Origin of the sequence: Hymenobacter rubidus (assembly GCF_016734815.1) — a bacterium.
Classification (GTDB): Bacteria; Bacteroidota; Bacteroidia; order Cytophagales; family Hymenobacteraceae; genus Hymenobacter; species Hymenobacter rubidus.
Map to the genome: position 1 here is coordinate 1 of NZ_JAERQF010000032.1, position 57,671 is coordinate 57,671.

General features: G+C 60.0%; 51 protein-coding genes and 1 tRNA gene. 25 read left to right on the forward strand and 27 right to left on the reverse strand.

Going from position 1 to position 57,671, the window contains the following annotated elements; all coding sequences use genetic code 11:
• Window positions 1–717 precede the first annotated feature (717 nt).
• The 5 genes from JKL48_RS23440 to tsaB all read right to left on the reverse strand — a co-directional run bounded on the left by JKL48_RS23440 (window position 718) and on the right by tsaB (window position 6,309).
• Window positions 718–1,956 carry a serine hydrolase gene (locus tag JKL48_RS23440; RefSeq protein WP_201985751.1) on the reverse strand — a complete coding sequence of 413 codons (1,239 nt, stop codon included), beginning with the start codon at window positions 1,954–1,956 and terminating at the stop codon, window positions 718–720.
• 170 nt (window positions 1,957–2,126) lie between these two features.
• Complete coding sequence (locus JKL48_RS18140; protein WP_201985753.1) at window positions 2,127–3,395, reverse strand: hypothetical protein; 1,269 nt, start codon at window positions 3,393–3,395, stop codon at window positions 2,127–2,129.
• Between the two features lie 67 nt (window positions 3,396–3,462).
• Window positions 3,463–4,815 carry an APC family permease gene (locus tag JKL48_RS18145; protein WP_201985762.1) on the reverse strand — a complete coding sequence of 451 codons (1,353 nt, stop codon included), beginning with the start codon at window positions 4,813–4,815 and terminating at the stop codon, window positions 3,463–3,465.
• A 144-nt stretch (window positions 4,816–4,959) separates the two neighbouring features.
• The gene (locus JKL48_RS18150) at window positions 4,960–5,487 is read right to left on the reverse strand and encodes a DUF2480 family protein (protein WP_201985764.1); all 528 of its coding nucleotides are present in this window, start codon (window positions 5,485–5,487) and stop codon (window positions 4,960–4,962) included.
• Window positions 5,488–5,607: 120 nt separating this feature from the next.
• On the reverse strand, window positions 5,608–6,309 hold the full coding sequence (gene tsaB, locus JKL48_RS18155; RefSeq protein ID WP_201985773.1) for a tRNA (adenosine(37)-N6)-threonylcarbamoyltransferase complex dimerization subunit type 1 TsaB: 702 nt from the start codon (window positions 6,307–6,309) through the stop codon (window positions 5,608–5,610).
• 36 nt (window positions 6,310–6,345) lie between these two features.
• Here tsaB and JKL48_RS18160 point away from each other — a divergent pair, with 36 nt between their 5' ends.
• Window positions 6,346–6,897, forward strand: coding sequence for a suppressor of fused domain protein (locus JKL48_RS18160; RefSeq protein ID WP_201985774.1), 552 nt, complete (start codon window positions 6,346–6,348; stop codon window positions 6,895–6,897).
• Here the strand turns inward: JKL48_RS18160 and JKL48_RS18165 are convergent.
• From JKL48_RS18165 to rpmH, 4 genes are all read right to left on the reverse strand, one after another.
• A complete protein-coding gene (locus JKL48_RS18165) occupies window positions 6,886–7,206 on the reverse strand; it encodes a DUF6678 family protein (RefSeq protein WP_201985777.1) in 321 nt (106 codons plus the stop codon). The two genes, JKL48_RS18160 and JKL48_RS18165, sit on opposite strands and share 12 nt — an antisense overlap.
• A 65-nt stretch (window positions 7,207–7,271) precedes the next feature.
• A complete protein-coding gene (locus tag JKL48_RS18170) occupies window positions 7,272–8,966 on the reverse strand; it encodes a S41 family peptidase (RefSeq protein ID WP_201985779.1) in 1,695 nt (564 codons plus the stop codon).
• A 26-nt stretch (window positions 8,967–8,992) separates the two neighbouring features.
• Complete coding sequence (locus JKL48_RS18175; protein WP_317191967.1) at window positions 8,993–9,439, reverse strand: ribonuclease P protein component; 447 nt, start codon at window positions 9,437–9,439, stop codon at window positions 8,993–8,995.
• Window positions 9,440–9,598: 159 nt separating this feature from the next.
• A complete protein-coding gene (gene rpmH / locus JKL48_RS18180) occupies window positions 9,599–9,757 on the reverse strand; it encodes a 50S ribosomal protein L34 (protein WP_046246180.1) in 159 nt (52 codons plus the stop codon).
• A 143-nt stretch (window positions 9,758–9,900) separates the two neighbouring features.
• Here rpmH and JKL48_RS18185 point away from each other — a divergent pair, with 143 nt between their 5' ends.
• Window positions 9,901–11,634 carry a M61 family metallopeptidase gene (locus JKL48_RS18185; RefSeq protein ID WP_201985781.1) on the forward strand — a complete coding sequence of 578 codons (1,734 nt, stop codon included), beginning with the start codon at window positions 9,901–9,903 and terminating at the stop codon, window positions 11,632–11,634.
• A gap of 68 nt (window positions 11,635–11,702) precedes the next feature.
• On the opposite strand, the gene JKL48_RS18190 is transcribed toward JKL48_RS18185, so the two are convergent.
• The 3 genes from JKL48_RS18190 to JKL48_RS18200 all read right to left on the reverse strand — a co-directional run bounded on the left by JKL48_RS18190 (window position 11,703) and on the right by JKL48_RS18200 (window position 13,141).
• The gene (locus JKL48_RS18190; protein ID WP_201985783.1) at window positions 11,703–11,945 is read right to left on the reverse strand and encodes a hypothetical protein; all 243 of its coding nucleotides are present in this window, start codon (window positions 11,943–11,945) and stop codon (window positions 11,703–11,705) included.
• Window positions 11,946–12,014: 69 nt separating this feature from the next.
• Window positions 12,015–12,956, reverse strand: coding sequence for a PfkB family carbohydrate kinase (locus JKL48_RS18195; RefSeq protein WP_201985785.1), 942 nt, complete (start codon window positions 12,954–12,956; stop codon window positions 12,015–12,017).
• 111 nt (window positions 12,957–13,067) lie between these two features.
• Window positions 13,068–13,141: transfer RNA gene (locus tag JKL48_RS18200), tRNA-His, on the reverse strand.
• A gap of 213 nt (window positions 13,142–13,354) precedes the next feature.
• On the opposite strand from JKL48_RS18200, the gene JKL48_RS18205 reads away from it, so the two are divergent.
• Window positions 13,355–14,764: a DEAD/DEAH box helicase gene (locus JKL48_RS18205; protein ID WP_201985787.1), complete on the forward strand. Its 1,410-nt coding sequence runs from the start codon at window positions 13,355–13,357 to the stop codon at window positions 14,762–14,764.
• A 77-nt stretch (window positions 14,765–14,841) separates the two neighbouring features.
• On the opposite strand, the gene JKL48_RS18210 is transcribed toward JKL48_RS18205, so the two are convergent.
• Together JKL48_RS18210 and upp are read right to left on the reverse strand one after the other, a co-directional pair.
• Complete coding sequence (locus JKL48_RS18210) at window positions 14,842–15,294, reverse strand: small multi-drug export protein (protein WP_201985789.1); 453 nt, start codon at window positions 15,292–15,294, stop codon at window positions 14,842–14,844.
• Between the two features lie 126 nt (window positions 15,295–15,420).
• Window positions 15,421–16,131, reverse strand: a complete 711-nt coding sequence (upp, locus tag JKL48_RS18215) for a uracil phosphoribosyltransferase (RefSeq protein WP_201985790.1) — start codon at window positions 16,129–16,131, stop codon at window positions 15,421–15,423.
• A gap of 275 nt (window positions 16,132–16,406) precedes the next feature.
• Here upp and JKL48_RS18220 point away from each other — a divergent pair, with 275 nt between their 5' ends.
• The 7 genes from JKL48_RS18220 to JKL48_RS18250 all read left to right on the forward strand — a co-directional run bounded on the left by JKL48_RS18220 (window position 16,407) and on the right by JKL48_RS18250 (window position 24,720).
• Window positions 16,407–18,425, forward strand: a complete 2,019-nt coding sequence (locus tag JKL48_RS18220; RefSeq protein ID WP_201985792.1) for a capsule assembly Wzi family protein — start codon at window positions 16,407–16,409, stop codon at window positions 18,423–18,425.
• A 41-nt stretch (window positions 18,426–18,466) separates the two neighbouring features.
• Entirely contained in the window at window positions 18,467–18,838 is a 372-nt protein-coding gene (locus JKL48_RS18225; RefSeq protein WP_201985794.1) for a four helix bundle protein, read from the forward strand.
• A gap of 57 nt (window positions 18,839–18,895) precedes the next feature.
• On the forward strand, window positions 18,896–20,740 hold the full coding sequence (locus tag JKL48_RS18230; RefSeq protein WP_201985796.1) for an ABC transporter ATP-binding protein: 1,845 nt from the start codon (window positions 18,896–18,898) through the stop codon (window positions 20,738–20,740).
• Window positions 20,741–20,890: 150 nt separating this feature from the next.
• Window positions 20,891–21,376 carry a hypothetical protein gene (locus tag JKL48_RS18235; protein WP_201985798.1) on the forward strand — a complete coding sequence of 162 codons (486 nt, stop codon included), beginning with the start codon at window positions 20,891–20,893 and terminating at the stop codon, window positions 21,374–21,376.
• Between the two features lie 43 nt (window positions 21,377–21,419).
• Complete coding sequence (gene lpcA / locus JKL48_RS18240) at window positions 21,420–22,007, forward strand: D-sedoheptulose 7-phosphate isomerase (protein ID WP_201985800.1); 588 nt, start codon at window positions 21,420–21,422, stop codon at window positions 22,005–22,007.
• A gap of 135 nt (window positions 22,008–22,142) precedes the next feature.
• Entirely contained in the window at window positions 22,143–23,678 is a 1,536-nt protein-coding gene (locus tag JKL48_RS18245) for a YifB family Mg chelatase-like AAA ATPase (protein WP_201985808.1), read from the forward strand.
• A 7-nt stretch (window positions 23,679–23,685) separates the two neighbouring features.
• Window positions 23,686–24,720, forward strand: coding sequence for a quinone-dependent dihydroorotate dehydrogenase (locus tag JKL48_RS18250; protein ID WP_201985810.1), 1,035 nt, complete (start codon window positions 23,686–23,688; stop codon window positions 24,718–24,720).
• On the opposite strand, the gene JKL48_RS18255 is transcribed toward JKL48_RS18250, so the two are convergent.
• Complete coding sequence (locus JKL48_RS18255) at window positions 24,662–25,348, reverse strand: hypothetical protein (protein ID WP_201985812.1); 687 nt, start codon at window positions 25,346–25,348, stop codon at window positions 24,662–24,664. The genes JKL48_RS18250 and JKL48_RS18255 overlap by 59 nt on opposite strands.
• Before the next feature lie 138 nt (window positions 25,349–25,486).
• Entirely contained in the window at window positions 25,487–26,608 is a 1,122-nt protein-coding gene (locus JKL48_RS18260; protein WP_201985820.1) for an acyloxyacyl hydrolase, read from the reverse strand.
• A gap of 165 nt (window positions 26,609–26,773) precedes the next feature.
• Here JKL48_RS18260 and JKL48_RS18265 point away from each other — a divergent pair, with 165 nt between their 5' ends.
• Complete coding sequence (locus JKL48_RS18265; protein ID WP_201985822.1) at window positions 26,774–27,583, forward strand: porin family protein; 810 nt, start codon at window positions 26,774–26,776, stop codon at window positions 27,581–27,583.
• A 175-nt stretch (window positions 27,584–27,758) separates the two neighbouring features.
• On the opposite strand, the gene JKL48_RS18270 is transcribed toward JKL48_RS18265, so the two are convergent.
• Window positions 27,759–29,312: a hypothetical protein gene (locus tag JKL48_RS18270; RefSeq protein WP_201985824.1), complete on the reverse strand. Its 1,554-nt coding sequence runs from the start codon at window positions 29,310–29,312 to the stop codon at window positions 27,759–27,761.
• Between the two features lie 205 nt (window positions 29,313–29,517).
• Here JKL48_RS18270 and JKL48_RS18275 point away from each other — a divergent pair, with 205 nt between their 5' ends.
• From JKL48_RS18275 to JKL48_RS18305, 6 genes are all read left to right on the forward strand, one after another.
• On the forward strand, window positions 29,518–29,763 hold the full coding sequence (locus JKL48_RS18275) for a hypothetical protein (RefSeq protein WP_201985826.1): 246 nt from the start codon (window positions 29,518–29,520) through the stop codon (window positions 29,761–29,763).
• 247 nt (window positions 29,764–30,010) lie between these two features.
• The gene (locus JKL48_RS18280; protein ID WP_201985827.1) at window positions 30,011–30,784 is read left to right on the forward strand and encodes a hypothetical protein; all 774 of its coding nucleotides are present in this window, start codon (window positions 30,011–30,013) and stop codon (window positions 30,782–30,784) included.
• A 37-nt stretch (window positions 30,785–30,821) separates the two neighbouring features.
• Entirely contained in the window at window positions 30,822–31,409 is a 588-nt protein-coding gene (locus JKL48_RS18285) for a hypothetical protein (protein ID WP_201985829.1), read from the forward strand.
• 130 nt (window positions 31,410–31,539) lie between these two features.
• Window positions 31,540–31,968, forward strand: coding sequence for a CsbD family protein (locus JKL48_RS23800; RefSeq protein ID WP_394368865.1), 429 nt, complete (start codon window positions 31,540–31,542; stop codon window positions 31,966–31,968).
• Between the two features lie 266 nt (window positions 31,969–32,234).
• Window positions 32,235–33,065 carry an IS5 family transposase gene (locus JKL48_RS18300; RefSeq protein ID WP_201985831.1) on the forward strand — a complete coding sequence of 277 codons (831 nt, stop codon included), beginning with the start codon at window positions 32,235–32,237 and terminating at the stop codon, window positions 33,063–33,065.
• Window positions 33,066–33,264: 199 nt separating this feature from the next.
• Window positions 33,265–35,634: a T9SS type A sorting domain-containing protein gene (locus JKL48_RS18305; protein ID WP_201985836.1), complete on the forward strand. Its 2,370-nt coding sequence runs from the start codon at window positions 33,265–33,267 to the stop codon at window positions 35,632–35,634.
• Window positions 35,635–35,698: 64 nt separating this feature from the next.
• Here the strand turns inward: JKL48_RS18305 and JKL48_RS18310 are convergent, their stop codons facing one another.
• Window positions 35,699–36,919: an NAD(P)-dependent oxidoreductase gene (locus JKL48_RS18310; RefSeq protein WP_201985837.1), complete on the reverse strand. Its 1,221-nt coding sequence runs from the start codon at window positions 36,917–36,919 to the stop codon at window positions 35,699–35,701.
• A 204-nt stretch (window positions 36,920–37,123) separates the two neighbouring features.
• Between JKL48_RS18310 and JKL48_RS18315 the strand changes: the two genes are divergently transcribed.
• Together JKL48_RS18315 and gcvP are read left to right on the forward strand one after the other, a co-directional pair.
• Window positions 37,124–39,343 carry a rhamnogalacturonan lyase family protein gene (locus JKL48_RS18315; RefSeq protein ID WP_201985843.1) on the forward strand — a complete coding sequence of 740 codons (2,220 nt, stop codon included), beginning with the start codon at window positions 37,124–37,126 and terminating at the stop codon, window positions 39,341–39,343.
• 275 nt (window positions 39,344–39,618) lie between these two features.
• A complete protein-coding gene (gene gcvP / locus JKL48_RS18320; protein WP_201985846.1) occupies window positions 39,619–42,537 on the forward strand; it encodes an aminomethyl-transferring glycine dehydrogenase in 2,919 nt (972 codons plus the stop codon).
• Between the two features lie 86 nt (window positions 42,538–42,623).
• Here the strand turns inward: gcvP and JKL48_RS18325 are convergent, their stop codons facing one another.
• Window positions 42,624–42,932, reverse strand: a complete 309-nt coding sequence (locus JKL48_RS18325; RefSeq protein WP_201985848.1) for a hypothetical protein — start codon at window positions 42,930–42,932, stop codon at window positions 42,624–42,626.
• Window positions 42,933–43,162: 230 nt separating this feature from the next.
• On the opposite strand from JKL48_RS18325, the gene JKL48_RS18330 reads away from it, so the two are divergent.
• On the forward strand, window positions 43,163–43,762 hold the full coding sequence (locus JKL48_RS18330) for a DUF4136 domain-containing protein (protein WP_201985850.1): 600 nt from the start codon (window positions 43,163–43,165) through the stop codon (window positions 43,760–43,762).
• 90 nt (window positions 43,763–43,852) lie between these two features.
• A complete protein-coding gene (locus JKL48_RS18335; RefSeq protein ID WP_201985852.1) occupies window positions 43,853–44,503 on the forward strand; it encodes a hypothetical protein in 651 nt (216 codons plus the stop codon).
• Window positions 44,504–44,526: 23 nt separating this feature from the next.
• Here the strand turns inward: JKL48_RS18335 and JKL48_RS18340 are convergent, their stop codons facing one another.
• From JKL48_RS18340 to JKL48_RS18350, 3 genes are all read right to left on the reverse strand, one after another.
• A complete protein-coding gene (locus JKL48_RS18340; protein ID WP_201985854.1) occupies window positions 44,527–44,916 on the reverse strand; it encodes a DUF805 domain-containing protein in 390 nt (129 codons plus the stop codon).
• A 20-nt stretch (window positions 44,917–44,936) separates the two neighbouring features.
• Window positions 44,937–45,830: a lipoyl synthase gene (gene lipA, locus JKL48_RS18345; RefSeq protein ID WP_201985856.1), complete on the reverse strand. Its 894-nt coding sequence runs from the start codon at window positions 45,828–45,830 to the stop codon at window positions 44,937–44,939.
• Between the two features lie 160 nt (window positions 45,831–45,990).
• Entirely contained in the window at window positions 45,991–46,806 is an 816-nt protein-coding gene (locus tag JKL48_RS18350) for a hypothetical protein (RefSeq protein ID WP_201985858.1), read from the reverse strand.
• Between the two features lie 112 nt (window positions 46,807–46,918).
• On the opposite strand from JKL48_RS18350, the gene JKL48_RS18355 reads away from it, so the two are divergent.
• Window positions 46,919–47,326, forward strand: a complete 408-nt coding sequence (locus tag JKL48_RS18355; protein ID WP_201985860.1) for an OsmC family protein — start codon at window positions 46,919–46,921, stop codon at window positions 47,324–47,326.
• 136 nt (window positions 47,327–47,462) lie between these two features.
• On the opposite strand, the gene ytxJ is transcribed toward JKL48_RS18355, so the two are convergent.
• From ytxJ to JKL48_RS18375, 4 genes are all read right to left on the reverse strand, one after another.
• Complete coding sequence (gene ytxJ, locus JKL48_RS18360) at window positions 47,463–47,804, reverse strand: bacillithiol system redox-active protein YtxJ (protein ID WP_201985862.1); 342 nt, start codon at window positions 47,802–47,804, stop codon at window positions 47,463–47,465.
• A gap of 116 nt (window positions 47,805–47,920) precedes the next feature.
• On the reverse strand, window positions 47,921–48,298 hold the full coding sequence (locus JKL48_RS18365) for a hypothetical protein (RefSeq protein WP_201985871.1): 378 nt from the start codon (window positions 48,296–48,298) through the stop codon (window positions 47,921–47,923).
• Window positions 48,285–48,839, reverse strand: a complete 555-nt coding sequence (locus JKL48_RS18370; protein ID WP_201985873.1) for a hypothetical protein — start codon at window positions 48,837–48,839, stop codon at window positions 48,285–48,287. Before JKL48_RS18370 ends, JKL48_RS18365 begins: the two co-directional genes overlap by 14 nt.
• 127 nt (window positions 48,840–48,966) lie before the next feature.
• Window positions 48,967–51,024 carry an alpha-ketoacid dehydrogenase subunit alpha/beta gene (locus JKL48_RS18375; protein WP_201985874.1) on the reverse strand — a complete coding sequence of 686 codons (2,058 nt, stop codon included), beginning with the start codon at window positions 51,022–51,024 and terminating at the stop codon, window positions 48,967–48,969.
• A gap of 294 nt (window positions 51,025–51,318) precedes the next feature.
• Here JKL48_RS18375 and JKL48_RS18380 point away from each other — a divergent pair, with 294 nt between their 5' ends.
• The 3 genes from JKL48_RS18380 (at window position 51,319) to JKL48_RS18390 (ending at window position 57,137) form a co-directional block, all read left to right on the forward strand.
• Complete coding sequence (locus JKL48_RS18380; protein WP_201985876.1) at window positions 51,319–52,803, forward strand: FG-GAP-like repeat-containing protein; 1,485 nt, start codon at window positions 51,319–51,321, stop codon at window positions 52,801–52,803.
• 193 nt (window positions 52,804–52,996) lie between these two features.
• On the forward strand, window positions 52,997–55,786 hold the full coding sequence (locus JKL48_RS18385; RefSeq protein WP_201985878.1) for a TonB-dependent receptor plug domain-containing protein: 2,790 nt from the start codon (window positions 52,997–52,999) through the stop codon (window positions 55,784–55,786).
• Between the two features lie 97 nt (window positions 55,787–55,883).
• Entirely contained in the window at window positions 55,884–57,137 is a 1,254-nt protein-coding gene (locus JKL48_RS18390) for a M16 family metallopeptidase (RefSeq protein WP_201985881.1), read from the forward strand.
• Window positions 57,138–57,230: 93 nt separating this feature from the next.
• On the opposite strand, the gene JKL48_RS18395 is transcribed toward JKL48_RS18390, so the two are convergent.
• Window positions 57,231–57,599: a hypothetical protein gene (locus JKL48_RS18395; RefSeq protein WP_201985883.1), complete on the reverse strand. Its 369-nt coding sequence runs from the start codon at window positions 57,597–57,599 to the stop codon at window positions 57,231–57,233.
• Between the last annotated feature and the right edge of the window lie 72 nt (window positions 57,600–57,671).

Sequence of the window (57,671 nt, forward strand, 5' to 3'; positions counted from 1 at the left end):
TTCATCCTGAGCCAAGATCAAACTCTCCATTGTAAAATTCTTCTACACCCATCCGAAGATGGGCTGATGTCGAGTGCGAATCCGACTCGTATTGACGAGTTCTATGTATTCGTGTTACGCTTGTAATTTCTACTACTTTCATTGCTGAAAGCAGCCCTTACCATTTGTCTTTTCCAAACATTCAAAGAACGTGTGTCGCTTCCATTTGAAGTGACGCTGTGGCCAAGCGGGCCATCGTTTCGAGTTGTTGTGCACCGCCTCTTTCGATTTGGGAGTGCAAAGGTAACTCGCCTTTTTCAATTAGCAAGTAAAAATGAAACTTTATTTTTCTTTTCTTTTTATCCTACTTCGTAGTGCTCTCGATTAAAACAAAACGGGGTGCAAAGGTAAGAAGCTTTTTCGATTTTCAAACTATTTAGGAAAATTTATTTTTCGATTCATCTTCCTGATTTATTAGTTACTGTTCCGGTTGAACTGTAACGGGGTGCAAAGGTAAGTGCCTTTTTTGATTAACCAAGCGGTTTAATAAATTTCTTTTTTCAGTGCTTGGTTAGTGTCCGCGTCCTTTCGATTTGGGAGTGCAAAAGTAGGAGGAAGAATTGGAGTGTACAAGTGCTCTCGCAATATTTTTATAGGCGAAGTGAGTCTACAATCATCTTTATAAGCTAACGCAACTACTCTTCAATGATTTACGGCGAGCTCAAAATTAGCTTTTTTTCACCGGATTGGCTCGAGGGAGAAGAATTCGGTGAGGTTGGGGAGGTATTGGCGGGGGCGTTGAGATTCGTATTGCTGGATTTGGCGGCCTAGTTGGGCTAGGAATGGGAGGCCGATGGTGTCGTATTCGTAGGCGCCGTCGTTGATGATGCCGTCTTGGTTGACGTAGAGGACGGCGCTGAGGAGGAATTCGGACTGGTGGAGGGAGTCGGCGAAATAGGCGACATCGGCGAGGTAGCCGTGCGACATGCCGACGATGTTGTAGATGCGGAGGGTGGATTGGTGGGGAATTTCGGGGTTGCGGCCGTAATAGAGGTATTTTTTGTAGGCGTCGAAGTAGCGGGCGGGGGCGTAGGGATGGAAGCCGGACTCGTGGGGAGTGGCGTGGAGGTAGCGGCGGAGGAAGGCGTAATCGGTTGGGGTGAGGCGGAGGCGCTGGGCGGCGGGGACGGATTCGGGGAAGAGAATGCTTTGTAGGAGGGCGGTGATGGCGGGGAGCGGGAGATGGTTGGCGGTGGTGAAATCGTAGGGTTCGGGGATGATGCGACGGCCGGCCTGGTAGGCACGGCCTTTGAGGACGCGGCCGAGGGGGCTGGTGTAGGGCGTAGGGTTGAACTTGGCGGGCTCCTTATATAAGGTATCGCCACTGGGAGTGTGGAAGCTGATGGGGTTGGTGTGGCGGTTGGCGGCGGTGTCGCAGGGGGCGAAGCGGCGGGTGATGCGGACATTGGGATGACCGAGTTCCTGGAGGCGTTGGTTGAGGAGTTGTTGACCTAGGAATTCGTAGAGGCGATTGTAGGCGACGTTGTCGCTTACCAGGAGCATGCGCTTGATGTAGTTGCCGACGGTGGCGGTACGGTCGGAATCGGCTGGGGCGGCGAAGGGGACGGGGGTTTGGCAGCGGTAGGCGGTGCCGGTGGCCATGATGGTGCGGCGGGTTACTCCCGGTTTGTTGAGGTCATTGAGCTTTTCGAGGGAGAGGGCAACAACAGGAAGTTTGACTAAGCTCGCGGGGTTGAAGTATTGCTGGGGGTTGAGGTGGTAGGTGTGGGGGATGAAAGTGGGGCGATTTTGGGCGTCACGGTTGATTTGGGTATAAATGATTTGCAGCTCGTATTTGGGATTGGTGGCGACGCGGGCCAGTTGAGGGTTGGCTTTTAGGAGAGAGTCTAGGAGTGGGGAGTCTGCGGACGGGGGCCTCCCCTCCCGGCCCCCGCTCCAATGGAGAGGAGGGGCCAAGCGACTTGTAGCGGCTAGAGTTAATAAGGTTGTTATGGTTAATAGGAAGGCTAGTCCTATTATATAGTAAAGAGTGGAACGGGATTGAGAGGGCGTTTTCATAGGATATGGAAATAGAAAGGGCCGTGATGTTGCCACCACGGCCCTGTGGGGCTGGTTTTATACGGACGTTAGTCGGCTAGGGGAACCAGACGCTTGGCAAGGAGGAGGTTGGAATCGGTTTGGCGCCAATTGTAGCCAGTGCCGAAGGGGAGCGGTTTGGGTTTGTGCAGGGTGTCGCGGTAGGCGGCGGTGAGTTCGGGCTGGTATTGCTTGGCGAAAAGGTTGATGGGCCGGCGGTAGGTACCGTAGTAGTTGAACTGCCAGGCGCCTTTTTGAAAGTACTTCATGGCGATGCCGGAATCGTCTTGCAGGATATAGCGGCTACGGCGCAGGACGGTGCGGCGGACTTTATTGAAATACGACTTGTGCATGAGGTAGGTGGCCGACTTCACGTAGGTGGTGAGGGGGCCGAGGTGGCGAACAAACTCCAGCGGGGCGCTTTTGGAGGTGAGCTTCCAATCGCTGAGGTCGGCGGAGAAGTAGTAGACGGTTTTGGATTGGCCGTTGGGGGCGCGAAGTTTCATTTCGACGCCGGGGATGGACTTGGGGTCGGGGGTTTGAGTGGTGTCGGTTGGAGCGTTGAGGAGTTTGCCGGCAGCATCGAGCTGCACGGGGCGGATGCCGGTGATTTGGTTGCCGGTGCGAGCAGCGAAGAGCATCATGAGCGGTAGAGCTCCATCAAGTTCAACTGATTTCAGGTCCACGGCCATGTCGTTGGTGCGGAAGAAGCTAAAATTGAGCACCGACCAGAGGGAGGCTTTGACGGCGGGCAGCAGCTTGGGGTTTTCGAGGGAGGTGCGGGCGGGGATACTACCGACGGGTTCGAGGCCCATCAGGACGTAGGTTTGGCTGGTGGGGAACATCGTGACGACGTTCAGGAAATCGGGGCCGCTGAAGGGGTAGAAAATGGTGGGGCTGTTGGCGTGAACCGAATCGAGCTCGGTATTGGCCCACTGGGTCATGCGCGTGGTATGGGTGGCGCGGTATTTATCCCAGCTTTTGTCCTGGTCTTTGGCGAAAGCCTGCCAGACGGGTGTAGCGGCCAACTTGGTGAGGTTGCTGTGCTGGCTGGGCTGGAGGCCACCGAGAAACAGGGCTACATCCTGGGCGTAGGCGGTATCGGGGGCGGTGAGGCGGTTGGGGCGCGATTGGGTGGCTTGGGTGCCGGAAGCGACTGGCGATGCTGACTTCGTGGAATCAATGGCATCGGCCGTGGTGGCCATTGTTTCTTCTTTAGCGGAGGATGCCGTTTCGGTTTGTTTGTTCGACTCGGAGCAAGCGGAAAGCAAGAGCAAGGCGGCGGGCAGGAGCCGAAGCGCGGCGGTGCGGAAAGACATTATACTATATAAGGTGTGACGGCAGGCAGCTGAAGCGCCCAATGAAGCTGCAAGTTACGGAAGTGCTTTAGCCGCGGGATGTGGCAGAGGAAACGGCTAGGCGCGTGGTCAGGAAGTAGACCAACGCCCCGATTGCCAAAGTAACCAAGCCGTAGAGCGACTCCATCGGTTTGTCGCGCAGGATGAAGGCCAGTGTCCAACCGCTTAGACCCAGGAAAATGAGGGGCGTAACGGGGTAGCCCCAGGCGCGGTAGGGGCGCGGCAAATCGGGCTGACGGAAGCGCAGGACGAACAGGCCTAGCACGGTGAGGAAGGTGAACAGGTTCAGGACAAAGCCGGCATAGACCAGTACCGATTGAAAACCTGGCTTTACAATAAATAGCAGCGTGATAACCGTCTGGAGCAACAGGGCACGAACGGGAATACCAGCACGGCTTTTCGGGGCTAAGAAGCGCAAGGCCGGAATGTCCTCTCCCATCGTTTGCACGATACGCGGTCCGGCAAAAATCATCGAACTGATGGTAGAAACCAGTAGAACAGCGATAACGCCTCCCATCAACCGGCCCACGGCCTCCCCAAACAGCGATGTGGCGGCCACGAAACCAACCTCTAACGGCTGAGGAAAAACGGCTTTGGCGCCGCTCACCAATTCCGCCATTGGCGTGGAGCGGAGGAACACATAGTTCAACCCTACATATAATAGGAGTACAACGGCGGTGCCGGCCAGCAGGATGCGCGAGAGGTTGCGTTTCGGATTTTCGATTTCGCCGGTGACGTACACGGCGGCATTCCAGCCGGAGTAGGCATAACTCACATACACCAGGCTCACGGCGAAGGCGGGGCTGAGCAGGGCGCGCCAGCTAGCGGTATCGGGCAGAAAGCTGATGGGTTGCCCCTTCCCTACCACCATGCCCGCGCCGATGAACACAACCAGCACACCTACCTTCAGGGCCGTAATAACGATTTGGAGGCGACTGCCGACGCGGGTGCTACTGCCGTGCACGAGCGTCAGGACCAACACCACGGCTACGGAAAGCCACTGCGGATGTAGGCCAGGCCATACGCTTTTTGCATACTCCCCCAACGCCAGTGCGGCCAAGGCCGTGGGGGCAGCAAAGCCTACCGTAGCCGATACCCAGCCCGAGAGAAACCCCAGCGCTGGATGGTAAATCTGGCTTAGGTAGTGGTATTCGCCTCCGGAACGGGGCATGGCCGCTGCCAGCTCGGCGTAGCTCACGGCCCCGCAAAGGGCAATGAGGCCACCCACCAGCCACAGCATCAGCAGCGCAAAGCCGCTTTGGATGCCCATCACCTGAAAACCGAGGCTGGTAAAAACGCCCGTGCCCACCATGTTGGCAATGACAATGGCCGTGCCGGTGAGGAAAGTGATTTTATAAGGAGTTCGGGTAAGCTCGGGCATGGTACAAAGATGCGAAGCATTATTGCGGCCATCTGTCATGCTGAACGCAGTGAAGCACCTTACCGCGTTCGAACAAGTCCTTCTAACGTGATAAGGTGCTTCACTGCGTTCAGCATGACAGGCGAAATTATTCGCCCCAACCAACTACTCCGCTGGAACAGGGGCTTTTGGTTTTTTGTAGAGCGGCACGGTGCTGCAGGGCTCGCCATACATCACGCTGCTGGTCACGGGGAGCAGTTTATGCATGATGGCCACGTAGGCGAAGGTGGGCACGGGCACATTGCCACAGCCTTTTACCACCACTTTGGCGTCGCGGTATTCTTCGGTATCAATCGCGGCAATGGCTTCTTCAAACAGCGACTGCTCCAAGGCGTCGAGGTTGCCAAAGACGTAGCGGTGAGCGTGCCCCTGGAGCTTGGTGGCGAGCAGCATGTAGGCCCAGGTGGGCACAATGGCATCGGCCGAGCAGATGATGGCGACGTTTTTGCCGTCATACTGCGTCCAGTCGTTGGTTTTCACGAACTCGCGGAAGTCCTTTTCGCGCAGTATGAGGCCGTGGAAAAGGTTGTCTTTGATGTCGTACACCACTCTTTCGCCGGGGTGCAGCAGTTCTTCCAGATTGAGGGTGACGAGGCCGGAGTTGGCAACGCGGTTGACGAAGAGGGGTTCCATGGGATTCTATTTTGAGTTACCAGAACGTCATGCAGAGCGCAGCGAAGCATCTTTACCACGCAACGCAATTCATCTACTATTGCAGTAAAGATGCTTCGCTGCGCTCTGCATGACGTTCTGCTACTTCGCTTTCGGCGTGGTCGTGTACACTTCTTTCAGATAAAACGGCTCGTAATACGCCACGTCCTGAAATTCCTGCCGGTGATAAGCGGCGACGGCCAACGCCCCCACCGCCACCGCCGACGGCTCGATGCCCGCCAGGAAACCGGCCTGCGCCGACTCCCCCAGCAACGCCTGAAACTTCGTGGCGCCATTGCCGAAGAATAACACGGAATGGTGGACCAATTGTTCGGCCAGCGTATCGGCGTCGAGGATGAGGGGCGTGGGCGCGAGCACCTCCCGGCCGTCGTGGGTGTACAGCGCGGCGTATACTTCCTGCCGCCGGGCATCCAGCATGGGGCAGTACAGGTAATTCTCCGGCCGGGCGGTACCGGCGGCCACCTGCACAGCCAACGCCCGCAGTGTGCTCACCGCCACCAGCGGAATATCGAGCGCGAAGCACAGGCCCTTGGCGGCGGCCCCGCCAATGCGCAGGCCGGTATAGGAACCGGGCCCGTCGCTCACGGCTACGGCGGCGAGGTCGTCCAACTGGTAGCCGGTGTTTTCGAGCAGTTGCTCGATGAGCACGGTCAGATGGGTGGAATGCGACTTATCGAGTCTGAGCTCGGACTGGCCGACCAGGGAGCCGTCGGCCACGCGGTGCAGGGCAACCGAACAGACGGGCGAAGAAGTTTCGAGGGAGAGGAGGAGGGATTGGCTCAATGTAGATTTGAAATTTCCGGCGCAAAATTATTGACGATGTATAATCTGGAGCTACTCAAGCAGCACTTAGAAACGAATTGGGGCAAGAGTACTGATAAGAAAGACCATATTCCGGACCCGCTTAAGAAGATATCGGAGGACTTTTCTGTACTGGAATTTCCTCCATCGGAAAAGCACGACTTCTGGATTTACTCTACACTTGGAATGTCAACTGATAGTCCAGATAACTTGATTGAACTGCATGTCTTTTCTAACAAGCAAGATTTGATGCTGATTGAGTTGCTTACTATCACTGCTTCCTTTCATCGGAATGACGCTCCGCTTGGCTTACATCATACTGTCAATTTCGGACGGCCTTGGCAAGATGATTCTACTTGCAGCTTCGGCTTCATTTCGCTTCCTTATATGGATGGCGAGGCTTTAGAGATTTTCAATTTCGAGGGTGGACACCTGCATAATCTCTGGCTGATGCCAATTACAGAAAGTGAAAGAGACTACAAGATTGAAAACGGATGGGATGCATTAGAGCAGCGCTTTGAAGATTGTGGGCTGGATTACCTGAATCCAGAGCGCACCTCATGCTTCTAGCGGGATTCTTATCATTCCATCAACCAAGCTATAACTCACAAGCTCTGCTTCAAGCAGCGTAATTAGTTGCTCCGAGTGATTCCATCGTTTCGGTGCGACTAACCGGCCAATGTGCTCCATCACGACAGGGTTGATTTCAACCCAATCAATTTCTCTGAAGGGCCAGGGTCCAATTATCTCAATGTACGTCCTCACAGGAAATCCTATACCGCTTCCCCAAGCTTCTGGCAAATCATTATGCTTGAGCTTTAGTCTTGCCTGACAATGCAGCTTATTGGATAAAGCAGCAATTTTTTCAATGAGAGCCATAATTGATTTCAACAAAAAAGCAGGCACCTTTCAGCGCCTGCTTTTCTACTTAACGCCCTTCAAAATTACTTCGTCCCGGCCGACTTGCGGGCGCTGGCGGCCTGGCCCGTGGGCTTCAGCAGCGCGGCGTAGCGGTTCGGGTCGTTCAGGACGGCGACGGCGGCGATGATGTTGGGGTCGTCGTCGAAGCCGGCTTCGGTGCGGCCCTTCTCGAAGTAGTAGCGCGACACGATTTCCTGCTCCAACAGCTCCTTGATTTCGGGCTTGAAGCGTTGCAGGTCGTTGGCCTTGTTAACGGTCACCTTCTTGCGGATGGCTTCGAGCTCCAGCTTCACGTCGTCGTAGTGCTTTTCCTCTTTCACTTTCTTGCTGAGGTCGGTGAGGGCCTTTTCGGCGTCGGTGCTGTAGCTGATGTTCTTGCCCTGCAGGTAGGCCACGAACTTCTGGTAGTCGACGTCCGAGAGCTTGAACTGGCGGGCGGGTACGATGGTGGGGTGCTCGGCGCGGTAGCGGGTGGCGTAGTCGAAGAGGTAGCTTTTCTGGAGCAGGATGCGGGTGATATCAGCGATTTCGCGGTCCTGCACCTCAATGTCGGGAGCCACGCCGCCGCCGTCGTACACGGTGCGGCCGGCGGTGGTTTTGAAGGCCGTGCGCAGCGAATCGGGGAATTTGCCCAGCGTGCCGTCTTCCGCGCGGTGCGCGTAGTCGATTTCCTGGATGCAACGGCCGCTCGGGATGTAGTACTTGGCGGTCGTCACCTTCAGCTGCGAGTTGTAGCTGAGCGGGCGCGTGGCCTGCACGAGGCCCTTGCCGAAGGTGCGCTCGCCCACCAGCACGGCGCGGTCGTAGTCCTGCAACACGCCCGACACGATTTCCGACGCCGACGCCGAGCGGTTGCTCGTAATGATGGCAATCGGAATCTGGGTATCAAGCGGCACGTCGAGGGCCTTGTAGGTTTTGTTCCACTCCGTCACCTTGCCCTTGGTGCTCACCACATCGAGGCCTTTGTCGATGAAGAGGTTGGAGATGTTCACGGCCTCGTTCAGCAGGCCGCCGGGATTGTCGCGGATATCGAACACGATTTTCTTCGCGCCCTGCTCCTTGAGCTTGGTTACGGCGGCGCGCACTTCCTTGCCCGCATCCACCGTGAAACCGCCGAGCTGGAAGTAGCCCACGTCGCCGGAAATCATGCCGGTATAGGGCACGTTGTCGACCTGAATTTTATCGCGGGTGATGTCGATTTCGATGGGTTTGTCCTGGCCGTAGCGCGTCACCATCAGCTTCACCATCGAATTGGCCTGGCCCTTGAGCAGCTTGCTGATGTCGGCGTTCGACTTTTTATCGACCACCACGCCGTTGATGTCGAGGATTTCGTCGCCGGGGAGCAGGCCGGCTTTTTGAGCCGGGTAGCCTTCGTAGGCGCTTTGCACCACGGTTTTACCGTTGCGCTTCACCACCGACGCCCCGATGCCGCCGTACTGCCCGGTGGTCATGGTGCGGAAGTCCTCGATGTCGTCTTCCGGAATATAATTGGTGTACGGGTCGAGCGAGCGCAGCATAGCATCAATGCCCGTTTTCACCAGTTTGGCGGGCGTGACCTCGTCGACGTAATAAGTGTTGACCTCCTTGAAGAGCGTGGCGAAAATGTCCAGGTTCTTGGCAATCTCGAAGTACCGCTCGTTGTCGGAAGCGGCGCGGAACGATACCAAACCCAGCGTGCTCAGGGCCAGCGTGGCGAGTAGCTTTTTGCGGATAGTCATACAGAACGAATAGCGGCTAGGCGAATCTACGGGGCCGACGGTGAGGCGGATGCCTCAACAGTCGTGCCTATCAAACGAAGAATACCGGAAATTAATTTTTTTTCCACCAACGCAAGTGGACTTTTTTCCTTCCCCGTGAAGATAATACCTAGCAGAGCGATTTCGTGCCCGTTGGGTTGCTCCGTAAGCCGATATTTATTGAGCCGATACGCCTCGCGAATGAGCCGCTTGAGCCGGTTGCGGTCGACGGCCCGCTTAAACGTGCGCTTGCTCACGCTGATGAGTACCTGCGGCGGGGCCGTGGTGGGCGCGGCCGCTTTTGTCCAGACGATGCGCAATGGGTAAACGCCGAAAGAGGAACTCTGCTTGCTGAAAAGCTCCTCAATGAGCTTCTTGCGGCACAGGTGTTCCTCTTTCGGAAAGGTATATTTTCGGGCTGCCAGCGGGGCGCCGGTAGCAGTGGGCTCGTTCACGTTGCTTGCCTATTGGACCATTGCATCGACAGCAAAGCCCCTATGTTGGAAACGCCTAAAATAGCGAAGCCGCATTGCAGCGACAGAAATAACGCTGTCTCAGCAATGCGGCAATCGGCTAGCTTACAGCCCAAAGCTGTGCGCTAACGGCTAAGAAGACTAGCGCTTGTGCTTGCCTTCGTCGGATACGGTGAGGCGCTTGCGGCCTTTGGCACGACGGCGGGCCAGCACGTTGCGGCCGTTGGCGGTTTCCATGCGCAGACGGAAGCCGTGCTTGTTTACACGCTTGCGCTTCGAGGGCTGATAGGTACGTTTCATATCAAGGAATCTTAAAAAGACGAGTTTCGAGTTGGGCCGGCAAAGGTACGGGCTTTGTCTGGAAAAGGCAAGGCCCTCAGCCACTTTTACGTGGACACCGTTAGCGGGCAGTAGCTTTAGCCCCGTTTAACCCCGTTTTGGCGATGATTCACTACCACGTTTCCTTCGAAAATCCCCTCACGTTTTACCTGCAAATCCAGCTTACGCTGGACGTAGCTGCTGATGCCACTGCCCCGCTGGAACTCCAGCTACCCGCCTGGCGCCCCGGCCGCTACGAGCTGCAAAACTTCGCCCAGAAGATTCAACGTGTGATAGTTGAGGATGCTGCTTCCGGCCAGCCCCTCCCCTACCGCAAGCTCACAAAGGACCGGTGGGAAGTGCTTGAGGCGGCCGGCCGCTCTATTCGGGTGCGATACAACTTCTACGCCCACCAGATGGATGCCGGCGGCTCCTGGCTCGATGAGTCGCAGCTGTACCTGAACCCCGTGCAGGCGCTGATGTATGCCGAGGGCCGGCAGCTGGAGGAATGCGAGTTAACCTTGGCACTGCCCGAGGGTTGGCAAGTGGCGTGTGGCCTGAAGCAAACCGCGCCGCATGTGCTTTCCGCGAAGGATTTCGACCAGCTGGCCGACTCGCCGCTGATTGCTAGCCCCACGCTCACGCACCAAGAGTACGAGGCAGGCGGGCTGCCCTTCCACGTTTGGGCGCAGGGCGAGGCGCTGGTGAACTGGCCGAAGCTACTGGCTGATTTCAAGGCATTCTCGGAGGAGCAGTTGACGATGTTCGGCGGCTTTCCGGTGGTGGACTACCACTTCCTGAACCAGTTTCTGCCCTACAAGCACTACCACGGCGTGGAGCACAACAACTCGACCGTGATTACGCTGGGGCCGGCGGAGCTGATTATGAGCGAGGGCCTGTACAAGGAACTGTTGGGCGTGAGCTGCCACGAGTTGTTCCACACCTGGAATATCAAGAGCATTCGGCCCGCCGAAATGCAGCCTTACGACTACAGCCGCGAGAACTACTTCCGCACCTGTTTCATTGCTGAGGGCATCACGACTTATTACGGCGAGTACCTGCTGGCCCGTAGCCACGTCCGCACGCCCGCGCAGTATTTCGAGGAGTTAAACATCGTGTTGCGCAAGCACTACGACGATGCCGGCGGCGAAAACCTTTCGCTGGCCGACGCCAGTATGGACCTCTGGCTGGATGGCTACAAAAACGGGGTACCCGACCGCAAAGTGTCCGTTTACCACAAAGGCGCCTTGGCTGCTTTGATTCTGGACCTCACCTTGCGGCAGCTTTCAGGCCACTCCCACAGCCTCGATGACGTGATGCGGCGGCTGTATGAGGAATTCGGCAAAACCGGCATCGGCTACACCGAGGCCGACTACGTGCGCATCGTGAACGAAGTGACGGGGCGCGACATGCACGCCTATTTTGACAAGTTCATTTACGGCACCGCGCCGCTGCAGGAGCCTTTGGACCGGGTGTTGCACACCGTGGGCTGCCAGCTGCTGGTGGGCGAAAATGCCTCAGCCTCGGAAGGCCACTTCGGTTTCCGCACGGTGGTGAAGAACGAGCGGACCGAGGTAACCGCCATCTGGCCCAACTCCCCCGCCGCTGCGGCCCTGACGGTAGACGATGAAATCGTAGCTGTGAACGGCCGCCGGGTGGATATGAACCTACAAAGCCTGCTCAGCACCGGCATGCCGGCTTATGAGGTGAGCGTGTTCCGCCAAAACCGGCTGCTGACGGTGACGCTGGCCCCCACGACAGGCGCCAGCTTCGGGCAGCGCTATGCCATCGATAAGCTGGAGACGGCCGATGCGGCGCAGCAGCGTGGGTTTCAGCAGTGGCTGGGGTGGGAGTTTTGAATAGCGCTGGAAATCAAAAAGCCCCGCTGGATTCACCCAGCGGAGCTTTTTGATTGAACTTGCGGCGTTTAGTTTCCCTGTTTACCGGGACCTTTGCCGCCGCTTACCGACATCGGGCGGTTGCCCTGCGGATTATTGCGGATGTTATTAACGCCGTGGCCGGCCGAGTTGCCGTCGGTGGTATTGCCGTGCGCCGATACATCCATTGTGTTCGGGCTTTGCACCTGGGTACTTTTCTTTTTGGTGTTAGCGGCCGGGTTCACGGACGTTTTTTCGTTTTGCAGGTCGGTGTCTTTTTTGGCGTGTCCCATGGCGGAAGGTGGTTGAGTGGAAGATATGAGGTTGTACCCCTCCGCCGCCAAAAAGTTGCCTTCCGAAGCCTAGGCTGGCACGTTGGCGGTGGCCGAAGCCGGCACCACCTTCACCAGCTCGGCAAACTGGGCTTCGCGGGCTTCCACTTCCTCGGGCGTGAGGTTGAGCAGGCGCTCGGTACCAAACTTCTCGACGCAGAACGAGGCCATGGCCGAGCCGTGAATCACGGCGCGCTTCATGTTTTCGAAGCTGATGTCGTCCGTGGCCGCCAAGTGGCCGATGAAGCCCCCCGCGAACGTGTCGCCGGCACCGGTCGGGTCGAATACTTCTTCCAGCGGCAGGGCCGGCGCGTAGAACACCTTGTTTTTGTGGAAGAGCAACGCGCCGTGCTCACCTTTCTTGATGATGAGGAATTTCGGGCCCATGGCCATGATTTTCTTGGCGGCCTTCACCAGCGAATACTCGCCGGAAAGCTGGCGGGCTTCTTCGTCGTTGATGCTCAGCACGTCCACCATTTCGATGGTGGCAATGAGCTCGTCGAGGGCAATGTCCATCCAGAAGTTCATCGTGTCCATCACAATCAGCTTGGGGCGGTTCACGAGGCGCTGAATGACGAGGCGCTGCACCTGCGGAGCCAGGTTGCCGAGCATCAGGTACTTGCAGTCCTGGTAAGCGTCGGGGATGATGGGGTCGAAGCTCCCCAACACGTTCAGCTCGGTGGTGATGGTTTCGCGGGAGTTGAGGTCCGTCGAATACTTGCCCGACCAGAAGAACGACTTCTCGCCTTCTTTGATTTGCAGGCCCTCTACGTCTACGCCGTGCTCTTCGAGCAGCAGGATGTCGGACTGCGGGAAGTCGTCGCCTACCACGGCCACCAGTTTCACAGGCTTCAGCGAATAAGAAGCCGAGAGGCTGATGTAAGTGGCGGCACCACCGATAATTTTATCGGTTTTGCCGAAAGGCGTTTCCAAGGCGTCGAATGCGACGCTGCCGATGACGAGCAAGCTCATGTAGGTAAATTGTGGTGAATAAAACGTTCGAAATTAAAGCCGTATTAAAACGGATTCATTGCAAGCAACAAAAAAGTCCCCGGAAAATTCTCCGGGGACTTCTTTTTGATGGGTAAATAATGGGGCTCGAACCCACGACCTTCGGAATCACAATCCGACGCTCTAACCAGCTGAGCTATATCTACCGTGTTTGTTTTGGTGGGGCAAAGATAGAAAAAGAAGCGGGAAATGGCAAAAAAAGTTCTTTGCCCTTCTGTCATCCTGAGCGCAGCGAAGGAACTTATCGCCGCTGAACGGATTGCAGTAACCCAATTATCAGTGGCAAATCGCTCTGGCTTGATAAGCTCCTTCGCTGCGCTCAGGATGACAGATGTATTCAATATGTCGACCTTTGCGGAATGGAACCCAACACCACCCCATCGTTCAACGATTTCAAACTCAACAAGCAACTACTTTCTGCCGTGGCGGCGGCTGGCTTCACCGACCCCACGCCGGTACAGATTCAGACCATCCCCCTGCTGCTGGCCGGGCACGACGTGCTGGGCATTGCCCAAACAGGCACCGGCAAAACAGCCGCCTTCGGCCTGCCGCTCTTGATGAAGGTAAAATACGCTCAAGGCACCAACCCACGCGCCTTGGTGCTGGCTCCCACCCGCGAGCTGGCCATGCAAATTGAAACGCACCTGAAAGCGCTGGCGGTGAACACCGACCTGCGCATTTTCGCCATTTATGGTGGCCTGGGCCCGAAAACCCAGATTGAAACCATCGCCGAAGGCATCGACGTGCTGGTGGCCACGCCGGGCCGGCTGATGGAAATTTACCTGAAAGGAGCGCTGCGCCTCACCGACATCAAGACCCTGGTGCTGGACGAGGCCGACAAGATGATGGACATGGGCTTCATGCCCCAGATTCGGCGCATTCTGGAAATTATTCCGCGCAAGCGGCAGAACGCCCTTTTCTCGGCCACCATGCCGGAGCGAGTGACCACGCTGAGCGAGGAATTTCTGGAATTCCCGGTGCGGGTGGAGGTGAGCCCGCCGGCCAAAACGGCCTCTACGGTGAGCCAGGTGCTGTACGAGGCGCCCAACCTGCTCACCAAAATCAACCTGCTACACTTCCTGCTCTATCGCGATATCGACACCATGACGCGGGTGCTGCTCTTCTGCCGCACCAAGCAGCACGCCGACCAAGTGGCGCACTTTCTGGAGCGCAAGGCTCCGGCCGGCGAGGTACGCGTGATTCACGGCAACAAGGGCCAGAACGCGCGCATGAACAGCATGGAATCGTTCAAGGCCGGCGAGGTGCGCTACATGGTGGCCACGGATGTGGCCGCGCGCGGCATCGACGTGCCGCAGGTGACGCACGTTATCAACTTCGACGTGCCGATTGTGCACGACGACTACGTGCACCGCATCGGGCGCACGGGGCGGGCTCAGCACATTGGCGCCGCCATCACCTTTGCCAACGAGGCCGAAATGGTGCACATTGGCGAAATCGAGCAGCTCATCAACCAAAAAATTGAGCTGCTCCCGCTGCCTGAGGAAGTGGTGGTGGAAGAAACGCCGTTTGAAGAGCAGCAGAAGATGGGCCGCGAGCTCGACGACCGCCGCAAGAAGCTGGACCCGACCTTTAAAGGTGCTTTCCACGACCGCAAAGAGTGGATTAAGCCCGGCGTGACCATCGACAAGCGCACCGGCAAGCCCTTTAAAGAAGGACAGAAAAAGAGCACAAAGGGAGCAAAAGCCTTCGTGGGCAAGAAAGGCGGCTCGAACCCCGGCGTGAAGGCGCTGAAGCGGCGCGGACGTTAAAAACGGGACGTAAAAAACGAAACGCCATGCTGCGACTTTGCGCAGCATGGCGTTTCGTTTTTATTGTCAATCCGGCTCTACTTGCCGTGATGTATCAGGTGCCCGAAGTGGATGCTGGCAAAGGTGAGGGCCGTGCCCCAGAATAGCGCACTCACAAACATGTGCAGCAAGATGCGCTGCCGCGGCACGCCCAGCAGCGTGGCAATGACGGTGCCGCCGATGGGCGACAGCAGAATGGGCGTGAGAAAGGCAATGCCGCCCATTCCAAATTTGCGGAACACCTTGATGATGTTGCGCGAGCGTTTCGTAAAGATGGGCTCGCGGCGCAGGCGTCGCTGCTTCTGGCGGTGCTGCATCCAGGCGCGGCCCACTCCGGAAAAGATGAACACACTGGTCATCATGCCGGCCACCGTCAGGGCCAGGGTTTGCCAGAAGTGCAGGCCCATGGACGCCCCGGCCAGTGGGCCGCCCAAAAACTTGACCGTGCTCAACAGGAACACAGACGCGCATTTAATGGCGGGATGAAGCACGGGATAACGAAAAGCAGGCGGTGGAAGGGGGCAACTGACGCGGGGTGGGCGCGTGGCAAAGATACCCATTTCGGGAGGCCAGGGTTCAATCTGGCGCACAATTTCCTGCGCCACGGGCCCGCGGCCCTACAGCTTGCTGCCGTAGGAGAGGTCGCCGGCATCGCCCAGACCGGGCACGATGTAGGCGTGCTCGTTGAGCTTTTCATCGATGGCGGCCACCCACAGGTTGGCCTCCGGGATTTCGCGGGCTACATAGGCCAGGCCCTCGGGCGAGGCGATGACGGCCGCGATGTGCACCTGGCGCGGCGTGCCGAAGCGCAGCATGGCCCGGTAGGTTTGCACGAGGCTTTTGCCGGTGGCCAGCATGGGGTCGGCCAGGATGAGCACCCGCTCGTCGAGGCTGGGTGCCGATAGGTAGTCGACCTGCACCTGCACCTGGGCCGTGCCCTCGATGCGGTAGGCAGCCACAAAGGCGCTGGGCGACTGGTCGAAATAATTCAGAAAGCCCTGGTGAAACGGCAGGCCGGCGCGCAGCACGGTGGCCAGAATCGGGAAATCGTGCAGGAGCTTGCCCCGGGTTTCGGCCAGCGGCGTCTGAATGGTTTGCTCGGTGTAGCTGAGGTGGGCGCTGATGCGGTAGGCAATGATTTCGCCCAGGCGCTGCAGGTTGCGGCGGAAACGCAGGCTGTCTTTCTGCACGTCTTTGTCGCGCAGCTCGGCCAGAAAATGGTTGGCAATGCTGGGCTCGGCGCACACCACGTGGATGTGGGCCGTGGCTTCGGCGGCCTCGTTGGAAACCGGGGCGGCCGCGGCAGGGGGAAAAGAAGTGGTGGCCATAAGAAAAACAGGTTGAAAGTGATAACGGAAAGAAAACCCGGCCGGCACCCCGAAGTTGGCACAAAAACCGGTGGCGGCCAAGCCTCACCGGGAATTCGCTGGAAATAGCCGCGGCCTGCCGCCGCGCCGAATGCAGGCGCTGGCACAGCCGGGGCCGCCTAGCCAATACCTGCCAACGGCTTGCTGCGTAGGTTTGTTAAGAAATTGACTTATCCGTCTTTCCATCGGCTAGCCGGTCGCGCCGTCCCGGCTTTACGTGGCGTTTATCGATTCTTATGAAGATTTCTTTGTTTCTGCCCTTTCTGCTGGTTCCGCTGGCCGGCCCGCTTGCGGCCCAGACCGCACCCGAAGCACCGGCCCCGACGCCGGCCCCCGCTCCGGCAAAGGCCGCCCCTTCGCCCTGGATAATCTACGACCAGCCGCTGGATAGCCTGCCGGCGAAGCGTAGCCGCCGGGCTACCCGCCCGAAGGCGGTACGCGACACGCCGACGCGGGCCACGCCAGCGCGCGCCACCGCTCCGCGCGAGGCAGTGGGCAGCACCGAATTCGAAGCCACGCAGGGCACTACGTATGTGCCGCTCGACCAAGACGTTTACCGCCTGATTGACCGGTACGCCATCAAATTTGGCTCCGATTCGCTGCACGACCCCCACACCAGCTCGCGCCCTTACAGCCGCGCGGGCGTGGCCCATCTGGGCGAGCGGATGCTGAGCGGCGACAGCGCCCAGGCCTACCGCACCGGCAGCCTCTCCCGCGCCGACCGCTTCAACGCGCAATACCTGCTGAAGGACAACTGGGCCAACTCGCCGCTGGGGAACGACCTGAACCAGAGCAACCGGCCGTTTCTCAACTATTTTTACCGCGACCAAACCGATTTCTACCACGTCGAGAGCAAAGACTTTACCCTGCGCGCTAACCCCGTGGCGCTACTGGCGGCCGGCCGCGACAACCGGAACACCGACGGCCTGCGCTACGTGAACACCCGCGGCGTGCAGGTAGAAGGCACCATTGACCAGCGCCTGGGTTTTTATGCTTTCCTGACCGATAACCAGGAGGGGGTGCCGCAATACGTGAAGACTCGCGTGGACCGCGACGACATTGTGCCGCACGAGGGCTACGTGAAGCCGTTTAAGGCGGCCGTGCTGGACCAGGGCAGCCAGTACGACTTTTTCACGGCGCGGGGCTACGTGACCTACGCGGCTACGAAGCACATCAACGTGCAGCTGGGACACGACCGCAACTTCATCGGCAATGGCTACCGCTCGCTGATTCTGTCGGACTACAGCGCGCCGTATTTCTTTCTGAAACTGAACACGCGCGTCTGGAAGCTCAACTACCAGAACCTGTTCACGGAAATGGTGGCCCAGAAGGAGAATGCCGACCAGGTGTACCCGAAGAAGTACATGGCCCTGCACCACCTGAGCCTGGACGTGACGAAGAACTTCAACATTGGCTTGTTTGAGTCCGAAGTATTTGGCAGCGCCAGCAACCGCTTCGAACTGCAATACCTGAACCCCATCATTTTCTACCGCGCCATTGAGCAAAACGTGGGCTCGGCCGACAATGCCTTGCTGGGGCTGGATTTCAAGTGGAACGTCCTGCACACGGCCCAGCTCTACGGGCAGGTGGTACTCGATGAGTTTAAGCTGAGCGAAATCCGGGCCCGCAACGGCTGGTGGTCCAACAAGCAGGCCGTGCAGGTGGGCGCCAAGTACATCGACGTGGCCGGCATCCGCAACCTCGATTTGCAGGTGGAACTGAACTACATCCGCCCCTACACCTATCAGCACGGCAGCATTTACACCGCTTATACCAACTACCAGCAGCCCCTGGCCCACCCCATGGGCGCCAACCTGACCGAGGTGCTGGGCGTGCTCAGCTACCAGCCTCTGCCCCGCCTGAACCTGGTGGCCAAAGCCATTTACACCGAGCAGGGCCTGGATTATGGATACGACGCAGGAGGCCAGCTCATCACGAAGGGTCCCATTGTGAGCGGCGATGCGATGGGCAACCCCATCACCATCGGCCGGATTGCGAACTACGGCGGCAACCCACTCACGCCCTACACCTACTTCCCCATGGAATATGGCAACCGCACCGGCCAGGGCAACAAAAGCAGCCTGTTGCACACCGATTTCACGGCCACCTATCAGCCCCGCCTCAACCTGTTCCTGGACGCCAAGCTCGTCGCCCGGCACCAAACCTACTCACTCACGCCCAGCGCTAACGTGAACGAAGTTTATGCCTCCCTGGCGGTGCGCTGGAACATTGCGCAGCGGCTCCACGAGTTTTAAGTCATTTAACAATTATCATTTAACATTTAACAGCTGTTCTGATGATTGGCGGCAAGGCAAATGTGCTTTATGAGAAGGCTTATGCATTTGCCGTGCGAGTGGTGAAGGCTTATCAATTCCTTTCAGCGGAGAAGCGTGAATATGTTTTGTCGAAACAACTGTTACGTTGCGGCACCAGCATTGGGGCCAATGTGACGGAAGCAAATGGTGCCATTTCGGACGCTGACTTTTCTGCCAAAATATCCATCGCCTACAAGGAGTATCTGGAAACCAAGTATTGGTTGAATCTACTGCACGACACTGATTTTATTACTTCCAAGATGTTTGAAAGCATGTTTGCCGATGCCGACGAGTTGGGTAAAATGCTCTTTACCAAACTACGCTCTACCCGCCAGCTACGCAATGCCATTTAATCATTTACATCGCCGAAACGACTGTTAAATGTTAAATGATAATTGTTAAATGAAAGCATGAAGACTTATTTAAGAATCCTACAGTACGCTAGGCCGCTGCTGGCATTTTTGCCGCAGTATCTACTTTACACGGTGCTGACCATTTTCTTCAGCATCGGCAACTTTACGCTGATTATCCCGCTGCTGAGCGTGCTGTTTGACAAAACGGACAAAGTGCCGGCCCATGCGCCCGACCACCTGCCCGGCTTCAAGCCCACCATTCAGTGGGTGACGGACACGTTCAACTACTTCTTCGCCGATGTGCTCACGGCTCATGGCAAGATGGGTGCGCTGGCCTTCGTATGCGGTGTGGTGGTGGTGTCGGTGTTGCTGAGCAACGTGTTTCGCTACCTGAGCCTGCGGCTGCTGGCCAAGGTGCGCGCCCGCGTCATTCGCAACCTGCGGCGCGACTTGTACCACCGCATCATCGGCTTGCAGCTGAACTTTTTTGTGGGCGAGCGAAAGGGCGATTTGATGTCCCGCTTCACGGCCGACGTGCAAGAGGTGGAAACCTCGGTGGTGAACACCTTCACGGCCGTTATCAAAGAGCCGCTCACCATCATTGCCTATTTTCTGGTGTTATTTCATATGTCGGTGCCGCTCACGCTGTTTACGCTGGTGCTGCTGCCGATTTCCGGGGGCATCATCGCCACCATTGCCAAGCGCCTGCGCACCCAGGCCAAGCAGAGCCAGAAAACGCTCGGCTCGATGCTGTCGGTAATTGACGAGACGCTGGGTGGCATCCGCGTTATCAAGGCGTTTAATGCGCAGGAATACATCAAGGGCAAGTTTGAGGAGCAGAACGACCAGTACGCCCGCACCTCGCGCAACATTGACAACACCCGGGATTTGGCCTCGCCGTTTTCGGAGTTTGCGGGGGTTTCGGTAGTGGCCGGCTTGCTGTATTTCGGCGGCACGCTGATTCTAGGCGGGCAGTCGGCCCTCGATGGGGAGACGTTTATCGGCTATGTGATTCTGTTTTCGCAGGTACTGACTCCGGCCAAGGCTTTGTCCAGTTCTTTCGGCAACATCCAGCGCGGTCTGGTGGCCGGCGAGCGGGTGCTCAGCATCATCGACACCGAGCCCGCCATCCGCGACCGGCCCGATGCCACGGTGCTGCCGCCCTTCGAGCGCGAAATCGAGTTCCACGACCTCAGCTTCAGCTACGGCGAAACGCCCGTGCTCTACGACATCAACCTGACCATCAAAAAGGGCCAGACGGTGGCGCTGGTGGGCGGCAGCGGCGGCGGCAAAAGCACCCTGGCTGACCTGCTTCCTCGCTTCTACGACCCCAGCGCCGGCCAGATTCTCATCGACGGCCACGACCTGCGCGCCTGCTCCCTGCACTCGGTGCGCGACCAGATGGGCATCGTGACCCAGGAAAGCATTCTGTTCAACGACACGATATTTAACAACATCCGTTTCAACACCGCCGCCACCGAGGCCGAGGTGATGGAAGCCGCCCGCATCGCCAACGCCCACGATTTCATCATCGCCAGCCCCGACGGCTACCAAACGGTCATTGGCGACCGGGGCAGCCGCCTGTCGGGCGGGCAGCGGCAGCGCCTGAGCATTGCGCGGGCTATTCTGCGCAACCCGCCCATTCTCATCCTGGACGAAGCCACCTCGGCCCTCGACACCGAGAGCGAAAAACTCGTACAAGAAGCCTTGCAGCGCCTGATGCAAAACCGCACCTCGCTCGTCATTGCCCACCGCCTCAGCACCGTGCAGCACGCCGATGAAATTGTGGTGTTGCAGCACGGCCGCATCGTGGAGCGTGGCACCCACGACGAGCTGCTGCGGCGCGAAGGCGGCGTGTACCAACGCTTGAGCTCGATGCAAACCAATGCTGCGCTGGTATAGGCTGAGTACCCCGAAATTTCATTTCGGCCCGTAAGAAAAGTGCTGACCCAATGGCGTACGCGGCCCGAAATGAAATTTCGGGGTACTCCGCCTCACGGCTTGCACCTCTCGAAAACTCCTATCTTTCGCCTTAAACCAACTTCTTCCGCCATGCTTGCCCTCAAACGCATTGTCACCGTCGCCGTCATGATTTACCTGCTGCTGGCGCTGCTGTTCATTCTCGTTCCCGCCGTGCGCACCTCGGTGGCGGATATGGGCGCGGGCCTGTCGGCACCGGAAAAGGAGCGGCAGTTTTTCTACGTCATGTTCGTAATTGGGGCTGTAATTATGACCCTGCACCTGCTTACCGAAAACCTCGATAGCGTGATGCTGCGCCGCACCGTGACGCAGCATGAAGGCAAAATCAACGAGCTAAAAGCCAAGCTCTACGACCAGCAGCAGCGCACCAGCATCGCGCCGCCGGCTGCCGGCCCGCGCACCATCGACGGCCGCAACCTGGATGCGCCTGTGGTGCGCGAGCAGCCTGCCTACCCCACTGAAGTGCGCCCTGCCGACCCGCTGCCCCAGCCCACTTTCCCCCAAAACGACCCCAGCCTGAGCAACACCCCGCCGGCCGACCGGCCGCCGCTGGCCTGATTCATCTGACTACCGAATACCTGATACCGACCACCAACCTCAAGTGCCCGACACCCTCCTATCCGACCTCATCCACGCCGAGCTGACCGAAGCCCGCAACGTGCTCGACCGGTTTCTGGCCGACCCGGCCCACGTGGCCAGCATCGCGGCGGCGGCCGAGCTCATTGCCAGCAGCCTGCAAGCCGGCGGCAAAGTCCTGACCTGCGGCAACGGCGGCAGCCTCTGCGACGCCCAGCACTTTGCCGAAGAACTCAGCGGGAGGTACCGCCAAAACCGCCGGGCCCTGGCCGCCATTGCCCTCACCGAAGCCTCGCACATGACCTGCGTGGCCAATGATTTCGGTTTCGAGTTCGTCTTCAGCCGCTTTGTGGAATCCCTGGGCCAGCCCGGCGATGTGCTCCTGGCCATCAGCACGAGCGGCAACTCGCCCAACATCCTGCGCGCGGCCGAAGCGGCCCGGGAATTGGGTATGCAAGTGGTTTCTCTCACCGGCAAGGATGGCGGCCAGTTGGCCGGCCTCAGTGATGTCGAAATTCGGGTGCCGCACGCCGGCTATGCCGACCGGATTCAGGAAATCCACATCAAGGTGATTCATATTATGATTTTGCTGATTGAAAAGCTGGTGATATGAGAGGCGAGACTCCAAGACATGAGATATCAGAAGGATGCTTAGTAGGTTTGTGAGGATGCTCAGTTACCACTGCGCGCAACTACCTCTCGACTAACTTCTCATCTCCCATTATCTCACTTCTCACGCTCTTCTACCATGCTCACCAAAACTTTCGGCTCGGCCGTGCAGGGCGTCAACGCCTACACCATCATTATTGAAGTGGTGGTTTCGGCGGGTACGGGTTTCAACGTGGTGGGCCTGCCCGATAACGCCATCAAGGAGAGCCAGCAGCGCATTGAGGCGGCGCTGAAGTTTCGGGGCTACCGCATGCCGCGCACCAAAACGGTGGTAAACATGGCCCCGGCCGACATCCGTAAGGAAGGCGCAGCCTATGATTTGCCCATTGCGCTGGGCATTTTGCACGCCTCGCAGCAACTGCAAACAGAACGGCTGCCGGAATACCTCATTATGGGTGAAATGGCCCTCGATGGGGAGCTGCGGACCATTCGCGGGGTGTTGCCCATTGCCATTCAGGCCCGTAAGGAAGGATTCAAGGGCATCATTCTGCCTAAAGAGAATGCTGAAGAAGCCGCCATCGTGAACAACCTCGATGTGATTGCCGTGAGCAGCATGCAGGAAGCCATCGACTTCTTCGAGGGCCGCTTGGAAATTGCGCCCACGGTGGTCGATACCCGCGACCTGTTTCAGCACGCGGTGAACAAGTACACGGCTGATTTTGCCGACGTGCAGGGCCAGGAAAACATCAAGCGGGCGCTGGAAATCGCGGCAGCCGGCGGCCACAACGTCATCATGATTGGCCCGCCCGGCGCAGGCAAAACCATGCTGGCCAAGCGACTGCCCAGCATCTTGCCGCCCCTGAGCATGCAGGAAGCGCTGGAAACCACCAAAATCCACTCGGTAGCCGGCAAGCTGGCCGGCGGCGGGCTGCTAAGTACCCGGCCCTTCCGCGCGCCGCACCACACCATTTCGGACGTGGCGCTGGTGGGCGGCGGTGGCAACCCGCAGCCCGGCGAAATCTCGCTCTCGCACAACGGCGTGCTGTTTCTGGATGAGCTGCCCGAATTCAAGCGCACCGTGCTGGAGGTGATGCGCCAGCCGCTAGAAGAGCGCCGCGTGACCATTGCGCGGGCCAAGCTCAGCATTGAGTTTCCGGCCAATTTTATGCTCATTGCCAGCATGAACCCGTGCCCGTGTGGCTATTATAACCACCCGGAGAAAGAATGCGTGTGCGGCCCCGGCGTGGTGCAAAAATACCTGAATAAGGTTTCCGGCCCCTTGCTCGACCGGATTGATTTGCATGTGGAGGTAACGCCGGTGACCTTTGACCAAATGACGGAAACGCGCAAGTCGGAAACCAGCGCCGACATCCAGGCCCGCGTGGACAAGGCCCGCCAGGTGCAGGCCAACCGCTTCACCGACTACACCGATATCCACTCTAATGCCATGATGCCGCCGCAGATGGTGAAGGACATTTGCGTCATCAGCGAAGAAGGCCGGACGTTGCTCAAGACAGCCATGGAACGCCTTGGCCTGAGCGCCCGCGCCTACGACCGGATTCTGAAAGTGGCCCGCACCATTGCCGATTTGGCCGGCACCGAAGAAATTCAAATTCAGCACTTGGCCGAAGCCATTCAATACCGCAGCCTGGACCGCGAAGGCTGGGCGGGTTAAATAAACCATGTATAAAGCCCTCGTCAAACCCCTGCTTTTCAAACTTGACGCTGAGCGCGCCCACCACCTGGTGTTCGACAATTTGCGTCGGGCGGCGCGGGTTCCCGGTACGCCGGCCCTGCTGCGGGCGCTGTATGATTTCCAGAACGCCAGCCTGGAACGCGACGTTTTCGGGCTGAAATTCCCGAACCCGGTGGGCCTGGCGGCGGGCTTCGACAAGAACGCGGCCCTGACCGATGAGCTGGCCACGCTGGGCTTTGGCTTTGTGGAGATTGGCACGGTGACGCCCCGGCCGCAGCCCGGCAACCCGCAGCCGCGCCTGTTCCGCCTGCCGCAGGACGAGGCACTGCTCAACCGCATGGGCTTCAACAACGACGGGGCGGCCGTGGTGGCGGCCCGGCTGGCCCAGCGGCGCAACCGCCAGCTCATCATCGGCGGCAACATTGGCAAGAACAAGGACACGCCCAACGAGCGCGCTGCGGAAGACTACGTGGCGTGCTTCGACGCATTGGCCGAAGTGGTCGATTATTTTGTGGTGAACGTGAGCTCGCCCAACACGCCGGGCCTGCGCCAGCTGCAAGAGAAAAAGCCGCTGATTGAACTGCTCCAGCAGGTGCAGGCCCGCAACCTCGGCCGTGCCAGGCCCCGGCCCCTGCTGCTGAAAATAGCGCCCGACCTCACCGATTCGCAGCTCAACGACATTCTGGAAATAGCCCGTGAAACCAAGTTGAGCGGCTTGGTAGCCACCAACACCACCATCAGCCGCGACGGCCTGGCCACCGATGCGGGCTATGTAGCCAGCCTCGGCGCCGGCGGGCTCAGTGGCAGGCCGCTGCGGGCGCGGGCTACCGAAGTTATTCGCTACTTGCACCACAAGTCGGATGGCGGACTGCCAATTATTGGCGCTGGCGGCATTCATTCGGCAGCCGATGCGCGCGAGAAACTCGCCGCGGGCGCGTCGCTTATTCAGCTTTACACCGGCTTTATTTACGAAGGGCCGGCGTTGGTGAGCCGGATAAACCGGAGCCTGGTGCCAGCGTAATGCGTTGCCCGCGCACCCGCCGGTGCCACCACATGATGAGCGGCGCACCCAGGACGGTAGGCCAAAGGAACCCGACAGTGCGCGGAATAAAATGCAGGCTGGTGACCGAAAACGCCGACACCGCCGCGATGTACGAAGCTAGAAAACCCGAAATGTGGTTGAGTAGCCATTGGTTTTTGGCCCAGCGGCCGGCGTTGGCGTAGCCGCGCAACTGCCGGACTGCCGTGGCTGCCCCCAACCCACCAAACACGCCCACTGGGATGTTGCCGGCCATAAAAGCATAGGCCACCGTGCCCAGAAAGACGGCCAGCCCCACTCCGGCCACGGCCCAGTCGAAGGCGGCAACCTGAGCATCCCAGGCCAGACGCTTCAGGAAAAGCGAGCGGTAGCCAAACCCGGCCATGTAGAGGCTAAACACCGCCGTAAGCAGCAAGAACAGGCTGTGAATGTGCTGCGAGCCCAACAAGGCCGTAGTGCCGGCCACCACCATTGCCCAGAAAAACACCAGCCCCCAACGCCGGTGCGCCGCGCCCCCTTTGCGAACGGCCAGCGCCACCGGCGCCACAAAAAAACCCGTGAATCCGGCCAGGATATGCACGTAGCGGTTGAGGGCGAAAAATGTTTCCATAATTCCAGCAGCGGCCTGAGTTGAACCGCGGCCGAAAGATGCAAGCGCGCTCGGACTACCCGGCCCAAAATAGCTCCGAAACGTTGGCTTTCAGGGCTGAAACGACGCGCTGGCCGGATGGAGGCACCACCAGCAGCGCTAAAGTTTAGCGCCTATTTTGAACTCAATCACATCGGCCGCGCCCCGATGGATTTTCAAATCGATGGCGCCAAAGAGCAGGTCGGTGAAGTGGTATTTCAGGCCCAGGCGCTCGTAATAAGGGGTGCTCGATTTATAGGGCGCGTACACGTAAAAGCCCAGGTGCGAGTCGAAAGCCAGCCGGCCAAACAGCAATTCGTGGCCCAGAAACACGCCCACTTTTTTCACATCGGGCTGCTTGAGGCCGGCGCGGGTGGTGTCTTCCAGCTGAGCCTTTAGGCTGCGGTCGTAGAAGCCTTCCGCGCCCAGGAGCAGGTTCGACTTGCGGTTCATGCGGCGGCCCACAGCGGCCGTCACCGAGTTCACAAGGTACTTGTTGTGGTCGCCTTCGGTGCGCTGCTTGAAGCCCAGGCTGGTACTCAGGTTGACGAAGCAGTGGCCAACGTCAGCCGGTGCGGGCGCGTGGGCATTGAATTGCGGGGCCGGGCGCTGCTCGTGGTAGTTCAGGCCCAGCACCACCGAGGGCAGGTTGACGCCAAAGTTGGGCTTGGTGGTGGCCCCGTTGGAAAAGTGGTTCAGGCCGGCCCCCACCAGCAGGCCCAGGTGCGGCGTGAGGGCATAATCGTACTCGAACCGAAATTGCAGCGTGGCGTTCAGGGCCGAGCTGGCGATGGTGTTCTTGTGGTTGGTTTCCTGATTGTACGGATTGGTGAGGTAGGCCAGGCCGGCCCCCAGCCGGAAACTAAAGTCGTGTTTTGGGCCCCTCGAAAACGTCTTGCTGAGGTACGGGCTGGCCGCAAAGGCATAGCCCAGAATGGGGTTGTGAAAATCGTAGTAGGTCAGCGCCACACCAATTTTCGGAAATTTGTACCAGCCGTGCCAGGGCGCCGCGCCGGTGGTCTGGCGCTGCAGGTTAATTTCAAAGCCCGTAGGATGCGAATCGACCAGGTGCCGAATGGCGTAGGTGTGCGCCATGATAATGCTGCCCTGCGCGTACGCCCCCACGATGAACGGGGCGGGCGGCACGGCTGCCGAATCTAAGCCTTGAGCTTGAGCAGGCAACACCACCGCACCCCATACCAGCACCGACAAACCGGCTTTAAGTGCTTCATAAGCATTCATATATACTACCTAATCCATAAAAAGCCGGAACCGGCTTCAAAAATACGCCCCCAGCCGGTGTCCAAATCGTGAAGCCAAAATGAAATAAAAAATACTTCGCGATTTCGGCAACTCGCACCTCCTCCCAGCCGATATAAGCCCTGAATTTGGAAATCAAAACACAGATTGTCTTCAGAATTCGGCTTATCACTTTTATCAATCATGAAAAAAACAATTTTATCACTCGGACTGCTGGTGGTTCTAGGGAGCACTGCACAAGCGCAGTCAGGCATTAAAATCGGTCTTAAAGGCGGGGCGAACTTGGCCAGCTATACCGGCACCGATAAAAATGACACCAAGGCGAAGTACGGCTTCAGCGCCGGTGCCACGTTCAACTTTCCCTTGTCGGACATGATTGCCATCCAGCCAGAACTGCTCTATTCGCAGAAAGGCATCAAGCTGGACTACAGCGGCGCAAATAACAGCGATGCTTCGCTTTTTAAGAGTAGCGGCACTGTTTCCGGCACTTTTGGCCAAACCTTGAGCTATATCGATGTTCCGGTGCTGCTGCGGGTAAACACGGGCGGCGGCGACGGCTCGGGCCTGTTTTTTGAATTCGGCCCCCAAGGAAGCTTTCTGATTGCCCAACGCGGGTTTATTGATAGCGGCGACAAAGCCTCTGTGATACTCATGGGTCCCGACCGCAACAACTCGAAGAGTTCGGGTGCCTCGTCTCCGGCAACGGCCGTGGGCAATAGCACCGACGATTTCAACAAAGTTGTGATTGGCTACGCGGCCGGTATCGGCTACCAGCTCACCAGCGGCCTGAGCATTGGGATTCGCTACACCGGTGATATTTCCCAAGTGTATAAGGACGGCACGGGTACGGCCGATGCCTTTAAGCCCTACCAAGCGCTGGGTGCGAAATTTACAAATCCTAACGTGCACAACTCGGTCTTCCAGTTTCAGGCAGGCTACGCATTTGGGGGTAAATAACGCTCAACTGGCCGATAAAAAAGCCTGGTTCGACAATCGAGCCGGGCTTTTTTGTGCAGTAGCAACAAGGCTATCTGAAAAAAGCTTGCCTGCTTGGTTACTTACCATGTCAAATGCAAAAAAGCCCCATGCAAGCTATGCATGGGGCTTTTTTTTGCATTTGACCAGTCTCCAATCAGGCGTTGGCAATTTCCAGCAGCACTTCGTAGTAAGGACGGCCCAGGGTGCGGGCCCGCAGCCAGGAGTAGAAGCTAATAACCTGGATGTCTTCGCGTTCCTCGGAAATGAACGCGGGCACGTGCGCTACCCGGTTGCCGAAGTCCCGGTCGTGGGCGGCGTCGGGGGCTTCAATCAGCTCACGCACCAGGTTCAGGTACACCAGCACCGGCTGGTAGGGGCCGCCGGCTGGCACGGCTTCGGCGGCTTCGGTGGCCGGCACCGCGGGGAATTGCTCGCGGAGGGTGCGCTCCATCATGCGCAGGCGGCTCAGGGCCAGCTCGGGGTTGCCCAACTCTACCTGAATAATCATTTCGCCGATGTTGCGGTTCAGCATCCATTCCAGCCCCAGGTGTTGCTCCAGCCAGTGGTCGGTACGGGCCAGGCTAAGCAGGGCCTGATTGGCTTTGGCCACCTTGCCTTCGGCAAAGTAGTGAAAGGTAAGCTGAAAGCGGGCCGTGAGGTCATCGGCCGGGGTCAGTGCTTTGGCATTGCGTAGCACGCCTTCCAGTAGGGCAATGCTTTCGGCGTTGCGACGCAGAAAGGCATAGTTGGCCGCCAGCAAAAACGTGAAGCGCGGCCCAAACTCGCTGAACTGCCGGCCCGGTCCGGCCGCCATAATGGCCTGTCCTTGCTCCAGATACTGCACCGAAGCGGCGAAGCGGCGCGAGCGGTAGAGCGCGTGGGCCAGCATATAAAGCAGCTTGAGCTGGTGCCCGCGCTGGGCCGGCGCAAAACCGTGGCGCCGCTCCATGAGCTTGTAGCAGCGCTCGATGAAGGGCGCAAAAGACGCGAAATCGCGCCGCACCAGCATGGCGTTGCGGGCAATGGACATGAGCCGGCTCAGCAGCGAGGGCGAACGGGCGAAGGCTTCCTGCAAGTCGTACTCGGTCAGAATATTCTGCAGAATGTCATCGATGGGCACGGCGGCCCGGCCGCGCACGCGGGCCTGGCGCAGGCGCTGGCGCAGCAGGCTGTCGGCAATGTTGGCCCGCTCTTCTTCGCCGGCCGCCTTTTTGTTGAGGCGGTAGCGGGCAATGATGTCCTCCAGCGGCGCGGCGTGGGGCGAGTCGGCGTGCTGAATCTGGAGGTTGTACACGGCATTCAGCGGCTCGTACTGCTCATTTTCATGGGCCAGTTTTTCGGCTTTGCGCAGCGTGCTCCAGGCCAGGCGCGGAATGCCGGCTTCGAACAGGTATTGGGCCAGGGTAAGCTGGCCGCGCACGGTGGCTGCGGCCGTGGTATCGAGCTGGCGCTGGCGCAGCAGCAGGTAGTCGGTGAGGTGGCGCATGAGGCGCTTGCGCAGGGCGTAGTACGCCACCGGATTGGGCTCGTCGGGGTAGAGCTTGGCAATGAGCTGTGCCGATTTCAACTCTTTTGCCTGCACCAGCAACTCGTAGAGGCGCGAATCCTGCCGCCCGCCGGCTTTGCGGCGCTGGCGCTGAATGAACACGCCAAAGTCGCGGCGCTCGTCGGGACTGAGGGTGAGTAAGGTTGTACGCAGGTCGTCCATGCGGGCAAATTACATACAGACAAGGCCTGCAACCGCAGCGCAGGAGGCGCCAGCGTAGCTTTTAGGCAATGAAGCCGGTTTGTTTTACGGGTGCACCAAGGCTGTGCCGATAACCTCAACCGTACAAAAAAGTGGGTTACCTTTTTGGAACGGCCCTATTAATGAGCAAAACCAACCGTTTCACCTTTCCATAATCCTGATGAAAATGTCCTTCAAAACCCTGCTGGCTGTTGCAGCCTTCGGTGCTTTCACCGCCACTTCCTGCTCCGAGAAAAAAGCTGACGAAGCAGCCAACACCACGGAAAACGCCGTTGATGCAGCAGCTGACAAAACCGGCGACGTTATCGACAGCGCCAAAGCTGACATGGCCCGCGAACCCGGCGATACCGCCGTGGTGCGCAACACGCCCGCCGACAAAGTAGTGGAACAAGTGCCCGCTACCCAGAAATAAGCGACCTGCTTTTCCTATTACAGCAAAACGCCCTGCTACCTCCGTAGCAGGGCGTTTTGCTGTAATAGGCCGAACGAATCAGGGATTCGTCCCAAAGTCAGATACGAAAGCCCTAATCATGTGAATAACATATACATTATAAATATAATATTTGATTTCAAAAGTCAGTAAAACCCAAAAGTTGACTGGTGCACGGTGCACAGGTTTTCCACCTTTGTACATCGCCTCACCTCATTTCAACTTTGTTATGCGTACTTTTTTACTGCTCTTACTACTTGTGCTGCTGGGCAGCGCCGCCCACGCCCAGGACCTGCTCACGAAGCGCAACGGCGAAGAGATTGCCGTGAAGGTGGTCGAAATAACCCCGGCCGAAGTGCGGTACCGCCGCGCCGACAACCCCGACGGCCCCCTCATCAGCGTGTGGAAGTCGGACGTGTTCATGATTCGCTACGCCAACGGCAGCAAAGAAGTGCTCAATGCCGCGCCGGCCGTAGCCCCGGGCACCTCGGCAGCTGCCCCGGCTGGGCCCCCAGCCACCGTCGGCGGCGTTCCGGTAGTCAACAACCAGTCGCCGGACGACGCCATTCTGGAAGAAACCATTCACCTCGACGGGCCCCGCGTTGGCTTTACCATCCTCACGCCCGGCGTGCTGAGCAAGGCCCAGGAAAGCATTCCCGACCTCAACCCCTTCCTGACGCAGTTTGGCTGGCAGTTTGAAACCCGCCTGTTTCGGCTGCCCAACGGCTTGAGTGGCCTGGTAGAGTTTGTGCCGCTGGTGGGCGGCCTGGAGCAGGGCAAGTTCCTGCCGAGCCTGAGCGGACTGCTGGGCATTCGCGGGGCCAAGGGCTTTGAGGTGGGCATGGGACCCAACGTGACGCCACTGGGCGCCAACCTGGTGCTGGCCGTGGGCTCGTCGTTCCACTCCGGCGGCATCAATTTTCCGGTGAACCTGGCAGTGGTGCCCGGCAATGGTGGCGCCCGAGTGAGCCTGATGATAGGCTTCAACGCCCGCCACCGCTAGCCGGCGGGGCTTTGCCAAACACTAGTTCCCGCTCGCTATGAACCGATTCTTACTCCTGCTCTTGCTGCTGGCATGGGCTAGCCAAAGCTGGGCGCAAGCCCCCGCTACCGACGTGATGCTGCGCACCGATGGCAACGAAGTGGTGGGCCGGGTGGTCGCCATCACGCCGCTGCAAGTGCGCTACCTGCCGCCCGCCGGGGCCGATACCCTGCACCTGGCAGCCACCGATGTCTTCCTGATTCGCTACGCCAACGGCACCCGCGAAGTGCTGCATTCAGCGGCACCGGCCAAGACGAGCCTGAGCGATGCCCAATGGCGGGCGCTGGCGCGCCGCGATGCGGGCCGCAACTACACCGACCACGGCGCCTTCTGGGGTTCGTTGGGGGCCACGCTCTACGGCGGGCCACTGCTGGGCTTGGTGGCCCCCGCCGTGATTGCCCCGCATGCCATAGCAACGCACAACCTGCGCACGCCCCACCCCGAGCTATTGGCTGAGCCGGCCTACAACCAAGCTTACCGAAAGGAAGCGCAGCACCACAAGCGCGGACGGGCCTGGGCCGGCTACGGAGTGGGCACGCTGGCGTGGGTGGTGCTCATGGGAGCCCTGGCGTCGAGTGGGCCGTAGCAAGGCCGGCAGGTTGAAGTACAACATTCTGGCATTCGGCCACCAGGCCTCAACGCTTGAGCTCCGAGCCGCGTACAAACCGCACAATTACTTCTTCCCTGCCCACCCTTACTTCCCAATCCTTTCACTCATGGACGTTAACAACAATAACATCGGCGATAGCACTGAACTGCGTGCTCGCGGCAACTGGAACGACATCAAGGGCCAGGCCAAGCAAAAATGGGCCAACCTCACCGACGACGACCTGACGTACCGCGAAGGCCAGCAGGACGAGTGGTTTGGCAACCTTCAGCAGAAGACGGGCGAAACCATTGACAGCATCAAGAACTGGTTCAACGACAAAACCGACAATGCCACGGCCTCGACTACCGGCACCGAGTGGCGCGCCCGCGGCAACTGGGACCAGGTGAAAGGCCAGGCCAAGCAAAAGTGGGGCAACCTCACCGACGATGACCTGACCTACGAAGAAGGCAAACAAGACGAGTGGCTGGGCCGCCTGCAAGAGAAAACCGGCCACGCCGTCGACGACATCAAGGCCTGGTTCAACCGAACTTTCTAATTCCACATTTCCCGATGAAGTAACAGCGCCTTCCAATCCACACGCGGCTATTTCATCATCAAAAGCCCCTTCTGGTTTCAGGAGGGGCTTTTCTTTTGGTGGGTTGGCTGGTAGAATCAGTGGTTGCGGAGCTATTGCGGCTTCATTATTGCTCGATGAGTTTTGTACTTGAGCCTGTTTAGGAAGTAGCGAGCCGAGCGCAAAACACGAAAGACTCCCACAAAAGCGGGAAATTTGAGGTGCGACCCATCTCCTTTCCCTCCCTCATGGAAGTCCTGAGCAAAGATATGATTACCCGCTGGATACTGCCCTACCTGCCTACCCGTGCTGGTGGCCGCCGCTCGGCCGTTGACCCGGCCGAGGTGGTGGGGGCTATCTGCTACAAGCTCAAAACCGGCTGCCAGTGGCGCTGGCTGCCCGTGCGGGCCTTGTTCACGGGCGAGCCGCTGAGTTGGCAGGGCGTGTACTACCATTTCAACGCGTGGGGTAAGCAAGGGGCTTGGAAGAAGCGGTGGCTCAGCAGCCTGCACCTGCATCGGCGTACCCTGGACCTGTCCAGCGTCCAACTCGACGGCAGCCATACGCTGGCCAAAAACGGGGGGGCGGCCGTCGGCTACCAGGGCCGCAAAGCGGGCCGCACCACCAACGCCCTGTTCCTGGCCGACAACCAGGGCCTGCCGCTGGCCGTGGCTACGCCCCAGGCCGGAAACCAGCACGACACATTCGAGTTGGAGCGCGTCTTTGCCGAACTCTGCGACGTGCTCGAAGCCGCCAACCTGCGCCTGGAAGGCTTATTTCTTAACGCCGACAAAGCCTTTGACGTCAACAGCTTGCGCCAGGCATGTGCGCGACGCGGCATCGAGGCCAACATCCCGCGAAACCGGCGCTCGGCCGACTGGCAGACCGACGATGAGACGTCGCTGGACCCCGAACTCTACCGCTACCGCTTGGCCATTGAGCGCTTGAATGCCTGGCTCGATGGCTTCAAGGCCCTGCTCGTGCGCTACGAAACCAGCCTGCAAAACTGGCTCGCCCTGCACTGGCTGGCCTTTATGGTACTGCTATTGCGTAAAATTACCCCGCCTCCCACTTCCTAAACAGCTTCCTTAGCTCTACTCTATGAAGCCAAACGCCTTACTCCACCACTTTTGTGGGTTGTTGCTACTTGCCCTAACGATAGGGAGCCGGACTGCACAAGCCCAAGGGCCCACTGTTGACCCCAGCTTTCTGGCTTTTGGGGTCGCGACGACGGGTTACGCCCGTCAAGCAGTACAGCTACCTAGCGGAAAGCGGGTGGTGCTAGGCGACTTTACACAGGCAGCAGGCATCAGCACGCCCAACGGTTTGATTCGCCTGCTGGCGGGCAGCAACCAGCCTGACGCGGTGTTTCAAACCAACACAGCCGCTCTGAACACTGGCGAGGTTGACCAGATTTTCAGCTTGCCCAACGACCAAATGCTCCTGTTTTCGCGCAACAGCAACGCTTTGCTAACGCTGGGAGGAGTAAACCAACGTGCCCTATTGCGTCTAAATGCCGATGGCACTCCCGATGCTTCTTTTAATATGGGCACCGGTCCCAGTCCAGGTTTAAACGCCGTGGCGGTACAGCCCGATGGGAAGATGCTGCTAGCGGGTGCTTTTTCGCAATTTAATGGGCAGGCCGTCAACCGCATTATTCGCCTCAATGCGAATGGCTCGCTTGACACATCGTTTCAGTCCAGCATCACCGGCCAGAATGTTTACATCAGTAAAATACTGTTGCAGGCCGATGGTAGCATAGTAGTAGCTGGCAACTTGCCGGCTTCACAAGGTCCTGCAACGGGCGCCATAGTGCGGCTGCTCTCAACAGGTGCACCGGATATAAGCTTTAATGCTCCAGCGCTGGTAAGTGGCCTGTATGTGGCCGGACTGGCCGTGCAGCCAGATGCTAAAACCCTGGTTGCCTTTGGCTTGGATGCTGGCACCGGAGCCGGTGCCCAACCTTTGATGCGCCTGCTACCCAACGGCAGCGCCGATGCTTCTTTTCAGACAGGGACGAACTTTAACGCTTGGTTTTATGGGCCAACCCTGGCCACTCAGCCCGTGGTAGTAGAGCCGGGTGGGAATATATTGGTGGGCACAAATGCTACAGCTTACAACGGACAAGCCGTTGGCCGGGTGGTGCGGCTGCTGCCCAGCGGCAGTTTGGATACCGGCTTTCAAAATATGGGGTTGAACGGCGTCTTGTTTCCCTATGCCCCAACCTCTATACAACTGCTGACCAGCGGGCAGCTATTGACTAGTTTCGCGCTTCTTAATTCCGATGGCACGATAAATTCCAGCTACGACCCGCGTCTAAGAAATATTGGGTATGTATCGACCTTGCTCCGGCAGGCTGATGGGAAGCTACTGGTCGGTGGAAATTTTAGCGAAATCAGCGGGCAGGCGGCAGGCGGACTAGCACGGCTCAATGCCGATGGCACGCCAGACGTCGCCTTCACCACGGCCGCCGTCACCGACGGCATTGTATACGATTTAGGCATACAATCTGATGGCAAAATCCTCGTGGGCGGCGAATTCACACGACTAGGAGGCAGTGCCCGGCAGTCACTGGGCCGGCTGCTACCCTCGGGCCAGGCCGATGCGGCGTTTTCTCCCACTATTCAACCGTACCGGGCACCGGGCTTTCGTCCCATTGTGCGGGCGCTGGCCTTGCAAGCCGATGGCAATGTGCTGCTATCAGGCCGGTTTTTCTTTCAACCGGTGTCTGGCACGCCCCTCATGCCTTCTTCGGCGCGGGTGCTGGGCAGCACCGGCCAACTCGATAGTGCCTTTCCCAACCTGGCCAATTTCAACATCAACCGGTTTCTGGTGCAGCCCGATGGCAAAATTGTAGTGGCCGGCCAAGGCTCAGTAGGAACGCAGCCCTTCACGCTGGTGCAACGCGTTTTGCCCGATGGCACCCCCGACCCGGCCTTCACCACCACCCTGTCCACGGTAGCGCTCGAATCGGTGCGCGACCTGCAACTGGATGCAGCGGGCCGGATTTACGCCGCCGGCAACTTTGCGCAGTTCGGCAACGTGCCTACCCACACCGTGGTGCGCCTGCTGCCCAACGGCCCCCCCGACCCGTCCTTTATCACCGCGCTTGGCAGCCAAAGCAACGTGTACGCGCTGGCCCTGCAACCCAACGGCCGCCTGCTGGTGGGCGGGGCGGTGCTCACTACTACTACCCAATCGTACGGCAGCGCCCGCCTGCTGGCCGATGGCAGCACCGACGCCAGCTACAACTCACCGGCCGGCCCCGACCGGTCGGTGTTCCGGCTGCTGGTGCAGCCCAACGGGGCCATTGTGGCGGGCGGCGTCTTCACGACGGTCAACGGCCTGCCCATCGTGGCCCTCACCCGTCTGCTTGATGGCAACGTGCTCCGTGTTTCGAGCCAGCATGTGGCAGCTAGCGCCGAGGCCTGGCCCATCCCCGCCCACGACCAGCTCCATCTGCGCTTGGATGCAGCCAACCGCCCGCAGCGCGTGGAGTTGCTGGATGCGCTGGGCCGCGTGGTGCTGACTCAGGCGGTGTCGCAAGCCGAAATGACGCTCAATACTTCACCGCTTACGGCAGGGGCCTACGTGCTGCGCGTGCAGTATACCACCGGCCCAGTGTCGCGGCGATTAGTTATTGAGTAAGTTTATACAATAGCACAAAAAGGCCCGCCAGCAATCCTGGCGGACCTTTGTATTTAAGCATATTCTACGCCGTCACGTCCGCCACGTAGTCGCTCAGGTACCGGTAGCGCTCCGTGAGCTTACCGTTCTTGGCAATAGTGGCCCGCGCAATCACGCCTTCCGCATCGGGCCCTACCAGGTGGGGCAGCACGTTGTCGATGAGCTGGCGGCCGAAGTCGCGGCTGGCGTTGCGGGGCAGCTCGCAGGGCAGGTTATCCACAGCCATCACCGTGATGTTGCTGGTGCGCGAGTAGGGCGGCTCCAGTTCGCCGGTGGCGGGGTTGTAGTCGAAAGCCGGTTCGGCGATGGTGCTGGCGCGCTTCGTGACGGGCACCGAGCCGTTCACATCACAGGTCACGTCGGCAATGGTGTTGATGCGGAAATCCGGCCGTTGCGTGTCGGCTTCGGTGAAGAGCAGCGGGGCGGACGGGTGCCAGTAGGCGCAGGCAATGAGCAGGTCGGTGACGGGCAGGAAATTGCCGAACGTAGACTCGTACGCCTCGGGGTGCTGATGAAAATCCGGGGTATCCCACACGCGGCCGTCGCGGCGACGGTTGTAGTCGGAGCTGCGCAATTGCGTGTACACCGGCTCGTTGAAATCGAGGTAGAGGTAGTCGTACACGCTCACGCGCCGGATGCCCATGCGGGTGAGCACCTCCAGCGCGCCCTGCGCCACGCGGCCCGAGCCGGTCACGGCCATCTTGATGGGCGGCAACTTCTTCACCTTGAAAAACTCCTCCTGCATGTCGTCCATGTCCACGCACTGGTAGGCCGGCTTCAGGTCGTAGAGGCCGTACTTGCGGCCGTAGGTGAGCAGGCCATTATAGGCCCCCACAATGCCGGCATAGCGCCCAAACGCCACGATGCGCTCGCCGCGCTCGTTGGTCAGCAGCTCGTAGTCGATGAGGGTGATGTGTTGCTTGAGCACAGCTTGCAGCAGCTTGCGGTTGGCGGGCTGCTGCTTCACGGTGTGCGAGAAGAAGAGGTAGGTTTTATTTGGAATGAGTTGGTCGACGGGGACCTCCTTCACGCCCATGAGCACGTCGCAATCCGAAATGTCGTCGCGCACCTCCATGCCGAGGTCGCGGTATTCCTGGTCTTTGTAGCTGCGGATGGCGCTGCTTTGCACCACCATGTGCAGGCCGGGAAAAGTCGCCTGGGCTTCGACGCACTTTTTGGGTGTGAGGGGCACGCGCTTGTCGGGCGGGGTTTTGCCTTCGCGAATGAGGCCGATGGTAAAGGACATGAGCGGGGGTGGGGCGGGGATGGGAAAGCAAAGCTATAGTTTTTGGCAACGACTGACTGCCAACGGCGGTGGGGCGGCCCGGCTCAACAGGCCTTGGGCTAACCCTGTAAACCCATGAGAGTACAGGACACGTGGCGGCACAACGCACTTGTAATTGGCGCCGTCACCATCCCACTCAACCCATTCACTTCCTTTCTCTTCTCTATGAAGCAGATTACCCAACCCGTTCACCGCCCCGGCACCCGCTACTACGGGAACTGGCGCACGTTTCTGGCTTTGTGCACAGCCCTGCTCCTCTTCGCCCCGCTGGCCCAGGCCCAGCGACGCCTGGAAAAACTCAACCGCAGTGTCGTCGCTATTCGCACCAGCACCAGCGCGGTATTTGTGAGCTGGCGGCTGTTCGGCACCGACCCCGCTGGCATCGCGTTCAACGTTTACCGGGGCCCTACCCTGGTCAATACCACGCCCATCACCGGTGCTACGAACCTTACCGACAACACCACCGTCGATGCGGCTTACACCGTGCGCCCGGTGCTGAACGGCGTGGAGCAACCCGCCTCGGCCGCCGCTACGGTGTGGACCGATAAGTTTTTGCGCATTCCGATTCAGCAGCCGGCCGGCGGCACCACACCCGATGGCGTGGCCTACACCTATTCGGCCAACGATGCCAGCGTGGGTGACGTGGACGGCGACGGCGAGTACGAAATCATCCTGAAGTGGGACCCGTCGAACTCCAAGGATAACTCTCAGGCCGGCTACACCGGCAACGTGTACCTCGACTGCTACCGCCTGAACGGCACCCGGCTCTGGCGCATTGATTTAGGCCGCAACATCCGGGCCGGGGCCCACTACACGCAGTTCATGGTGTACGATTTCGACAGCGACGGCAAGGCCGAAGTAGCCTGCAAAACCGCCGACGGGACCATCGACGGCCGGGGCACGGTCATCGGCAGCGCCACGGCCGACTACCGCGTGACCACGGCTGGCTCCTCGCTGGGCTACGTGCTGAGCGGGCCCGAATTCCTGACCATGTTCAACGGACGCACCGGCGCGGCCATGGCCAGCACGGCCTACCTGCCGGCTCGCGGCACCGTGAGCAGCTGGGGCGACAGCTACGGCAACCGCGTCGACCGCTTCATTTCTACGGTGGCTTACCTCGACGGCGTGCGGCCCAGCCTGATTATGGGGCGTGGCTACTACACCCGCCTCGTGCGCGTGGCCTGGGACTGGCGCAACGGCCAGCTCACCAACCGCTGGATTTTCGACAGCAACAATACCGGCTACAGCGGCTACATGAACCAGGGCAACCACCAGCTCACGGTGGGCGACGTGGACGGCGACGGCAAAGACGAGGTGTGCAACGGCGCCAGCGCCATCGACGACAACGGCGCGGGGCTCTACAACACCACCCTGGGCCACGGCGACGCCCTGCACATGAGCGACCTGGACCCCAGCCGCCCCGGCCAGGAAGTGTGGCAGTGCCATGAAGAGCCGGCCCGCTACGGCAACTACGGCCTCGAATTCCGCGACGGCCGCACCGGCCAGGTAATTTGGGGCGTGCCGGGTGGTGGCGCCGACATCGGCCGCTGCCTGGCCGCCGACATCGACCCCAACTACCCCGGCTACGAGGTGTGGGGCTCGGTGGGCGGCCTCTACTCCTGCACCGGCACCCAGATTAGCCCCGGCCGGCCCAGCATCGTCAACTTCGCTGTGTGGTGGGACGGCGACCTGAGCCGCGAACTGTTCGACGCCAGCTACAACGCCACCACCGACGCTTCCACCGTGCGCCTCGACAAGTGGGTGCCTCCCACCACCGCTGGCGCCAACGGCACCGCCACCCGCATCCTCACCTTCAGCGACGTTGCCACCGGCGACGCCCAAACCAACAACACCACCAAAGCCAACCCCTGCCTGACCGCCGACATCCTGGGCGACTGGCGCGAGGAAATCCTGCTTCGTGCCCGTGACAACCAGAGTCTGCTGCTGTATTCGACTTCGACGCCCACCACCGAGCGCATCTACACGCTCATGCACGACTCGCAGTACCGGCTGGCCGTGGCGCACGAAAACTCGGCCTATAACCAACCGCCCCATCCCAGCTTTTTCCTCGGTACCGGCATGGCGGCCCCGCCTCGCCCCAACATTGTACTGGCCGACAGCGCCAACAACGTGGCCACGGCCGCCCGCGCCACCAACAGCCGCTTGGCCGCGGCCATCTACCCCAATCCTACCACCAGCACCATCCACCTGAGTACGCCCGGCACCTTCACCTATCAGGTATATGACTTCGCCGGCAAGCTGGTGGAGCAAGGCAGCGGCCACAACGACTTCCAGGCTGGCCAGCACCTGCGCGCCGGCCTCTACCTGGTGCGCGTGCAAACCGCCGACGGCCAGCAGACGACGGCCAAGGTTAGGAAGGAGTAGCATCAAGAAGCGCTTGCGCTAAGTAAGAAACGTCATGCAGAGCGCAGCGAAGCATCTTGCGTGCTGAAGTAATCAACGTTCCATCGATTGATTTACTTCGGCACGCAAGATGCTTCGCTGCGCTCTGCATGACGTTCTATTTTCGTCTGGTTCAAACCATAATTTCACCCCCAAACCCGACAATCTCAAAATTCTGCCAAGCCACGGGAAGTCATTCCAGGGTTACCTTTGTTATCCCGGAACCTAGCTCCCTCCCCCATCTTTTTTTCGTGTTTATGTCGTTGAAATTCTCGCCAGTCGACGTTTTTGAGGCCCGCCACAATGCGCCTGGCGCCGACGCCCAGGCCGCCATGCTCCGCACCATCGGGGTCGAAAGCATCGAGCAGCTCATTGATGAGACGGTACCGCCCGCCATCCGCCTGAAAAAACCCCTCGACCTGCCCGCCGCCCTCAGCGAACGGGCTTTTTTGGCGAAATTCAAGCAGATTGCCAGCCAGAACCAGGTCTTCAAGTCCTACATCGGCCTCGGCTACCACGACACCACCCTGCCCCCGGTTATCCAGCGCAACATCCTGGAAAACCCCGGCTGGTACACCGCCTACACCCCCTACCAGGCCGAAATTGCCCAGGGCCGCCTCGAAGCCCTCATCAACTACCAAACGGTAGTTATTGACCTCACCGGCCTCGAAATCGCCAACGCCAGCCTGCTCGACGAAGGCACCGCCGCCGCCGAGGCCATGCACATGCTGCACAGCCAGACCAAGAAAAAAGGCGCCAACCAGTACTTCGTATCGGAGCAGGTATTGCCCCAAACCATCGACCTGCTGCGCACCCGCGCCACCCCGATAGGCATCGAGTTGGTAGTGGGCGACCACCGCCAGGTGGACCTCAGCAACGAAGGCTTCTTCGGCGCCATGGTGCAGTACCCCGCCGCCGACGGTGAGGTATTTGACTACACCGACTTCATCGGGGCTGCCAAAACCAACAATGTATTCGTGGTGATGGCCGCCGACCTGCTGGCCCTCACGCTGCTCACCTCGCCCGGCGAGCTGGGTGCCGATGTGTGCGTGGGCAACTCCCAGCGCTTCGGTGTGCCGATGGGCTACGGCGGCCCACACGCCGGGTTCTTCTCCTGCAAAGAGGCGTTCAAGCGCGTGATTCCCGGCCGCCTCATCGGCCAGAGCGTGGACGCGGCCGGCAACAAGGCCTACCGCATGGCCCTGCAAACCCGTGAGCAGCACATCCGCCGCGAAAAAGCCACCTCCAACATTTGCACCGCGCAGGTGCTGCTGAGCGTGCTGGCCGGCATGTACGCCGTGTACCACGGCCCGCAACGCCTCCGGCAGTTTGCCACCAACACCCATCTGCTGGCCCAAACCCTCGAAGCTGGCCTCAAAAAGCTGGGCGTAGAGCAAACCAATGAGCACTACTTCGACACGCTGAGTATTCGGCTCGAAAGTGCCGAGTTGCAGCAAGCCCTCCGGAAAGAGGCCGAAGCCGCCCGCTTCAACTTCCGCTACTTTGAGGACGTGCGCGTGGGCATTTCGCTAAACCAGAACACCGAGCTGCACGACGTGGCCGACATTCTGGACGTCTTCGCCAAAGTGCTGGGTAAGGAAGCCGACCAGCTGGCCGAAACCGTGGAAGCCGCCGAGTTGCGCGTGCCCGCCAGCTTGGTGCGCAGTAGCGAGTACCTCACGCACCCCGTGTTCAACACGCACCACGCCGAGCACGAGATGCTGCGCTACATGAAGCAGCTCGAAAACAAGGACCTCAGCCTCGCGCACAGCATGATTCCGCTGGGCTCCTGCACCATGAAGCTGAACGCTACCGCCGAAATGATTCCGGTGACCTGGCCCGAAATTGGCGGCCTGCACCCCTTCGCTCCCATCGAGCAGGCCAAAGGCTACGAGCAGATTTTCAGCGACCTGCAAGCCTGGCTCTGTGAGGTAACCGGCTTTGCCGCCGTCAGCCTGCAGCCGAATTCCGGCGCGCAGGGCGAGTACGCCGGCCTGCTGGCCATCAAGGGCTACCACGATGCGCGCGGCGACCACCACCGCAACGTGGCCCTGATTCCGGCTTCGGCCCACGGCACCAACCCCGCCTCGGCCGTAATGGCCGGCATGCAGGTAGTGGTAGTGAAAAGCACCGAGGACGGCAACATCGACGTGGCCGACCTCAAAGCCAAAGCCGAGCAGCACGCTGCCAACCTGAGCTGCCTGATGGTGACCTACCCCAGCACGCACGGCGTGTACGAGGAAACCATCATCGACATCTGCGCCACCATTCACCAGCACGGCGGCCGCGTGTACATGGACGGTGCCAACATGAACGCGCAGGTGGGACTCACCTCGCCCGCCAACATCGGGGCCGACGTGTGCCACCTCAACCTGCACAAAACTTTTTGCATCCCGCACGGCGGCGGCGGCCCCGGCGTGGGCCCCATCGGCGTGGTGGAGGACCTGGTTCCCTACCTGCCCGGCCACGCCGTTATTCCGGTGGAAGGTCGCTCAACGGGTTCCGTTTCGGCCGCGCCGTGGGGTTCGGCCAGCATCCTGCCCATCAGCTACGCCTACATCTCGATGATGGGCGGCGACGGCCTGCAGCGCGCTACGGAGACGGCCATTCTGAACGCCAACTACATCAAGGCCCGCCTCGAAGCGCACTACCCGGTGCTCTACACCGGCAGCCACGGCCGCTGCGCCCACGAGATGATTCTGGAATGCCGCCACTTCAAAAAGGCCGGCATTGAAGTCGAAGACATTGCCAAACGCCTGATGGACTACGGCTTCCATGCCCCCACGGTGAGCTTCCCCGTGGCCGGCACGCTCATGATTGAGCCCACCGAAAGCGAAAGCAAAGCCGAACTTGACCGCTTCTGCGACGCCATGATTTCCATCCGCAAGGAAATTGCCGACGTGGAATCGGGCAAGGCCGATGCCAAGGACAACGTCTTGAAGCACGCCCCGCACACCGCCGCTGCCGTGCTGGTGCACGAGTGGACGCGCCCCTACACCCGCGAGCAGGCCGTGTACCCCATGGAGTACGTGCGCGCCGCCAAGTTCTGGCCCAGCGTGGCCCGCATCGATTCGGCCTACGGCGACCGCAACCTGATTTGCAGCTGCACCCCCATCGAGGAGTTCGCCGACCAAGAAGAACATCTGGTGCAGGCTGATAAAGGCCCGTCGTATTAGCGATAAGTGAGTAAATGCGTAAAATGAAAAGCCCGTCTGAATCATTAGACGGGCTTTTCATTTTACGCATTTACTCACTTGCTCATTTACTTATCGCCCCGCTCGCCGAAGCAGCGGCGGTCCATGTAGCCAGTTACGGTCTTCCCATCCTTTTCGAGGCGCACGCGCACGAAATAGGCGTTGATGGTGTCGGTTACCTGGACTTGGTTGCCGGCCGTGGTTTGCGAAAGCACGGTGGAAGTTTTGGTCATGCCATCGTACACGGGGCAGTCTACGATGGTGCTGTAGGCAACGGGGGCACGGGTGCCAACGGATTTGGTCAGCTCGTCGTGAGCAGAGGTGCAGGCAGTTAGCAGGCCAGCGGCTGTCAAAACCAACAGGACGGTACTTTTCATTGACGAAGCAAGGGGCGATAATGGAAATTCGGGGGTAAGATAGGATAAAATCTGGTTATCTCAACCCCTGACTGCCGGAATGCAATCGCCCAAACCGCGTCTCTGTCCGACGAAAAAGTGAACGACGGCCCCTGGTTTTTCGTTAGCATCATAGCCTTCGAAACCTTGCTGCTTGCTTTGCCAAGCCGGTGTTTCAGGCCTGTAAATTAACCCGTATTCTAACCGTGTTTATGAACCGCATCACCCGTTTCCTGGCTCATCCGGCAGCTATTATTGCCGCAAGTCTGGTGCTGTTGCTGGGCCCCAGCGGCTGCACCACCGCTTCCCGCGTAGGGGTAACCAACGACTTTGACCATGCCGTAAACTTCCGGGCCTACAAAACCTGGGCTTGGTATCCGCAGCAGCCCAAGGATGCCGAAAATGGCCCGGCCAAAGGCTACGAGTCTTTTCTTGACAAGCGTATGCGCGCCGCCGTAGCGGCCGAAATGGCTGCCAAGGGCCTGACCGAAGTGACCTCGGCTCCCGACATTTACGTGGCCTACAGCGCCCGCGTGGAAGACAAGCAACAGGTTTCGCCTTACTACAATGGCCTCGGCTACCCGTACGGCTACGGCTATGGCTACTACGGACGTGGCTATCAGCCCGTGACCCAATACAAAGCCGGCACCGTGGTGATTGACATCATTGACGCTCGCCGCAAGGAGTTGGCGTGGCGCGGCACTGGCCAGGCGCAGGTCAACCAGAACACCATCGACGAGGTGGAAACCCACCGCATCGTGAACGGCATTCTGAGCACCTATCCGCCGCAGGATAACAACGCCCGCCGCTAGGCTAGTACTGGCTCCTTGCCACCTATTCCGGTCAAAAAGCCTCTTCTGCTTAGAAGAGGCTTTTTTTGTGCGCTCAATCTAATTTTGACAATGCGTTTTATCTCCCTTTTTGCCTTACTGCTACTGAGTAGCTGCCAAGCTGTTTTCACGGGTATCTATGGCATCCGGGAGCCGGCTCAGTTGGCAGCAGGGGAGCTACCCAAACTGGCGGTGATGTATGGCATCCCGCCGAACAGCCGGAGCGCCGTGCTCGACACCAGCTTCTGGCGCTTCATCCGTCGCATGCAGCAGCAAGCTCCCAACGTCGCCAAAAACCACTACCAGCTTCTGCAAGCCGTGTACTACGATGCAGCGGGCCGGCAGCAGTCGTTCCACATCAACTGCTACGCGGGCGGCTTTCCTAATTTACATTGGAACGCCAATGGCATCCTGGCGCACTTCCCGCCCGCCCAACAAGCCCCGCGCGATACTGCCCTTACGCTGGCCGAGCACCTGCGCTACCTGCGCCCACTGGCCTTGCCCACGCTTCCACCTGACTATACGGTGGTAGTGCACTGGAGCCGCTTCACGACGCGGCAGAGCCGCCGCCTGATTCGGGCCGTGCGGCAGAACGTGGCCCTGGCCCCTGCTGGCACCAGGGTGACGACGGTGTTCGTTAATACCGATGATTTTTACTACCTCGCCTACAAGCGTGAAGCCGAACGAATGGCGACCACCCAACAAGAAAACCCGGCTAAGTAGCCCGGCTTTTTGTTAATAGATTACTAGACCAACAACTCACTTTCGGGCTGTAACAGGGGCGGTGGCAGCAAGCCCGGCCGCTTGGTATCGGGGCCGAAGCGGTTGGGGCCGATGGTGCCCTGCACCAATTGCAGGCCGCCGCTCAGCACATAGCCCACAATGGGCAGCAATAGCACCAACGCCCACCAGCTGCTCAAGTTTAAATCGTGGAGCCGTAGCAGGCATTGCACCACCACCAAGTAGCCAATCAGCAGAAACCCCACCAGCGCACCCAGGGCGAGGGCAACCGGGATTTCGGCCGTATAAAGCAAGCCGGGAACGGCATAAATACCAGCGCCCAAAGCATATAGCCCCAGCACCCGCAGAAAATAATCCCGCCGGCGCAGACGGCCAGTCGCAGTAAAAAAGGCCATAGCAAATTTTTGGGCCTACGTTACACGGGCACGTTCACGTGGCGCTCGGCGTGATAGGAGCTGCGCACCAGCGGGCCGCTTTCTACGTATTTCAGGCCGCGCTTCAGGCCTTCTTCCTTGTAGTGGGCAAATTGGTCGGGGGTGATGAACTCGGCCACGTCGAGGTGGCGCTTGGTGGGCTGCAGGTACTGGCCGAGGGTGAGAATGTCGAGGCCGTTGGCCACGAGGTCGTCCATGGCCTGATACAGCTCATCGGCTTTTTCGCCCAGGCCCAGCATAATGCCGGATTTGGTGCGGTGGCCGGCCAGTTTCGTGCGGCGAATTTGCTCCAGGCTGCGGTCGTAACGGGCCTGCGGGCGCACGAGGCGGTAGAGGCTGCCCACGGTTTCGATGTTGTGCGAAATCACTTCCTGGCCGCCCGAAATCATCACATCGAGCGCGTCCCAGTTGGCTTTCACGTCCGGAATCAGGGTTTCGATGGTGGTGCCGGGCGAGAGCTGCTTGGTGAGCACCACGGTGTCGCGCCACACGCTGGCGCCGCGGTCCTTCAGCTCGTCGCGGTTCACGCTGGTGATGACGGCGTGCTTCACTTTCATGAGGGCAATGGCTTCGGCCACGCGGCGGGGCTCGTCGAGGTCGTACTCGGTGGGGCGGCCAGTGGCCACAGCGCAAAACGAGCACGAACGGGTGCAGATGTTGCCCAGAATCATGAACGTGGCCGTGCCCGCGCCCCAGCACTCGCCCATGTTGGGGCAGTTGCCGCTTTCGCAGATGGTGTGCAGCTTGTGCTCGTCGACGAGGCGGCGCACGGCGGCGTATTCTTCGCCCACGGGCAGCTTCACGCGCAGCCAGTCGGGCTTGCGGGGGCGGGCGGGGGCAGCCGTTTCGGGCTGGATAACCGGCAAATCAATCATTTTTTCAATGAGGAATGAAGAATGAGGAATGAAGAATTACCTCTGGCCCATTCTGAACAGTACACTAACAAATTTACGTCACAAAAGGCTTACGGCGAATTGTGGCTATGCCTCGTACCGTCCTCAATTCTTCATTCCTCATTCTTCATTAAGCGTAGCGTCAGCTGCGGTGGCCGAAGTAGAGCGTCAGGTACACCGAAGGAAAGAACTGGCGGTTCAGGGCGTCCGATTTGTCGAGCACGCTGGGGCTGAGGATGAGCATGCGCTTGGTGAAGGCTTCGACCAGGAAGCCCACTTCCATGCCGGTTACGGCGTCGCGGTAGCGGCCGTACTCGAAGCTGAGACCGCCGCGCAGGTGGATGCCCGGCACCACCTTGGTCTGGCCAATGCCGCTGAACAGCGGGCCGTGGTCGAGGATGGCGTCGCTGTTGATGTGCTTGGTGGGGTCGTACTGCTCGTCCACAATGTCGTCGGTCGACAGATTGTATGTCAGCGTTTTCGGATAGGTGCGGTCGTAGGTGATGTAGTAGGGCATCAGCAGGCCGATGGAGGGGCCCACGCTTACCAGGCCGTTTACCTGCACACCGGCATCGGCCGCCTTGCGGAACAGGATGCGCTGCAAGCCTATCGAGGGCCGCAATACAAAGCCGTAGTTGGTTTTGCGGTCGATGTAGCTGCCGCCCAGCGAAGTGGTCCGGCGCAGTTCTTTGTCGTTGTTTTTCAGCATCACGCCCTCAAGGCTCCAGAAGCGGAGCAAACGGTCGTCGAGCACTTTGGAAGACCGCACCGAGGCACCGCCCAACAGGCCGCCCTGGGTGTTGAAGTTGACGCCAAAGACAAATTCTTTGCTGTAGGACTGTTCGTCGGAAGGCATATCGGGCACGGGGGCGGCCGGTGCCAATGGCGCCTGGGCCCGCGCCGCGCCGACGGCCAGCACGCCAGCCACCAGCAAGCCCCAAAAACGAGAAGTAGGCAAAATCATAATCGACCGAAAATGGACCCAACCACGCGCCGCATGTGCGACGCGCTAAGTAATACGTAAATTAGCTACGCAAAGAACAACTCTGTAAAGGTAACTCTCTGACTTGATGAACACCGCCTCCGCCCGCTACGTCGGCAACCTCCGTACCGAAGCTACTCACGTAGCTTCCGGCACCATTATTCAAACCGACGCGCCCGTTGATAATCACGGCCGCGGCGAAGCTTTTTCGCCCACCGACCTGGTGAGCACGGCCCTGGGGGCGTGCATGATGACCATCATCGGCATTGTGGCCGAGCGCCACGCCTGGGACCTGGCCGGCAGCACCTACGATGTGGTGAAGCACATGAGCAAGGAAGCGCCGCGCCGCATTGCGCAGATTGACATCACCTTCACCCTGCCCGCCTCGCTAACCCCCGCCGACCGGACCCTGCTGGAACGCGCCGCGCATACCTGCCCGGTTACGCTGAGCCTGCACCCGGACATTGTGCAGAACGTGGTATTTGAGTACAAGTAAGCAGTTCATCTGTCATCCTGAGCGCCGCGAAGGACCTTATCACGAAGAAACGATTTGCAGTAACTTTTCAATCGACTCATCGGTAATAAGGTCCTTCGCGGCGCTCAGGATGACAGATGGGTTTGCATAAATCAAGCTACTTCACGGCCGTTTTTACGTCGCTGAGGCGGATGCCCATGTGCGAGGCGTCGTAGGTGCACTCGCCGTCCTGGATGAGCAGCAGCTGGGGCGACTCGTGGCGGATGCTGAACTGGTCGGCTATCTGGGCCGATAGCGGGCGAAAGCGGAGCAAGTCGAGGTAGTAGATGGGCAGGTCGAGGCCGCTGTCGGCCCATTGCCGCTCAATTTTGCTTTTGGCCGCGGCGCTGATGGAGCAGGTGGTGCTGTGCTTAAAAATGAGCACCGGCTGCTCGTGCGAGGCCTGGGCCAGGTCGGTCAGCTGCTCGGGTTGGGTGAGGGGAAGCCAGGGAGTGGACATTAACGAAAACAGATAAGTTAGAGAGAATAAGGTGTTCGCGCCACTGCCAAGCAGGGCCGGCAAAGGCGTGGAGCTACTACAACAGTTTTGGGGCTACTTGATTCCCGCAACGCTGGTCATTTTTTTTCAGCGCCCTTCTCGGCACTCTTGGGCTTCTGGCGCTGCTCTTTGCGCACGAGGGTGCTGGTCTTGTCGCGGCGCAGGCCCAGCAGGCCTTTTTTCACGTTGGGCGCGGTGCCGTTTTTGTAGCGGAGGTCTTCGCTGCCTTCGGGCCGGCTGGGCGTGCTTTGGCCGCGCTTAAGCTGTTCGCGGGTGACGTCGAGGTGGCTGTCTTTGTAGGGCGAATCGGTTTTTTTCGACTCGCGCAGGGCGCGGCGGTTGGCCGCTTTTATCTTGCCGGGCTTCTCGTGCACAATCTGGCCGTGCGCCAGCGGGCCGCTCAGCAGGCCCACCACTGCCAGCACCAGCAGCAGGAACCCGCTACGGCTTGCCATCCGGCGTTGGCTCGGGCGCGGCATCGGGTTCGGCGCTGGGCTGCTTGGGCGCGGGCCGGTGGTCGGGGCTGTAGTTGGGTTTTGCATGGAGGCCGTATTTGAAGAAGTCCCGGATGGACTGGATGGGACGGAAGGGTTTGGACACCTTGTGGCGCTTGCGACGGTTGAGCTTGGGCTTTTTCATCAGCCCGTGCTTGTCGTATCGCACCGTCGATTTTTCGGGGAGCGAACGAGTGGCCGGGGCGTCGATTGCCCCCCCATCGCCGGCGGGAGCCAAGGGCATGGAAATATCGGTGGCCGCTTCTTCGGAACCCGGCCCCGATTGTTTCCGGGTCGACGCGCTGGCTTTGGCCAAGTCGTTGCGCAGTTTTTCCTGTTCCTTCTTTTTTTTCTGCTCGGCCAGGTACTCCGGCGAGGGCTTGGGCGTGGGCAGGCGGTAGGGATGGAAAACCTTACGGTAGAGGCTACAGCTGCCCAATGCCGCCAGCAGCCACAGGCCCAGCAAGGAATGAAAAACAACGAAGGGCAGACGATATTTCACCGGCAGGGTTTAATTGGGGGTTGCTCGTTGTCAGTTGTTGGTTGACGGTTGTCGAAGGTTAATCTGCTCAATTTACGAAGCGAATACAACCGGCCTGACAACCGACAACGAGCAACCAACAATTATTCTAGTAATTGCGCAGGGCCTGCACCTGCTCGCGCAGGCGCTGCTGGGGCAGAAAAGCCGCCTCCAGCGGCGGCGCAAACGGAATGGCGGTATCGAGCGAGGCCACGCGGCGCACGGGCGCGTCGAGGTGCTCGAAACAATTCTCGCCAATCCAGGCCGCGATTTCGCCGCCGATGCCGCCGGTCATCGTGTCTTCGTGCAGGACGAGGACGCGGCCGTTTTTCTCCACCGTGCGGCGCACCGCCGCCTGGTCCCAGGGCAGCAGGGTGCGCAGGTCGAGCACGTCGGCCGACACGCCCAAATCCTGGCAGGTTTGCAGGGCCCAGCGCACGCCCATGCCGTAGGTGATGATGCTCAGCTCGTCGCCTTCGGCCGCCAGCGCGGCCTGGCCGATGGGCGTGGTGTAGTAGGCTTCCGGCACGGGGCCGGTGAGGCTGCGGTAGAGCATCTTGTGCTCGAAGTACAGCACCGGGTTGGGGTCTTCGAAAGCGGCGCAGAGCAGGCCCTTAGCGTCGTGCGGGTTGCTGGGGTACACCACCTTCAGGCCGGGCGTGTGCACAAACCACGCCTCGTTGCTCTGGGAGTGAAACGGCCCGGCCGCCGAGCCCGCGCCGGTGGGCATGCGAATGACGACGTCGGCGTTCTGGCCCCAGCGGTAGTGGCTTTTGGCCAGGTTGTTCACAATCTGGTTGAAGCCGCAGGTCACGAAATCGGCAAACTGCATCTCGACCATGCTTTTTTTGTGCTTGATGCTCAGGCCCAGACCAATGCCCACGATGGCCGACTCGCACAGCGGCGTATTGCGCACCCGCGCCTTGCCAAATTCAGCCACGAAGCCTTCGGTGATTTTGAACACGCCGCCGTAGTCGGCTATGTCCTGGCCCATAAGCACGAGTTCGGGGTAGCGCTCCATGCTCTGCTTCAGGCCTTCGGAAATGGCGTCGATGAAGCGGATTTCGCGCTTCGCTTCGCTTAATGAGGAATGAGGAATGAGGAATGAGGAATTACCAGACGCCCCCAATTCTTCATTCTTCATTCTTAATTCTTCATTCGGCGAAGCCGCCGCGTACATATCCGCAATTTCCTCGGCGATGTCGGCCGTAGGCATGGGCTCGGCGTCGGCTTCCTCTAGGCCGGCTTCGATGGCGGCTTTGATTTTCTCGCGGATGCCGTGCTTGGCGGTTTCGGTGAGAATGCCTTCGGCGAGGAGCCATTTTTCGTAGTTTTCGACGGGGTCTTTGGCCGCCCACTCTTCCATTAAAGACTGCGGGACATACTTGGTGCCGCTGGCTTCCTCGTGCCCGCGCATGCGGAACGTGAGGGCCTCCACCAGCACGGGGCGCGGGTTTTCGCGCAGGTCTTCGGCCAGTCGTTTCACGGTGGTGTACACTTCCAGCACGTTGTTGCCGTCCACCTGCACGGCTTCCATGCCGTAGGCGGGGCCTTTGTCCACAAAGGACTTGAAGCGGAACTGCTCGTTGCTGGGCGTGCTGAGGCCGTAGCCGTTGTTTTCAATCATAAAAATGACCGGCAACTGCCACACCGCGGCCACGTTCAGGGCTTCGTGGAAGTCGCCTTCGGAAGCACCGCCGTCGCCGCTGTACGTGAGCGTGACTTTAGGCTTTTTATCGAGCAAATCGGCCAGGGCGATGCCGCCGGCCACGGCCAGCTGCGGCCCGAGGTGCGAAATCATGCCTACGATGTGGTGCTCGTTGGTGCCGAAGTGGAAGCTGCGGTCGCGGCCCTTGGTGAAGCCCGTGCGCTTGCCCTGCCACTGCGCAAACAGGCGGCCCAGCGGCACCTCGCGGCCCGTGAACACGCCCAGGTTGCGGTGCAGCGGCAGAATATACTCGTCGGCTTCCAGGGCCAGGGTGCTGCCCACCGAGATGGCCTCCTGGCCGATGCCCGAAAACCACTTGCTCACCTTGCCCTGGCGCAGCAGAATCAGCATTTTTTCCTCAATCAGCCGGGGGCGGAGCAGGTGCTGGTAGAGGTGCAGCAGGGTTTCGTTGGAGAGGTCGAGGCGGTCGAACTGGAGGGCCGTAGCAGCTGGGGTCATGGGGCAAAACAGGTGGGTTGGGAAGGGCAAAGGTAACGGGCGCAGCCGCGGCTATATTTGACACCTGCTCTACTTCTTCGCCAGCGCTTGTGCGCCTTCTTTCGCTACTCATTCCATTCATGGGCGCAGCCGGGCTTCTGGTGGCGCGCCCGGCCCTGGTCAGATTGAGCAGCTACGGGCATTTGCCTACGCCTGACGGCAAAATCCACTGGCTGGTAAATACCTTTCCGCCCCCTTGCCTCTTCCAACGTCTTCGGCAAGTGACGACGTCTTTCCATCCTTTCCACAACCTTGATGAAAAAACCTTTCTACTCCGTTCCCTGCCCGTTTGCGGCAGGTATTCGCCAGCGCGCCCAGTTGCTTGTGGCCCTGATGGGGCTGGCTCCCGCCGCCTTCGCCCAAAGCAGCTTCAGCTTCCCCAGCGTGTACCCCACCGGCGGGGGCTCGCCCCTGGGAGTAGCGCTGGGCGACGTGAACGGCGACACCCGGTTGGACGTGGTGACCGCCAACCAAAGCAGCGACAACGTGAGCGTATTTCTGGGCGCGGGCGGCACCATGGGCAGCCTCGCGCCGGCCCTCACCTACTCGCCCGGCGGCCTACGCCCCACGGGTGTGGCCCTGGGCGACGTAAACGGCGACGGGCGGCCCGACATCATTACGGGCAACCAGAGCAGCAACACGGTAGGCGTGATGCTGAATTCAGCCACCAGCCCTGGCAGCTTTCTGCCAGCCACGAGCTATCCAAGCGGCGGCACCGCCCCTAATATTGTGGCCCTCGGCGACCTCAACGGCGACGGCCGAACGGACATTGCCGTAGGCAATACCGGCAGCAGCGCCGTAGGCGTCCTGCTGGGTTCGGCCGCCACGCCCGGCACGTTCCTCCCGGCCGCTACCTATCCGAGCGGCAGCAGCAGCCCTGTCGGCATTGCCATTGGCGACGTGAATGCCGACGGAAAGCCCGACTTGGTGCTGGGCCACAACTCTGGCAATACCGTGAGCGTGTTGCTGAATTCGGCCGCCGTTCCCGGCACCTTTGGTTCGCCGGCCGTTTATAACAGCGGCGGCACCGGCACCGTCGGTATTTCGCTGGGTGACGTGAATGGCGACGGACGGGTCGACATTGTAGCAGCCAACGCCACTAGTTCCTCCGTGGCCGTGCTGCTGGGGCAGAGCGGCACGCTGGGCACTTTTGGTCCGGCTACTGTTTATAATTCTGGCGGCATCGGCCCCAATTTTGCCCTGCTGAGTGATGTAAACGGCGACGGCCGGCCGGATATCGTCACGGCCAACAACTCCAGCAACGGCGCGGGCAGCGTAGGCGTGCTCACCGGCCTGGCCGCGCCAGCGGGCACCTTTGCCCCGGCAACGGTTTTCTCCAGCGGGGGCAACGGTCCCATCGGCATTGCCCTGGGCGACATAAATGGCGACGGCCGCCGCGACGTGGTCACCACCAACTATATCAGCGGAACCGTGGCGGTGCTGCTGAACACCTACACGCCACTGGCCACTGCGCTGGCTCAGTCAACCGCCGAAGTTTTCGTGTACCCCAACCCGGCCCACGGCACCTTTGAGGTGCAGGTGCCGGGCGTGGCCGATGCGCAAGCCGTGCAGGCCGAACTGCTCAACACCCTGGGCCAGGTGGTGTACCGCCAGCCGGCCTTCCTGCCCCCGAGCGGCACTCATGTTATCATCGACGCGGCGGGGTTGGCGCCGGGTGTTTACACGCTGCGGCTGCAGGCTGGCAGCACGGCTATGTCCCGGCGCGTGGTGCTGCACTAAATCTACTTTGTCCAAACCGCCGCACGCGGTTGCGTATTTGGCACTGCTGCCTTGCCGTTATGTTCCGGCGAGGCACGCCAGTCCTGATAATGGAGGCTGGCCGGATAACGGGCTGGTGGAAGGAGGTATGCAGTTGGCCCAACCCGTGCATCTACCTTCGCAGTACCTTTCCCCATCGTCGTTGCTTTCCCCTATGACCAGAACGCTACCCGTTGCCCTGTTGCTGGCAGCGGCTTTTGGTGCCCAGGCCCAGCAGCCAGTTGATTCCCTGCAGGCGCCTCTGGTGGCCGTGGCGACGCCGCCGCCGCCTGACAGCCTACTGCCCCGGTTCAGTATCTATTGCGATTTGGTTTCCATTCGCAGCCTCACGCCGTGGCAGGCGCCGCCCTTCCTTACCATTCAGCCGGTACTGACGCAGGCGGCCGGTGTGCAGGTGACGCCCACTTCGGGTGCGCCCGGCGACTGGGCCGCGGTGCGCATCCGGGGCGGCAGCAGCCTGGCCAGCCCCGACCAGCCTTTGTATGTGGTAGACGGCGTGCCGGCCCTGAATGCTGATTTCCAGCCCGGCGTGCTGCTGCGCGCCGCCTTTGGACTTGGCGAAGGCCCGCAGGCAACCTTGACCGGGGCCAACCCGCTGCTGGCTCTTTCGCCGGAAGACATTTCCAGCATCACGGTGATTTCCGGGGGCGTGGCCGCGGCCCAATACGGAGCCCAGGGCAGCAACGGCGTCATTGAAATCAATACCAAGCGCGGCGGGCAACTCAACCAAAAGCAGCCGCTCCAGGTGCATTACGCCGCCATGGCCGGGCTGCAAGAGGTGCGCCAGCGCTACGACCTGCTAAATGCGCGCCAGTACGCCGACCTTGCCAGAGAAGCCTTCCAGGGAAATGTGAACTACCCGGCCAGCGGCCCGGTGACGCCGGACACCGACTGGCAAGCGGAGTTGTTTCGGACCGCTACCGTCTTCAAACACCACCTCACCTTCGATGGCAGCGGAGCGAAGACTCGGTACGTTGTCGGGGCCGACTACCTGAGCCAAGAGGGCGTGGTGATAAACTCCAGCCTCAAGCGCTACGCCCTGCGCCTGGGCCTCGACCAGAAAATAGGCCAGCGGTTACGGCTGTTCTTCAATGCTGCAGCCTCATCGGCCAGCCAGGCCCTTCCCGTAGCAGAGACAGTGGCTCGGGCCCTGTTGGCCCCGCCAACCTTCGCCGTGCGCACTTCCCAAGGCTCCTTTCAAAATTACGGCCCCTTCAGCACGCGCAACGCCGTGGACCTGGCCACCACCGATGGCACCGGCCTCACCACCCGCCGGCTGCTGTTGCAGCTCGGTGCCGACTACCGCGTGCTGCCCGACCTTACGCTTAACGCTACAGCCAGCCGCGAAGAAGGACGCGTGGCTGCCAGCACCCACTTTCTGGTGAATACGGCCCGGACGCCTCCAACGGCCACCGCCACCAGCACCAGCGACTTATCTACCACAGCCACGGTGGCCCAGCTGCGCCTGACCTACGACCACACCTTTGGCGAGGGCCACCGCCTGGGCCTGGGGGCCAGCGCTGGCTACCAGCAATACCGGCGCGGCACCAGCAGCGGCTATCGGGACTACGGCTCTCAGTCGAGCTACGATACCGATGCCACCACGACATTCTCCAACATCGGCCTGACGGCCAGCTACGCCTTCCGTAGCCGCTACGAAGCGCTGGCCAGCCTGCGGCGCGATGCCAACCACGGCGGCGGCCTTTTCTTCAGGCCCGAGGTGCCCCCGGTGTGGCTGCCGGGAACCGAAGTGCGCTGGCACCTGCACCAGGAGCCTTTTTTGGCGGATAAACCCTTCCTCAGCACCGCCACCCTGTGGGCCAGCCTGGGCCAAACCAGCAGCACCAGCCTGCCGGCTACCGGCCTGGGCAGCGGCATCGGGTCTGATTACATTATGGTGGGACCCGGCCAAACCGTGACCTCCTTCCTTTCTACCGTCCCGGTGCCGCCGCCACCCCGCACCACGCAACTGGAAGCGGGCCTGCGCCTGGGTTTCTGGCAAGACCGGCTGCGGCTTGACATCACGGCTTTTCGCCGCAGCACGGCCCACCTCACCGTGCCGCAGTACATCGTATTTCCTACGGGCTCGGGGTTCGGCACCTTGCTGCTGCCGCGCGAAGCCACGCTGCGCAACCAGGGCCTGCTGCTGGCAGCGAGTAGCAGTTGGCAACTCGGCCGTTTGAAGGGCAATACCCGACTGGCGGCTAGCTGGCAGCAACAGCGTGTGACGGCCGTAACCGAAGTAGCCGGAGTGGGCGCCGTGCCCGGCCTGGTCGAGGGCGAGGCCCCGCACCCGTACTTCCTGTACCACCGCCTGCCCGTGCCAATGGTGGGCGAACGGGACGCCCGCGGCCAGTCCATTGCGGGCACGCTCCGCTACGAAGACCGGGACAACACCAACGGTTTTATTAACGATGCCGATGCGCGCTACCAAGGCACGGCCCTGCCCACGCAGCTCTACACCCTCAGCCAGTCGCTGGCGCTAGGCCGGTTCACCCTGGATGCGCAACTGGATGCCCTAGCCGGCCACCAACTGCTGAATACGACCCTGGCTACCCTCGACCTGCCCACCGGCTACAACAACGGCACCACCCGCCTGCTCGACCGCTGGACGCCGACGCACTACAGCGTCGACATCCCGCAGGCCAGCCAAAACCTGGGCGGCAACCTGTTTGGCACCCGGCGCTACGACGACGCCCAGTTGCAGTCGGCCGCCAACCTGCGCCTCAGCCAACTCACCCTCAGCTTCATCACCGGCAAAGTTGACTCCCCGCACCCCAATTCCATCTGGGTAGGCGCCCAAAACCTCTTCGTTCTCACCAACTACCGCGGCTTCGACCCCAACGTGAGCAGCGGGGGCGCTACCCTGCTCGCCGCCGGCTACGACACCAATGCCTACCCGGTACCGCGCACCTGGCTGGTGGGCGCGCGCATTGGGTTTTAACGCTTCGCTTAACCAGGAATGGAGAATGAAGCGGGAGGAATAGCCGTGTTGGTTGTTGTTCATTTGCATAAACCTTCATCCTTCATCCCCGTTCCCATTGATTCACTTTCAGGAATTCACCCTCGACAACGGCCTGCGCTGCATCGTCCACGAAGATTTTACCACGCCCATGGCCGTGCTCAACGTGATGTACGACGTGGGCTCGCGCGATGAGGACCCGGACCATACCGGTTTTGCGCACTTGTTCGAGCACCTCATGTTTTCGGGCTCGGTCAACATTCCCAGCTACGACGAGCCCTTGCAGCGCGTGGGCGGCGAAAACAACGCCTTTACCTCCGCCGACATCACCAACTACTACCTCTCGCTGCCGGCTGCCAACCTCGAAACCGGGTTCTGGCTCGAAAGCGACCGGATGCTGAACCTGGCTTTTTCCGAAAATGGCCTCGAAGTGCAGCGCAAAGTGGTGGTGGAAGAGTTCAAGCAGAGCTACCTCAACCAGCCCTACGGCGACGTGTGGCTGCAGCTCAAGCCCCTGGCCTACCACACCCACCCCTACCAGTGGAACACCATCGGCAAGGAAATTGCGCACATCGAAAACGCCGTGATGGACGACGTGCGCGGCTTTTTCCGCAAGCACTACGCCCCTCAGAATGCCGTGCTGGTGGTCGCCGGCGCCGTGAGCGCCGCCGAGGTGCGCCAGCTGGCCGAGAAGTGGTTCGGTCCAATCCCCGGCGGGCCGGCCTACCGGCGCCAGCTGCCCGCCGAGCCCGTGCAAACCGAGGCCCGGCACCGCGTGGCCACGGCGCCAGTGCCGCTGCCGGCCCTCTACAAGGCCTACCACATGCCCGCCCGGGGCGATGCCCGCTACCACGCCGTGGACCTGCTCAGCGACATGCTGGGCCACGGCAAGTCGGCGCGCCTGCACCAGCGCCTGGTGAAGGAGCAGGCCCTGTTCAACAACATTTCCTCTTCCCTCACCGGCTCGCTCGACCCCGGCCTGCTTGTCATCAGCGGCAAGCTGAACGAGGGCGTGGACCTCAAAACCGCCGATACCGCCGTGGAAGCGGTGGTGGCCGAATTCCTGACCCAGGATGTGGACGCCCTTGAGTTGGAGAAAGTAAAAAACCAAGCCGAAAGCAGCCTGGTCTTTGGCGAAATTGACCTTCTGAACCGGGCCCTGAACCTGGCTTACAGCAAGCTGCAGGGCGACGCCAACCTCGTAAATGAGGAAAGCCGCCGCATCCAGGCCGTGACCGTGGCCGATGTGCGCGCGATGGCCCAGCTGGTGCTACGCCCCGAAAATTGCAGCACGCTGTATTACGAAGCCGCTGTCGTGGCCGAACCGGCTTGATAGGAAAAGGCGCGAGCAAAAAGAGCCCGTTTGGTCGCAAAAATTCGACCAAACGGGCTCCTCTGTTTTAAGTAAGCCGGCTGCAGACGGGCCCTACTTACGCTTGGTTTTCACCTTGGCTTTGCCGGGAGCAATAGGCAGCTTGCTGTCGCGGCTGAGGGAGCTATTGGCGGGCTTGGTGTAGCGGGGACGCGGGGTGCGGTTGTCGTTGTAGCCGCCATTGGCCTGGTAACCAACCTGCTTGCGCATGGGCATGGCGGGCGCCAGGTAGGCGGTGCCGTCCTTGATGTCCTGCGATACGCCGAAGCCATAAGGCTTGCCGGTGTGCGGATTGATTTTGGGCGCCGCCTTGCGGGTTCCGCGCGTGGAGTAGGGCACAGGTTTCTTGTGCGGAGTGGCCTGGGCGCTGGCCTCGGCGAGGGAAATGCCAACCAGGAGTAAAGCGAAAAAGTAGCGAACCATACGAGTAGGAAACGAAAAAAGGAAGAACACCAAATAGCGTCGGCTTCTACCAGGCACCCGCTTGCCGAAACA

Coding starts and splice junctions, on each gene's coding strand:
- JKL48_RS18140 (WP_201985753.1), bottom strand. CDS start 3,395: ATGTCTTTCCGCACCGCCGCGCTTCGGCTCCTGCCCGCCGCCTTGCTC.
- JKL48_RS18145 (WP_201985762.1), bottom strand. CDS start 4,815: ATGCCCGAGCTTACCCGAACTCCTTATAAAATCACTTTCCTCACCGGC.
- JKL48_RS18150 (WP_201985764.1), bottom strand. CDS start 5,487: ATGGAACCCCTCTTCGTCAACCGCGTTGCCAACTCCGGCCTCGTCACC.
- JKL48_RS18160 (WP_201985774.1), top strand. CDS start 6,346: ATGTATAATCTGGAGCTACTCAAGCAGCACTTAGAAACGAATTGGGGC.
- JKL48_RS18165 (WP_201985777.1), bottom strand. CDS start 7,206: ATGGCTCTCATTGAAAAAATTGCTGCTTTATCCAATAAGCTGCATTGT.
- JKL48_RS18170 (WP_201985779.1), bottom strand. CDS start 8,966: ATGACTATCCGCAAAAAGCTACTCGCCACGCTGGCCCTGAGCACGCTG.
- rpmH (WP_046246180.1), bottom strand. CDS start 9,757: ATGAAACGTACCTATCAGCCCTCGAAGCGCAAGCGTGTAAACAAGCAC.
- JKL48_RS18185 (WP_201985781.1), top strand. CDS start 9,901: ATGATTCACTACCACGTTTCCTTCGAAAATCCCCTCACGTTTTACCTG.
- JKL48_RS18190 (WP_201985783.1), bottom strand. CDS start 11,945: ATGGGACACGCCAAAAAAGACACCGACCTGCAAAACGAAAAAACGTCC.
- JKL48_RS18195 (WP_201985785.1), bottom strand. CDS start 12,956: ATGAGCTTGCTCGTCATCGGCAGCGTCGCATTCGACGCCTTGGAAACG.
- JKL48_RS18205 (WP_201985787.1), top strand. CDS start 13,355: ATGGAACCCAACACCACCCCATCGTTCAACGATTTCAAACTCAACAAG.
- upp (WP_201985790.1), bottom strand. CDS start 16,131: ATGGCCACCACTTCTTTTCCCCCTGCCGCGGCCGCCCCGGTTTCCAAC.
- JKL48_RS18220 (WP_201985792.1), top strand. CDS start 16,407: ATGAAGATTTCTTTGTTTCTGCCCTTTCTGCTGGTTCCGCTGGCCGGC.
- JKL48_RS18225 (WP_201985794.1), top strand. CDS start 18,467: ATGATTGGCGGCAAGGCAAATGTGCTTTATGAGAAGGCTTATGCATTT.
- JKL48_RS18230 (WP_201985796.1), top strand. CDS start 18,896: ATGAAGACTTATTTAAGAATCCTACAGTACGCTAGGCCGCTGCTGGCA.
- JKL48_RS18235 (WP_201985798.1), top strand. CDS start 20,891: ATGCTTGCCCTCAAACGCATTGTCACCGTCGCCGTCATGATTTACCTG.
- JKL48_RS18245 (WP_201985808.1), top strand. CDS start 22,143: ATGCTCACCAAAACTTTCGGCTCGGCCGTGCAGGGCGTCAACGCCTAC.
- JKL48_RS18250 (WP_201985810.1), top strand. CDS start 23,686: ATGTATAAAGCCCTCGTCAAACCCCTGCTTTTCAAACTTGACGCTGAG.
- JKL48_RS18255 (WP_201985812.1), bottom strand. CDS start 25,348: ATGGAAACATTTTTCGCCCTCAACCGCTACGTGCATATCCTGGCCGGA.
- JKL48_RS18260 (WP_201985820.1), bottom strand. CDS start 26,608: ATGAATGCTTATGAAGCACTTAAAGCCGGTTTGTCGGTGCTGGTATGG.
- JKL48_RS18270 (WP_201985824.1), bottom strand. CDS start 29,312: ATGGACGACCTGCGTACAACCTTACTCACCCTCAGTCCCGACGAGCGC.
- JKL48_RS18275 (WP_201985826.1), top strand. CDS start 29,518: ATGTCCTTCAAAACCCTGCTGGCTGTTGCAGCCTTCGGTGCTTTCACC.
- JKL48_RS18280 (WP_201985827.1), top strand. CDS start 30,011: ATGCGTACTTTTTTACTGCTCTTACTACTTGTGCTGCTGGGCAGCGCC.
- JKL48_RS18285 (WP_201985829.1), top strand. CDS start 30,822: ATGAACCGATTCTTACTCCTGCTCTTGCTGCTGGCATGGGCTAGCCAA.
- JKL48_RS23800 (WP_394368865.1), top strand. CDS start 31,540: ATGGACGTTAACAACAATAACATCGGCGATAGCACTGAACTGCGTGCT.
- JKL48_RS18300 (WP_201985831.1), top strand. CDS start 32,235: ATGGAAGTCCTGAGCAAAGATATGATTACCCGCTGGATACTGCCCTAC.
- JKL48_RS18310 (WP_201985837.1), bottom strand. CDS start 36,919: ATGTCCTTTACCATCGGCCTCATTCGCGAAGGCAAAACCCCGCCCGAC.
- JKL48_RS18315 (WP_201985843.1), top strand. CDS start 37,124: ATGAAGCAGATTACCCAACCCGTTCACCGCCCCGGCACCCGCTACTAC.
- gcvP (WP_201985846.1), top strand. CDS start 39,619: ATGTCGTTGAAATTCTCGCCAGTCGACGTTTTTGAGGCCCGCCACAAT.
- JKL48_RS18325 (WP_201985848.1), bottom strand. CDS start 42,932: ATGAAAAGTACCGTCCTGTTGGTTTTGACAGCCGCTGGCCTGCTAACT.
- JKL48_RS18330 (WP_201985850.1), top strand. CDS start 43,163: ATGAACCGCATCACCCGTTTCCTGGCTCATCCGGCAGCTATTATTGCC.
- JKL48_RS18335 (WP_201985852.1), top strand. CDS start 43,853: ATGCGTTTTATCTCCCTTTTTGCCTTACTGCTACTGAGTAGCTGCCAA.
- JKL48_RS18340 (WP_201985854.1), bottom strand. CDS start 44,916: ATGGCCTTTTTTACTGCGACTGGCCGTCTGCGCCGGCGGGATTATTTT.
- lipA (WP_201985856.1), bottom strand. CDS start 45,830: ATGATTGATTTGCCGGTTATCCAGCCCGAAACGGCTGCCCCCGCCCGC.
- JKL48_RS18355 (WP_201985860.1), top strand. CDS start 46,919: ATGAACACCGCCTCCGCCCGCTACGTCGGCAACCTCCGTACCGAAGCT.
- ytxJ (WP_201985862.1), bottom strand. CDS start 47,804: ATGTCCACTCCCTGGCTTCCCCTCACCCAACCCGAGCAGCTGACCGAC.
- JKL48_RS18365 (WP_201985871.1), bottom strand. CDS start 48,298: ATGGCAAGCCGTAGCGGGTTCCTGCTGCTGGTGCTGGCAGTGGTGGGC.
- JKL48_RS18375 (WP_201985874.1), bottom strand. CDS start 51,024: ATGACCCCAGCTGCTACGGCCCTCCAGTTCGACCGCCTCGACCTCTCC.
- JKL48_RS18380 (WP_201985876.1), top strand. CDS start 51,319: ATGAAAAAACCTTTCTACTCCGTTCCCTGCCCGTTTGCGGCAGGTATT.
- JKL48_RS18385 (WP_201985878.1), top strand. CDS start 52,997: ATGACCAGAACGCTACCCGTTGCCCTGTTGCTGGCAGCGGCTTTTGGT.
- JKL48_RS18395 (WP_201985883.1), bottom strand. CDS start 57,599: ATGGTTCGCTACTTTTTCGCTTTACTCCTGGTTGGCATTTCCCTCGCC.